Origin of the sequence: Pseudoalteromonas sp. Angola-4, assembly GCF_028599265.1 — a bacterium.
In the GTDB taxonomy this organism is placed as follows: Bacteria; Pseudomonadota; Gammaproteobacteria; order Enterobacterales; family Alteromonadaceae; genus Pseudoalteromonas; species Pseudoalteromonas atlantica.
On the sequence record NZ_JAQREK010000009.1, the window covers coordinates 1 to 57671 of the forward strand.

A 57671-nucleotide genomic window follows, 5' to 3' on the forward strand; every position below is an offset into this window, starting at 1 on the left:
AGCTGATAGCTGATAGCTGATAGCTGATAGCTGATAGCTGATAGCTGATAGCTGATAGCTGATAGCTGATAGCTGATAGCTGATAGCTGATAGCTGATAGCTGATAGCTGATAGCTGATAGCTGATATCTATTCCCTTTTATTTTAGCTACAATACGCGCCGAACAAATTTTAGGTAATAGCCCCCTTGAAAAATCCCCAACATAACTCAGTATTAGTTTTGCGTGCTCAGCAAATTAGCGAATCGCGCCGCGAATTTAATGCCCGTGGCGGCAAAATGGATCGCTGTGAGCAGTGTTTAATTGCTAAGCATTACTGTATATGTGAGGGGGTAGAACAAGCGCAGTGCGATGCTGGCGTGTGTTTATTAATGTATCATAATGAAAGCTTTAAACCGTCAAACACAGGGCGTTTAATTGCTGAAATAGTCTCTGACAACTATGCATTTAGATGGGACAGAACAGAGCCAAGCGCTGAGCTATTAGCTTTATTAAACAACGCTGATTATCAACCTGTGGTGATATTTCCAGCTGAAGATGTAGAGCCGGGCAGGGCAACCACCGAAGTAAACATTGAGCCTGGCAAAAAGCCATTATTTATATTTTTAGATGGCACCTGGCGCGAAGCTAAAAAAATGATCCGCAAAAGCCCGTACCTAGATAATTTACCGGTGTTGTCGATCACCGCTGATAAACTATCAGATTACCGTTTACGCGTTGCACCTCACGCATACCAGTTAGGCACTGCTGAGGTAGGCATTATGGTGTTAGCGCTCGCAGGTGAGCAAGATGCCGCCTTAAAGCTTGAACAGCACTTTATAAAATTTCGTGATGCGTACTTACTTGGTAAGCGAAATAAGGGCAGGCCACAGTAACTTAATTTTAGGCAAAGAAAAGCGCGCTCTATCTCTAGGCGCGCTTGCGGAATCTTCTAATTTTGCATCCTGCAATTGAACTTAATCAACTCCAATTTTTACTTATCCATGTGATTACGATATTACTTTTTAGTTCTATGTAATTTAGGCTATCCGGGCCTATCTCCTTTAAATCCCTGTACATCCTGGAGTGGTAAAAACTATTACCTATTCCCTTTGGCACATCCTAGTGCAGTCCATTAATTTACAATTCCATTGTGTTGCCTCAAGGGCCTGTCCATTTAATTCCTATCACATCCTGTTAAACAACTATCCGCTGTTGTTATCCTTGCTGTATCGTCCTGATACGTTCCTTTGTGCAACAATCCATTGCGATACTCATCCTGAGCCTGTCCTAATTTCCGTGTTGTCCGTAGTAACCTAATCATTGGTTGTTCGAGTAAGCAGTCCATTTCCTTTTACTCGATAAGCATCACTGCTTGGTTGATGTAGTAATTGTAGCGTGCTGGTGCAACTAAAATAGGTTAAAACGGCTATGGATTTACTTATAAAAAATGAGTATTCATAACAAATTAAATAAAAACAACAGCTTACACTAGTTTTGCTTGGTTGTTATAGGTTTTTTTACTCATTAGCTGTCAGCTCTGTAAGAGATGTCTTACGCGGTATTTCCCTTTTGGTCATTAATTACTTATTTACATTTATGTAAAGAGTGTATATTTTCACGTATCACGATAAAATCCCCTGTAAATAATTACTATTTAGGTAAATTGATATGAGAACTGCACTGGCTATACTTACTTGTATTATTAGCGCTTCGCCTGCGTTTGCGAGCGATGTTGTTAATATTTACTCTTTTCGTCAACCGTTTTTAATTCAACCTATTTTAACTGACTTCACTAAGCAAACTGGCATTAAAACGAATGTGGTTTTTGCAAAAAAAGGGTTAATAGAGCGTGTTAAGCGTGAAGGAAAACACAGTAAAGCCGATTTAGTATTAACATCTAATTTTAGTGCGCTTATTCAGCTAGAGGACCTAAATTTAACGCAAAGTATTAAAAGTGATCGCATTAAAAACAATATTCCTGCGTCGTATAGAGATAGCGACGGGCAGTGGGTGGCATTAACTAAGCGGGTTCGTAATGTGTATTCATCAAAAGAGCGCCTAGGTGCTTTACCTGAACTCACCTACGAAGATTTGGCTAACCCACAGTACAAAGGACAAATTTGTACACGTTCTGGCAAGCACCCTTATAACCTTGGCTTGGTTGCTTCGATGATTGCTCATCACGGCGAGGAAAAAACTAAAACATGGTTAGAAGGTGTTAAAGCTAATTTAGCACGTAAGCCACAAGGTAACGATCGCGCGCAAGTAAAAGCAGTAAAAGAAGGTTTGTGCAATCTTGCTTTAGGTAATAGTTACTACCTTGGCAAAATGCTTCAAGACGACGAGCAAAAAGCGTGGGCTGAGTCTGTTTATATTAATTTTCCTAATCAGCAAAATCGCGGCTCACACATAAATGTTTCGGGTGCTGTCATTACTAAATATGCAAAAAATCCTGATAATGCCCTTAAGCTTATTGAGTTTATGAGCGAAACCAAAGCACAAAATATGTATGCATCTGTAAATATGGAGTACCCGGTTAAGCAAGGTGTTGAGCTATCAAGTTTAGTGGCCTCTTGGGGGAGCTTTAAAGAAGATGGCCTAGCACTTGATGAGATCAGTAAATATCGTCCGTTAGCCCTTAAGCTAATAGATGAGGTGAAGTTCGACCTTTAATGAATTTTATATTTAAGCTGTCTAAATGGCAGCTCTTTGCTTGGTCGACAGGGCTTTTATTGTCGGCCCCGCTGTTTTTTCTGATATATGAATCTTTACAAGGCGACTCAGAGGTATTTTCTCATCTGTGGGATACCGTGCTGTGGGATTATATTACTAATACCGTACTGCTTATTTTTGGCGTATGCCTGCTTAGCTGTGCAATTGCGCTTCCGCTTGGTTGGCTCAGTGCGTATTGCTCCTTCCCCGGAAAAAAGCAATTTGAATGGGCGCTTATGCTGCCCCTTGCAATGCCTACCTATTTAATAGCTTATGTGTATACCGATTTGCTAGATTACGCTGGCCCTGTGCAAATAGCCCTAAGAGACTGGTTTGATTGGCACTCGCCAACGGATTATTGGTTTTTTGATATTCGCACTTTGCCCGGCGCTATTGTAATGATCGCACTTGTGCTGTATCCGTATTTATTTTTAATTTTTAAAACCGCACTGCGAGAGCAGTCATTTAAGCTAGTGCAAGCTAGTCAATTAATGGGTTTATCGCCTTGGCAAAGCTTTTTTAAAGTAAGCATAGTGCTTTCTCGTGGCTCAATTGTGGCAGCCCTTGCGCTCATAAGCATGGAAACCATGGCCGACTATGCAACGGTAAGTTACTTTGCAGTGAGCACTTTAACCACCGCAGTGTACGATACATGGTTTGGTTATTACTCACTCACGGCTGCAGCGAAAATATCGGGCGTTATGCTGTTACTGCTGTTTTTAGCTTTAATGGCGGAGCGCTTTAGTCGGCGTAACCAAGCCGTGTTTGAGCGTCAATCAGGTGTTAATAGCGAGTCGTTATACAAACTTAAAGGTAAACAAGCATGGCTGGCTACGTCATTTTGCAGTGTTATTTTGCTCATTGCTTTTATTATACCTATGTTGGTATTGCTAAATTATGCAATAACTTACTTTGATAAAGCCTGGAACACGGCATTTTTTAGTTACGCGTGGCAAAGTTTACAAGTAGCTATTATTGTAAGCGTAGCCAGTATAATACTCGCTACACTAATCGTTTTTTATCAGCGTGTGGCAAAGCAAGGCTATTCTTTAATACCTGGTCGCTTAGCGAGCACCGGCTATGCACTGCCAGGTACGGTACTGGCTATTGCTGTGCTATTACCGCTTAGCGTATTAGAAAACTCAATAAATATAGCCCTTGAGAGCTACAACCTAGATATAGGTTTATTACTAACCGGCAGCATTGTCACTATTATACTGGCTTACTTAGTGCGCTTTTATGCCATTGCGCACGGTGCTATAGAATCGAGCTTTGTACGTATTAGTCCATCACTGGATATGGCTAGCCAATCTATGGGTAAAAGCCCAGGGCAAACACTGCGCTTAGTGCACCTTCCTTTATTACGTCGAGGTCTTTTAACAGCTGCATTGCTTGTATTTATTGAGTGTATGAAAGAGCTGCCTGCCGCATTACTATTAAGGCCTTTTGACTTTGAAAGTTTAGCCACACATGTATTTCAATATGTGAGCGATGAGCAGCTTGAGCTTGCTTCTATTTCCGCTTTATTTATTGTTTTGGTTGGGTTGATCCCCTTGTATTTTATTAATCGTTCTATGGAGCAACGCAGTTAAATGAGCCGTTTAAATTTACAAGGCGTGGGTTATCACTACAGTGGCACGCACGTGCTATACAATTTAGATTTAACGGTGGGTCAAGACGAAATTGTGTGTTTGCTCGGAGCCAGCGGCTGCGGTAAAACAACCACCTTAAAAGCAATTGCTGGCCTTATTGAAATAAATGAAGGTAGCGTATTTATAGATGGCAAATGTGTAAGCGATAAGCATACATTTATATCACCAGAGCATCGTAATATAGGGATGATGTTTCAAGATTATGCCTTGTTTCCGCACCTCAGTGTGGCCGATAATATTGCGTTTGGGCTGGGTAAAGTAAGCAAAGCGCAAAAACAGCAACGGGTAGAGGAAATGCTAGAGCTAGTGCATTTAACGGGGTGTGCAAAACGCTACCCTCATCAGCTCTCGGGTGGCCAGCAGCAACGCGTGGCTATTGCGCGGGCTTTGGCTTATAAGCCTAGTTTATTGCTTCTTGATGAGCCTTTTTCGAACATAGACACACAAGTACGTTTTGAGTTAATTGCTGATATTAGGCGCATTATTAAAGCGCAGCAGGTTTCTGCGGTATTTGTTAGCCACTCAAAAGAAGAAGCCTTTGCGTTTTCAGACACGCTAGCCATTATGCATCAAGGAAAAATAGCCCAACAAGGTACTCCAGAGCAGCTTTTTGCCGTGCCAAAGACAAAGGAGGTTGCAGAGTTTCTGGGTCAGGGCATATACTTAGGCGCAGAAGTGTTAACGGCAACTGAATACACAACGCCTTTTGGTGTCGTGCAATCGCAGCATGAGCATACGCACAGTGCAATAAAAGGGGTGGTGTATATTCGTCCACACCATATTGAGCTTGCGCAAAATACGCAGGCCGATAACCCTCAAGGTGTGAGCATTTTAAGCCGTCGGTTTATAGGCTCGGCTTATGTTTACACTGTTGTAATTGCAGAGCAAGAGATTGAAGTTGCCGCACAATATGGCCAGTCATTTGAAATAAATGAGCAGGTTATAATAAAAATAAAACCTCACACGGTGAATTTTTTCGAATCATAACAAATGTGTTATTCGCTGTGTTTTATAAAGCTAAGGAATAACAATGGCGCAAGCGCAATCTGGGATTTGTGCTGAAGCAAACTTACACGGTTTGCATTTATTTTTTAATGTATTTGATGGTCAAGACGAGTCATTGCGCGCAAAGCTTAAGCGCGTAAGCGCAATTGAAGAAGAGTTTAGTGATCAGTTCTCCGAAGCCATGCTCTCTTGCATGGTGGCTATAGGCGCGCAATATTGGCCGCATATACTACCTGAATATATCCCAAGCGAGCTGCAAAGCTTTCCTAATATAAATCACAGTGATTTTGTTATGCGCGTACAGCCATGTGATTTATTCATACAAATTCGCTCAGACCGAGAAGATGTTAATCACCTTTTTGCATTGCAAATATTAAAGTTGTTTTCGCCCGATGTAGAGCTGGTTGAACAAATTCGCAATTTTAGGTTTTTAGATGGGCGAGACTTTAACGGCTTTATTTATGCAGGCGACACCCCACATGGACGCCAAAAACGAATCACGGCACTGGTTAATAACCCCGACAGCTTTGAACACCAAGGCAGCTATATTCATGTACAGCGTTATAAGCATGACCTGAGCGTATGGCAGCATTTATCACTAAGCGAGCAAGAACACATTATGGGGCGCACACGTTTAGATAACACCTTAATTGAGCCAAAGGTAGATACTAGCCACGCGACTAGAAGTGAGCTAAAAGATGAGAGCGGCCAAGCAATACTGCTTAACCAAAGCATGCCGTATGGCGATGTTTACGAGCAAGGCATGCTAAGTATTACATGCTCTGCATCGGGAAGTGCGTTTGAAAAGGTACTTAACAGCCGCATAGGAAAAGGGGAGTGTTACGACCATTGGCTTGATTTTACTCAAGCCGATATGGGGTCAGCTTTTTTTGCCCCCTCAGTTGGTTTTTTAAAGCAAATTTAAACCGTATCAAATAAAATACGTACTCGTTCAAGTGTGACGTCTATTTCAGAGATTTTTGCTGGGGCAATAAATATAGTATCGTCTCCGGCAATAGTACCTAATACACCATCGGCCTTTCCTAACGAGTCAAGTAAGCGGGCAATAAGCTGCGCAGCGCCTGGACTAGTGCGAATAATGATCATCATTTCATTATGCATAATATCAATGACTAACTGGCGTAATGGGCTTTTAGCTGTCGGCACTCCCATTTCAGCGGGTAGGCAGTAAACCATTTCTTGTTTAGCGTTGCGGGTACGCACAGCACCAAACTTACTTAACATGCGTGACACTTTACTCTGGCTTATATTGTCAAAGCCTTGCTCTTTAAGCGCATCAACTATTTCGCCTTGAGAGCCAAAGTTTTCTTCTTTTAAAAGTGATTTAAACGCTTTTACCAATGCTTCTTGTTTATCTTGAGGTTGCATAGTCTTTATTCATTATTGTTATTTATGCTGTAAATACTACACAAAAATGAATAATTATGCAGCAGTTGTTTAGTCAACTTGACAGTTTGATGCGATAAACCACCAAAGTTTACAACTATGGTCGAAAATATCGCAAAATAGGCCCGATAAATTTGTTTTTAGGCGCTAATTTCATTATCTTAAGGGCCACAAGTATTTCCTACCTCAAATGACGGAGAATTCCAATGAAAGTTGCTGTATTAGGTGCTGCAGGCGGTATCGGTCAAGCATTGTCTTTACTATTAAAAACAGGCTTACCAGCTGGTTCTGAATTATCACTTTACGATGTTGCACCAGTTGTACCAGGTGTTGCTGTTGACCTATCACACATCCCAACTGATGTTAAAGTAGCAGGTTTTGGCGCAGACGATTTAAACAAAGCGCTTGACGGTGCTGATATTGTTTTAATCCCAGCGGGTATGCCACGTAAACCAGGTATGGATCGTGCAGATTTATTTAACGTAAATGCCGGTATCATTAAAACACTAGCTGAAGGCATTGTAGCTAGTTGTCCTAAAGCACTTGTGGGTATTATTACTAACCCAGTAAACGGCACAGTACCGATTGTTGCTGAAGTGTTCAAGAAAGCAGGTACATACGATGCAAGCCGTGTATTTGGTATTACTACGCTTGACGTGATTCGTTCAGAAGCATTTGTTGCTGAACTTAAAGGCGTAGACGTTGCTACAGTTAAAGTACCAGTAATTGGTGGTCACTCTGGCACAACTATTCTTCCTCTACTTTCTCAAGTTGAAGGCGTAACTTTCACTGAAGACGAAGTTGCTGCACTTACTCCACGTATCCAAAATGCAGGTACTGAAGTAGTAAATGCTAAAGCAGGTGGTGGTTCAGCTACATTATCAATGGGTGCTGCTGCAGCACGTTTTTGTATGTCTTTAGTTAAAGGCCTACAAGGTGAAGATGTTGTAGATTACGCATACGTTGCTGTTGAAGATGGTGATGCAGAGTATTTTGCACACCCAGTACGTTTAGGTAAAAACGGCGTTGAAGAAATTCTTTCTTACGGCGAGCTAAGCGCATTTGAAGAAAAAGCGAAGAACGATATGCTTGAGACACTGAAAAAAGACATCAAAGAAGGTGTTGATTTCATGGCGTAATAGCCAAGTTATGCACAAAAAAGCCTGCTTATGCAGGCTTTTTTATTGCTCGAAAATTATGGCCCTTAAATACTAATTAAGGGAGGCTGCAAAGTTAGTGATCTCGCTCTACAGCTATACGCGCTAAGCTGATTAACGCTTGCTTGTACTGCGACTCTGCTAAAAAGTCTAAACAGGCAATGGCCTTGTCTGCTTCTTGCTGCGCCTTTTGCATTGTAAATTCAAGTGCGTTGGTTTGTTTAAGTGCCGTTAAAATAGCCTCAAGGTTATCCATACCATTGCAATGCTCAATGGCATCACGAATAAGGGCTCTTTGCTGATCACTGCCGTGCTTCATAGCGTATATTAGCGGTAAGGTTGGCTTACCTTCTGCTAAATCATCACCAATATTTTTACCTAATTGGTCAGCGTCTGCGTTGTAATCAAGCACGTCATCAACTAACTGAAAAGCAGTACCTAAATGCATACCATATAAATTAAGCGCATCTAACACACTATTATCTTGCTCGGTAATAATAGCTGCAAGCCCTGTAGCGGCTTCAAATAATTTAGCCGTTTTAGAGTAAATAACCTGCATGTAACTTGCTTCGGTGGTATTAGGGTCGTTGCAATTCATAAGTTGCAATACTTCACCCTCAGCAATCACGTTGGTGGCATCAGCAAGCACTTGCATAATTTGCATTTTGCCCAGCCCCACCATAAGTTGAAACGAGCGGGTGTAAATAAAATCCCCAACCAGCACGCTGGCAGCATTACCAAATTCGGCATTTGCAGTCGGTGTACCACGGCGCAGGTTAGATTCATCAACAACATCATCATGTAATAGTGTTGCAGTATGAATAAATTCAACAATCGTTGCCAAAGTAATGTGATCTTTACCTTGGTAACCCAAAGCTCTTGCTGCCAATATTGCCAGCATCGGGCGTACGCGTTTGCCGCCGCTGTTAACGATGTACAAACCAAGTTGATTGACTAACGCCACATCTGAGCGCATTTGCGCGTGTATAAGTTGATTGACGTCATTCATATCGCTTTCGATTAACGCCTGGATAGCTTTTATATCCATTGATCTCCGAGCCAATTTTTATGTGTGAACGGCGCCGATTGTACAACAAAAAAAGCACTAGCTCGATATTTTGTGACGATTCATTAAAAAAACCGAGTTAAAAACCTTAATTAGCGCTTAATTAGGGTATTTAATTGTATATTTCACACTCAAAGCGCGACTATTTATTGCGCAGTCAATGGGTTCTGGAGTAGGCATAGCGACACGTAAATTTATTTTGTCTTTGCACTAAAAAGCGCTTGGCAACAGGGCAATTTAATATAAAATGGGGGAAATATTGAATTGCTCTCAATGCAGCTACTTTTTATTCATTTTAATTACAAAATAGGCTTGCTAGTTTTTATGCATTAGCGTAAACTTCGCGCCCTATCGAAGAATATTTTAGTTGCGTCGATTTGAGGGCGCACAGACGGAGTTAATTATGTACGCGGTTTTCCAAAGTGGTGGTAAACAGCATCGTGTGACTGAAGGTCAAACGATTCGTCTTGAAAAATTAGACGTTGAAACTGGTGCAGCAGTTGAATTTGATTCAGTACTTTTAGTTGCTGATGGTGAGAAAATCGAGATCGGTGTACCGTTCGTAAACGGTGGTAAAGTAACAGCTGAGGTTGTTTCACATGGTCGCGGTGAGAAGATTAAGGTTGTTAAATTTAGACGCCGTAAGCATTCTCGTAAGCAAATGGGCCATCGTCAATGGTTCACTGAAGTTAAAATCACTGGCATTAGCGCTTAATTAGAGGTACTTAGAAATGGCACATAAAAAAGCAGCTGGTAGTACTCGTAACGGTCGCGATTCAGAAAGCAAACGCCTAGGTGTTAAGCGTTTTGGTGGCGAATCAGTTCTAGCGGGTAGCATCATTGTTCGTCAACGTGGTACTCGTTTCCACGCTGGCGCAAACGTAGGTATCGGTAAAGACCACACTATCTTCGCAAAAGCAGATGGTAAAGTTCAATTTGAACAAAAAGGTCCTTTAAACCGTAAATACGTAACTATCGTAGCTGAGTAATCAGTAAGGTAGTAAAAAACCCCGCCTTTGCGGGGTTTTTTGTTTTCAGAAACGTCAAATATATACCCAAGCCTGCATTTACGTTGGCTTGGGTATATAATAGTTAAATTAAAGCCAATCCCTAAAGTGAGTAATCATGAAGTTTGTAGATGAAGTAGAAATTCGCGCAGAAGCTGGTGACGGCGGCAGCGGTGTCGTGTCTTTCCGTCGAGAAAAATATGTACCAGACGGTGGCCCGGACGGCGGTGACGGTGGAGACGGTGGTAGTGTTTATCTACAAGCTGATGAAAACTTAAATACCCTAATTGATTACCAGTTTGAGCGTTTTCACCGTGCCGAGCGTGGTACTAATGGTCAAAGCCGTAACTGTACAGGTAAAAAGGGCGAAGACTTGGTAGTAAAAGTACCTGTGGGTACACGTATTACCGACGTTGACACTCAAGAGGCGTTAGGCGATTTAACGCAGCATGGTCAAAAAATTGTGGTTGCAAAAGGTGGTTTCCATGGCTTGGGGAATGCACGTTTTAAATCAAGTACTAACCGTGCCCCACGTCAAAAAACGTTAGGTACTCCAGGTGAAGTTCGTAACCTTAAATTAGAGCTTATGCTACTTGCCGATGTAGGCCTATTAGGGTTGCCAAATGCAGGTAAATCAACGTTTATTCGCAGTGTATCGGCAGCAAAGCCAAAAGTAGCTGATTACCCGTTTACCACGCTTATTCCTAATTTAGGGGTTGTACGCCCAGAGGCTAACAAATCGTTTGTAATAGCCGATATTCCGGGCTTAATTGAAGGTGCCTCAGACGGTGCTGGCCTAGGTATTCGCTTTTTGAAGCATTTAGAGCGTTGTCGTGTATTGTTACACGTGATTGACGTTATGCCTGTTGATGGTTCAAACCCTGTTGATAATGCATTTGCCATTATTAACGAGTTACACCAATACAGCCCTAAGCTTGCAGAAAAGCCACGCTGGTTAGTGTTTAATAAAATAGACCTCTTGCCAGAAGATGAAGCGCAAGCTTTGTGTGAGCAAATTGCGCAAGAGCTAGGTGAAGAAGAAAACGTTTACCGTATTTCAGCAGTTAATAAGCTTAATACTCAGCCATTAATTCACGATATTATGGCATTACTTGATAGCATGCCTAAAGAGAAGTTCGTTGAGATTGAAGACGAAGAAGTTGAGTTCAAGTGGGATACCTACCATCAAAAAGCAACCAAAGGCGATGATGATGATTGGGACGACTGGGATGAAGACGACTACGATGTAGAAGTGGTCTACGAGCGTTAATAAAAAACATATTTTAAAAAGGAGCATAAGCTCCTTTTTTATTTTTTAAGAATAAAGTACTAGGTATTTGATGTGATAATTTCAATGATCGCCGCAATGGCAAATAACCGTGTAATTGGTCTTGATAATAAAATGCCGTGGCATTTACCCGCCGATCTACAGCATTTCAAAAAGGTAACAACAGGCAAACCTGTCGTTATGGGGCGTAAAACATTTGAATCGATAGGTCGTCCTTTACCTGGGCGTCGCAACATAATTATTACCCGTAATAGCCAGTACAGCGCTCAAGGCATTGAGACGGTCACCACCCCAGAGGCTGCGCTAGAGCTGGTTAAAGCCGAAGAAGAGGTGATGATAATTGGCGGTGGTAATATTTATCAGCAGTTTTTACCAAGTGCCGATCGTTTATATTTAACCTTTATAGATTTAGAGGTTGAAGGGGATACGCAGTTTCCAGATTACCAAGCGGTAGCAACGTGGGAAAACGTCGACGAACAGACAAATAAACCCGATGAAAAGAATCAATATAGTTATAAATTCGTAACTTTATATAAAAAAGATTAACATTATTGCGAAACTTACAGCAGGTTGGTACAATATTAGACAATCAACATAGGTAAAAAGTACCATAAAGGGTGTTTCATGTTTAAATTGTCAAAGCTAATTGTTATTACAGCCGTTGCTGCTGGTTCGTTAATGTATACCGTGCCTGCTAAAGCCAATGATCAATTAGCAGTATCTATTTGTGAATATATCGCAGCTGATGATAAAAACCGTTTACGTAGTAAACTAAAAAGCTCACGTGTAAAAATTCGCAATATTTACGATGCTATTCAATGTAATGGTAATAATTTACTTCGCCATGCTGTAGTTAGTAACGCTGTTGACTCGGGCGAGTACATAGTTAAAAACTTATCAAAAAGCGCACTGTCTGATGGCGCTGATATAGCATGGGCTGAAGGCAATGGCCACGGTGGCTCACCGTTAATTGCTGTAATTAAAGACCGTGCAGGCCTTTAATTAACACAATAAAATAAAAACCGCGCTGGTCGCGGTTTTTTTGTGCCTGGCGTTAGCTAATACGCAGCGCTTTAGTAATGGTGATAGCTGTATTAAGCCTCTTATAATTTGCACACCCAAGTGATGAAACTCTCACCTTGTAATTAACCCGCGTTTCTTATCTTTAATAGCATATAAATTAAGTTGCTTGGTTTAATAAAGGCGCTGTATTCGCTAAGCCTTTACTCGTATATTTGCCGTAAATATACGTGTTTTCCCTGAGTTACATAAAATTGTCATAAATAGTTAATAGTCTACGCGCTTAAACAATAGGGGTTGTTATTTATGCGCGTATCATCTTTTACTCGGCTGTTAGCCATACTGTTAACATTGGCAAGTATTTTATTAGCCATCACACTATTTTGGGCAAGCCAAACTTTACTTAAGCTTGAGCAACAAGACAGCGCATACAGTAAATTAAAAAACACGATTTTAGTGGATTTAGCCGGTGACTTAGGCAGTTATCTAGAACAAGGTGATAGCCAATACTTAAATCAATCATCAGCCCTAATTGAGCAAGTAAAAACACAGCAACTCGCAGTACTCCCCTCGGTACTTGCCGAGCAATTAAATGATCAGCTCAGCACGTTAGATACCGATATTAAAGGTAAGTACAGAGCGCTGGGTAAATTGTCGGGCAACGAAACGGCGTTACTTGATAATGCAATTCGCCAAATGGCCGGCTCAGCCTCGTCACTGATTGGTTATGCAAAAAAATCCCCTAATCAAAATAGCGATGCGCAAGCTTATTACACACTTGGCGCAGATTACTATAACGAGGTGATCAACCTCGCCTTATTTACTTATCAACTAATCGTAAGTTACGACAGCAATACTGAACAAAGTTTGCAGCAAAGTATTGCTAATTTAAATGCGTTAGCAGCCAAAATAGAGCAACTCCCTAATTTAGGTGTTATGAGCGAAGTTGACGAAGATGCTTTATTTTTTGACGAAGAAGCTGAATATTTGGCCGATGAAATAAAATCTGAAATTACCAGCTGGCCTAACCGCTACCCCCGCGATTTAGCCAGTACATTAGCGCAAGCCCAGCAACGTGAAGCGGGCACCAATGAATTGCGTGAGCAAATTAGCTTGCTCTCTAAAACCGTTATTAATGCAGAGCAGCAACTAAAACACGCACAAGGGGCGCTTAAAGAAAACGTATTTTGGGTATTTTGCTTTGCTATTGGCGCTTTGGTGATGCTAGCCGCAGGTGTTTATTTTGTGCAGCGTAACCAAGTGCTCAACCCATTAAGGCAACTCAGAGACGGGTTTGCCTTTTTAATTGAAAGTAACGAGCTGAAAAACATTGAAAGTAAGAACCCAAAAACAGAGGTTGGCGAAATAGCCAGTTACTTTAATTTATTAATTGAGCGACAGCGCAAAGAGGCACAAGAGCGTGCCCAAATGCTAAAAGTGGTAAATGATTTTATGCAGCAAATGAGTGAGCATTTGCAAACTATTAGTCAAAAAGCGTCTACAAGTCATGGGCAAGTGGAGCAAAACCAACATTTGCTTGCTGATATTCAACAAATTGGCGAGCAGGTAAATAATATTAATGCCCAAGTGGCTGATAACGCCCAGCACACTTTTAGTGCAATGGAGCAAAGTTTAGGCTTTGCACAAAGCATGCTAAGTGCCAGTTCAGACACGCAAACACGGGTTGAGCAAAGTATGCAAAACCTACAAGAGCTGCTTGCGGGGGTTGAAGGCGTTGGGCAAATTATTGAAGTGATCCGCAATATTGCCGATCAAACAAACCTACTAGCGTTAAATGCAGCAATTGAATCAGCACGTGCTGGCGAGCATGGCCGAGGCTTTGCTGTTGTAGCTGATGAAGTACGCCAGCTTGCCCGCCAAACTCAAGGCTCATTGAGCGATATTAATGAGCAGCTCACACTACTGAGCGAAAAGTCGGGCACAGTGTCTACACAAATTGCGGCCTTAGCAGATGGCGCGCAGTCGCAAACACAAAACGCGCAAGAGCTAAAAGTAAACTCAGAGGGCGTGGCCGATAACGCTCAACAAGCCAACAAAGTGGCCTTTGAGGCCATGGAGCTGGCTAAACAGCAAAGTAATTTGCTAGATAACTTTAGCCAGTCAATGCAAAGTATGAAAGGCCAAGTAAGCGAATCAAGCTTACTTGTTGACGATATTCATAGCCAGTTACAACAGCAAATGCAAACCATAAAAGTAAACCTTGGCTTGTAAATACCTGCTAACACAAAGGTAATTAGCGTTATACTGTAGGCTCATTAATCAAATGCTTTAAGGATTTATCATGATTGAACAAGGTCAAACGTTACCCGCAGTTACATTAACGCAGCTAACAGACGAAGGCATGCAAACTCATACTAACGCTGAGCTTTTTAATGGTAAAAAGGTTGTGCTTTTTGCTGTACCGGGTGCATTTACGCCTACCTGTTCAAATGCGCATTTACCTGAATTTATAACCCTTAGTGATAAAATTAAAGCAAAAGGTATTGCGGCAATTTACTGTGTATCGGTTAACGATGCTTTTGTAATGAAAGCGTGGGGAGAATCTCAAAATGCCCAACAAATCGATATGTTAGCAGATGGCGATGGCAGTTTTACTAAAGCGTTAGGGCTTGATAAAGACACCGGCAGTTTTGGTGGAACACGCTCTACGCGCTATGCAATGATAGTCGACGATAATGTAGTAACAGGACTGTTTGTTGAAAAAGACAAAGAGTTTTCAGTAAGCCGTGCTGAGTCTGTGTTAGAAAAACTATAACCGCTTTATTAAAGCCCTAAGTGCATGCACTTAGGGCCTTTTTAATTATGGCTGGTATTGGCCACTTAATGTTAAACCCGAAAAAGTTCTGTAAGCGTTAACGCTTAAATGCCACGTACCCGCTTGCGGATTGCTAAACGTACATGTTTCTGCGTTGCCGTTTTTATAAGGACGACAATCGTAGCTAGATGCGGTAGGTTGGCTGCCAAACTTAACAAATAAGTCAGCATCACCTGTACCACCTGAAGTGGTGACTGTAAATGTGCTCATTCCTGCTGGCACATCTAAGGTATAGTGCTTCCAGTTACCTGTTGTAGCCGTTACATCGCTCACCGTGCCGCCACCGGCTTTTGGTGTAGTTGAACCGCCACCTGTAGAACCACCTGTAATATTACCCACTAAACTAACGCCAGAATAAGCCGAGTAGCCACGAAGCATTACATGGTATGTACCAGCGGTTGGGTTATCAATAGAACACTCTTCGCTATTACCGCCTTTGTACGGACGACAATCGTAGCTTGAGGTAGTTGGTTGGCTGCCTGCGCGTACGTATAAATCTGCATCGCCGCTACCGCCACTCATTGTGAACGTAACATTCGTTGCGCCACTTGGTACTGTCATCGTGTAATACGCTTGTGAACTTGCAGCGCCGCTTAAGCCTGTTTTAGCTTCACCATCTGTCAGTTCGCTATCGCCACCGGTAGGAGGTGTTGTACCGCCACTTGCTGCGGCTACAGCGGCTGCTGCATCAACAATACCTGTACCACAACTTGTACACGTTGCTGGGAATGAGCGGGTAGTTGATTTTAAAATGCTTTCTATTTCATCTGGGGTAGCATTTGGTTTAGCTTGCTTTATCAGGGCTGCAACACCGGCAACATGAGGCGCTGCCATTGATGTACCTTGAGAGAACGCATAGCTATCGCTTGAAGGTGTAGACGAGCCTGAATTATAGGTTGATAAAACGCCTTCAGAGTCGTTTGCAAAGCTTTGTGCGCCGCCCGGCGCTGCAACATCAATATTGCTACCATAGTTTGAATAATATGCTCGTCCGCCGTTACGTCCAACAGAGGCAACATTAACAACGCCACTACAGTTACCTGGGTTATAGTTTGCTGAGTTATCGTTATCATTACCGGCAGCAATAACCACGACTGCACCGTTGCTGCGTGCCGTGTTAATTGCGTTTTGTGTGGTAGAGCTACACGAGCCGCTGCCACCTAAGCTCATGTTAATTACATCAGCAGGGTTTGAGTTGGCAGGAATGCCCGATACACTTCCGCCAGATGCCCAAATAATGCCATCAGCAATGTCTGACGTTAAACCACCACACTTACCAAGTACACGTACAGGCACAACTTTAGCGCCATAAGCCACACCGGCAACACCTTCACCGTTATTAGTAACAGCCGCAACCGTACCTGCTACGTGCGTACCGTGCCAGCTTGAGCCTTGTGCGCCGTTATTTCCACATTCGCCAGCAGCTACAGCATCGCCCGGATCGCGTGCGTCACTGTCACGACCGCCGCCATCGTTTGCTACCGATAGGTTAGAGATCATATCGTAACCCGGTAAAATGTTAGCATTTAAATCAACATGAGGGCGGTAGCCAGTATCAAGTACCGCAACCACTACGCCACTGCCTGTTGCAGTATCCCATGCGGTTGGTAAGTTTAGGCCGCCCGCTTGCTCAAAGTAGTGCCATTGATCGCCGTAACGAGGGTCATTAGGCGTTGCAAATGGTTTTAACATTTGATCCACTTCAATGTATTCAACATTGCCAGAATCAACCATTTCTTGCATAAATTCTTGTGCTTCTGCAGCGCTCAGTTTTTTATCTGCGCGCATAACGTGGTGGTTATTAAGCGCCATTGCACGGATGTACTTCGCTTTTACTTTACCTTTTTTAGAAGCGAAATTTTTTACAAAGCGTTGAGCACGCTTTTTCATATTTGCAGGGCTTGCGTCAGCAGACGAGATGCTTAGCATATCGTTCGCGCTATTTTTGTACTTAATAATAAACTGAGTTTCAAAACCCGATTGGCTTTGTAGTTTGGCTGTTGTTTCTGCCATAGAGGTAGACACATCTTGAGCAACACTTGCAGATGCTGCAAATACCGTACTAATAGTGAGCGCGATAGCGCAACGCTTAAATGATTTACTTGTTGTCATAATTATCCCTAGTTGTTATTAGTTAGTTCGTAATATTAAATTACGAAACAGAAACAAAGGTAAATGATCTGTTAATTTCTTTAAAATAATAATTGCTTATGTACCTATTTCTTTTAGTTATAACCTAGGTGTACGGTGCCTTTGTCGTTGTTTAGTATTTATCATATAAAACAAAAATAAGTATAAAGGATTGTTATTTTTACACTGTTTAGAAAAGCCTATAACTAGCCTTGGTTACATTTGTTGCTATAAATTTAATAATAAATTCTATTCAGAGTGTTTAAACAAACTTTGCTATAATCGGGCAAATTTTTGAGTAGGGCGAAGTAATGAATCAAGTAGATGTAATTGTGATTGGCGCAGGTGCAGCCGGATTAATGAGTGCAGCACAAGCCGGTTATCGCGGGCGTAGCGTTACAGTGCTTGATATGGGCAAAAAGCCTGGTCGAAAAATTTTAATAAGTGGTGGTGGGCGTTGTAATTTTACCAATGAAAATGCCAGTCCAGAAAACTACTTATGCAGTAACCCTCACTTTGTTAAATCGTGCTTAAGCCGCTATACCCAACACGATTTTATTGAGCTGGTGGACCGCCACGGCTTGGCATACCATCATAAAACCTTAGGCCAATTGTTTTGCGATAACAGCGCGCAAGATATAGTTGATATACTACTTACCGAATGCGAGTGGGCTGGTGTTAATATTAAATTGCGCAGCGAAGTGTTAAATGTGGCTAAAACTGATATTGGCTACCGTATTACCACTGAGCAAGAAACACTTACTTGTGAATCGCTAGTTATCGCATCGGGCGGTTTAACAATGCCCAAGCTTGGCGCCACTCCTATAGGCTATAAAATTGCAGAGCAGTTTGGCTTAAACGTACTACCTACCATGGCGGCGCTTGTGCCATTTACTTTGCATCAACACGATAAAGAACGCTTTGAAGGGCTTTCAGGAATTAGTATACCGTGCGAAGTGTCTAGCGAAGACGGCACTGTATTTAAAGAGAATATTTTGTTTACTCACCGAGGTTTATCGGGGCCTGCCATATTGCAAATAAGCTCATTTTGGCGAGCAGGGCAGGCAGTAAGCATAAACTTGCTCCCTGATCTCGATTTAAAACAGCAACTGGCTGATTGGCGAGAAACACAAGCCCAAAAATCATTAAAAAACAGCCTTGCGACTATTTTACCCAAACGCTTTATAGACATACTGCACGACAGCAAAGCGATTCCAGATTGTAATATTAATCAGCTTACCCATGCTCAAATAGATGAGTTAGCAAGCTATATTCACGCATGGCAAATAAAACCTAATGGCACAGAGGGTTATCGTACCGCCGAGGTAACTTTGGGCGGCGTTGATACCGATGAGCTGAGCTCTAAAACCTTTGAAGCTAAAAAAGCCAAAGGCTTATATTTTATAGGCGAAGTAACCGATGTAACAGGCTGGCTTGGGGGCTACAACTTCCAGTATGCGTGGAGCTGTGGGTTTGCATGTGGGCAATATGCATAAGTATTTCAGCGTATTGTGATAGATGAGATAAAAATATTACACTCTTAATTAAGGTGATTTTAAAGAGTGTAATATTGGTGCGTATATTTTTGCTGTTAAGTATTGTCGCTACAAGTTTTAATGCATTAGCATCAGAAAACTACAGCGATCATGAAGCGTTTTGCTTGCAACAGCCCAAAACGCACTGTTTAACTTATATTGAAACGCGCCTTAATGAAGTCAAAGATAACCCTGCACAGTGGTACAAAATAAAAACCTACCAATTTGATTACTACTACGACTACCAACAGTTCGAAAACTTACTCAACGCTATTACTCCTTTTTTAGAGCAAGATAAGCTGCCCGATGTATTTAAGCTACAAATGTATTTTTATTACGCGAAAGCACTTAACTATATTGGCAAAAAAGCAGAAGCTAAAACGTATGCCGCTAAAGCGTTTACCCAGTTAGACGGGATATATAATGCTTTTGGTGACCCTTTAAGATTAGTGGAGTTGGCTAACCTACACTATGTGTTTGGTAGTAAAAAAGCAGCGATGCGATTACTAAGAGATGCCGAGCAGCGCTTTGCAAAAAATAACGATCCTATTTTTCATTTAGAGCTGCACATTAACAAAGCGCATATTTACTTAAAATGGCAGCAATACGAGCACGCAGTAAAAAGTAATTTAATGGCCTATAACGCCATAAAAAACACCAACCACGCTGCTAAAATAGTGCTTGCTAGCGGTAACTTAGCGTACAGTTATCAGCAAAATAAAGAGTATTTAGAAGCTATAAATTATTATAAAACCGCATTCAAATTTACTGAGCCCTCAAGCATTTACCATGCTATTTATAGCTTACGTTTAGCGCAGGTATATTTACAAATAGGTAAAAAGGTACAAGCGAAAGAGTGGCTTAGTCGCATTGATAGAAACGCCACCGAGTTTGGTAAAGGCCATGCTGCATTGTATAGCAAGCTGCAGCACGCCCTTAGCAATAATTAATTTGCAATCGCTGCTTTATATGGGGTGTTAACGCCTGCGTAACGCGGGCCAAATATTTCTAAACCTTTAGGGCCTGTAAACTCCTTTGGCGCTGGTAAAATTACAACGGCTACTTTCATGCCTACCTCGTAATTAGGATTAGTAATTGGTGTGCCTGTTTGGCTGTTAATACAGCATATTAAATCAGGAATGGTTACGTGCACTTCGTCATTTAAAAACGCGGCCATGTTTTCGTTTTTAACCGTTATTTTGTAGTTGTTATTTACAAACTCGCCTAACCCTTTAAGTGTTACTTCGCCTAACGTAAATCCCTCTACGGTGTTAAATTCAAATGTGCTTACCTCGCCTTCAAAGGCAACAAAGCCGCCGCCGTGCTTGGCAATTATGTGTGCGGTGTTAGCGTGCTGCTCGTTGGCTTCACGCATTGCTTTACCAAGTTTAAGGGCTTTGCTAATGGTGCCATGAATAACCGCGTTTTTCATTTGCTCAATAGGTAAAATATGATCAATGGCTGCAATGTCGTTACGACTAATTTTAGCCAGTGCTCGCACGACTGTTTCGGCGCGTAAGTCGTCCACTACATTTTCACAAATAAAGCACTCACCAAATTCATTCGCGGTAATAATGGGCGCGGCGGGTAAGTTATTTAAATAATAGGTTGAATGGGTGATCTCCGGTACTGCGCGCCCAGCGGGGTCGGCATCAATAATGTAGCCGTCAAACATTGCAGCTAAGTAAAACGATACTGCGGTGTTTGAGCCGCCAAGCTCACAACAAATAGTGCCATAAATAGCATCGTTACCTGTGTATTCAAGGGTGCGCTGGTAAGCAGCTAAAATCGCATGCTTAGTGCTGCGGGGTAGGTTTGCATAAGCGCGTTCTTCTTGTTCACTTAAAGCAGATATTGCCCCTAACATGTAAGGCGTACAAACAAGCTCACCCGCGGGGACTTCATCGGCACTAATTAGTTTAAAGGTTTTACCCTGTGCGAGTGCTTCGTCAATATAGGCAATGCCTTCACTTAACTCACCGCCGCCGCCAGTGCCTAAAATGGCGCAGCCGTATAAAATATCAATAAGTTGGTCACGATTAAGAATTTGCATGTGTGTATCGCTATTGGTTAACTCATACCCATCCCCAAAACAGATCACTTAATTAAGCGGATAGGTATAAAACAGCAGGCATTAAAAAAATACCTGCTGTAAAGGTGAAAAAATTAAAATTGGTAACTGAGCTCTATACCGTAACTACGAGGCTTATTAGGTTGGCGCACTAAGTCTGTAACCCCATCGGCCAGTAGAAAAATATCTTCAATAGCGCGCTCATCCGTAAGGTTCTCTACGTAAACTTGAACGCTCCACTGCTCTGATTTAAGCCCTACACCGGCATTTAGGTAGGTATAACGCGACGACTCAACATCAGGAATATCAATACTGAATGTTTTAGGGCCTTCAATTAATAGCTCAGCGCGCGAGAACAATGACCACTCACCGTTTAGTGCTAAGTTATGATTTGCCGACAGCCCGTAGTTATACTCAGGCACCCAAAATTGGGGCCTGCCAGCCAGTTCGGGGCGCAGTGCAAAGCGTTTAATTTCTGAATCAACAATACCTGCACTGAGGTTAATACTTAAATTGCTGGTGGCAGCAAAGGCGGCTTCTAGCTCTAAGCCTTTGGTTTGTACTTCGTTAATAGAGAGGTTTTCAAGGGTGAAGGTATCTATATTAAATTGGGTAAATTGCGCATCGTCTTGCTCAATAATAAACGCGGCGCCATTAAGGGTAACTTTGTTATTAAACAAAGCGGTTTTAAAGCCTACTTCGTAGCTGTCAGAAATTTCTTTATCAAAGGTGCGGCTAATACCGTCGGCTGGCTCGTTAAAGCCCCCACTTCTAAAACCACGCGAGTAGCCGGTGTAAAGCAGTAGGTCGTCATTCATTTGGTACGCCAAGGTAACTTTTGGCTGTAATTGGCTAAACGATTTTTTAGCGTAAGTGGCGTCTTTATTGGTTGGGTCGAACGACTCGCGAGTATCGTGATCGTAACGCATCGCACCGGTGAGCTCTAACTGCTCGTTTATATCGTAGTTAAACTGCCCAGCAAGTGCCCATGCATCGCTGCTGTTGTTATCGATAATTGAAAGGTAGGGCTCGTCATTAGCAAAATCTGCACGCGTTAAAATTTCGGCATCGGTAAAATCATCGTAAAATAATACCGCAGTATCGCGGTCGCGCTGTTGATAAAACGCCGACACCGACCATCTAAAAGCCTGATCCGACTGGGATATAAACCGCGACTCTAGCGTTAACGATTCAATATCGTATAACCCTTCTGTGCCAAATGGGGCTCTAAAAAAGCCATCTTCGTCAATAAAGGTGGCATCGGCAGAGTAGTCGCCATCGTAAAAGTGCTCGTTTTCTGAATTGCTGTACGCGGTGACAAACTCAAATTTACCTAAATCGTAATATTGGGTTAGCTTGGCGCTTAGCTCATACACATCACGCTCATCTTGGTTAATAATATTTTGTGAGGTATTAATTGAAAAGTCTTCAATGGTGTCATCGCTCACCCCTTGGTAGTAAGCAAACCCAGCTTCGCTTGAGGTGTATTTACCTTTAAGATTTATTGAGGTGTCTTCGCTTAGCTCAAACTCTAACTGTGAAAAAACCGATTGCTCTTTTAACGGGTCGGCGTAATCGCCTGTGTAGGTATTTTTAATCAGCCCATCGGTATCTTTAATGTAACCACCGGCTCTAAAATAAGCGGTGTTTTCATCGTTAAGCGAACCCGATACAACCGCATTCAAATTATACGTGTTGCCATTACCTATTGAGCCTTTAATTTTACCTTCAAAGTCTTCAATGGGTTTTTTAGTTGTCACAATAACCGCACCACCAATGGCGCCGCGGCCATACAGTGCGCCTTGTGCACCACGCATAACTTCAATACGTTCAATATCAACTAGGTCTTGGTTTATAAACTCTAAATCGGGGGCGGTAACACCATCAACTACAAACGCTAATGGCGGATCGCCCACCTGCGGTGTAATTAAGCCACGAATAGTAATACGGGCAAGGCCGGGCCTAAAATTATCGAGCTGTGATAAGTTGGGAGTTAAATTAGCAACATCACGAAAGTTAGTAATACGTGATTTTTCGATTGTCTCGGCGCTAAATGCGGTAACAGAGTCGGGCACGTTTTGTATCGACTCAACACGCCCGCGCGATATCACCGAAATTTTTTCTATAGTGTCAGTTACTGTTTGTTGTTGTTCTTGCGCATGCACATAGTTTATGCACGACAGGGTGACTGCCGATGCTAATAGTGTTTTACGAAAGCGTATTTTGTTGTATCTGCTCATGTTCTATGTCCTAATGTGACTATCATGGTGATGTTACTTAGTGATAAACATTGTCGCTTTTTCAGACAAAATAATATTTTGTAAACCCTTAATACAGCACACACAAATTGCTGAAAATAACGCTTAAGCGCGTAATTTTATGTATTTGTTGACCTTAAATTTACAAAATTAATTATTATTAAATGTGAAACCGGTTATGAAAAAAACGATAAAAATAGACAGGTACAATCAAAAAATACTAGCAATTCTGCACCTAACTGCCGATTTAACAAACGTTGAATTGGCCGAGCAAGTTAACTTGTCGCCCAGTGCATGTTTTCAGCGAGTAAAAGCATTAAAAGAGGCGGGATATTTTAGAACCTTTCATGCTGATATAAATTTAGAGCAAATTTGTGAGCACGTGTTTGCCTATATGGAATTTACCCTAGAGGACAATAACCTAGCAGCGCGGCGTAAGTTTTTAGCTGACATACACAACATTCCCGAAATAATGGATTGCATGCAATTAAGTGGTGATATTGATTATATTTCTTTTTGTTGTTTTGCCGATATTCAAGCGCTTAATGCAATGTGCGACAGGCTAACCGGTAGCTCACAGTATGCAATTAAAAAGCTGACTACACGCATAGTGCTTGAGCGCGCTAAGTTCTTTTTAGGCTACCCGCTGGAAAAACTTAAATGGCGAGACGAAATGAAAGTAGACGATGAAGAGTAGCCCCCTAATTTAGATTAATAAAAAGGCGCTTTATGCGCCTTTTTATTGTTTAAAGTTATTGCTGAATAACCGGTTTGGGGGCAATGGCTTTTGCAAACAGGGTATAAATAACGGCCGTTAATATAATGGCGTCAATCACGCTAATACCGCTCATTGATACGTTAAATAAAGTGCCATTACACACCGCATATGCCGCGCCTACAAACCATGCGCTAAATGCGGGAAGTGAAAAGTTAGCGTTATTTGCCAAAGCCGCTGCGTTATAAGCATGGGGTTTAATAAACAGTGCATCAACAATAATTACGCCCGCTACCGGTACAAAAATATCAGACAAAAACGCTAAAAAGCTTATAAACATATCTAAAATATTTATAAAGGCGGCGCCAATTCCCACCAAACCTAATAACACAATAACCCACTTTTTATGCCAATGCGGGAAGGTAGCCTCCACGCTAAGTGCTGTACTGTACAGGTTTAACGAATTTAAAATCCAGCTGCCTGCTATCACAATAAAAAACGCTGAAAACCCCAAATTAAGCGCAAGCATTAAGCTTAATATTTCGGTTTCTTGCATGGCGGCTGCGGCAAACACAGCCACAAAAATAACCAAAAGCTCAATAACCATATACGCAATAAATGAGGTATACACGCCGCCACGTTTTTGCTTAGAAAAACGGGTTATATCGGGCAATATTATTGCGCCAATAATAACGCCGCCAACAATGGCTGCTACACCATCTTCAAGAGAAAGCGCTGCTGATTTTTCTAAATTAATAAAATCAACCAGTGGCATACTATCGAGCGCGCCAAAAAGCATCATAGCGGTGACCGCAGCCAAAATAGGGATCATGATAGCGGCCAGCACATTAATGGCTTTAAACCCATACAGTGTGGTTATGAGCATGGCGCAACCTGCGATTATATCGATGGGCCATTCGGGCATAATAATATTAAATTCTGCACTGAGTAAGCGCACCACGGCATTAGAAAACAAATCAATATTTACGCCAAACCAGCCAATTAACGATAAAGCAAAGGCAATATTAACAATGCCCGCGCCAGCATTACCAAACGCTATTTTTACCAATAAATAAGAGCTTAAGCGGCTTTTTACACCTATGGTGCCCATAGCCCCACCAATAAGGGTTAATATAAGTGAGCCAATAACTAACGCCCACAGTGTATTACTCACACTTGAACTTTGATGTATTTCTAGGCCGGTGATAAAAGTGGGCAGCGAAAAGCTGAGCATAGCGGCTATGGCTGCAATGCGCGGCCAGGCAACAAGTTCGTTGCTATTAATAGTGTGGGGTTCGTTCCCGTTTGGCATTGCCTGTTTCTCTTTTTTATTATCTTTTATATTACTATACGCCGCTGGCGTGCAAAATTTTTTATTATTAGGTGTTTATTCAAAATATGAGGTTTAAAAAGTAGGGCGCGCACAAAATTATATTTTGTGGTGATTATTTTTAGGGTATTAAAGGCGTAATCATTTAGGCAAAAAAAACCGCCAAAAAGGCGGTTTAAAGGTCTACACAACACAATTAAATGTTTTACCTTATTGGGTTATTTTAATAACGCCAACACGTCAAAACAGGCACCCATAGTATGGTAATCCGTTTTACCAATTGGGCTTTTCATGGTATCTATTTTTTTGTTATCTACGGTTAAAATTCTAAACCACGCCCCGTATTGATGATCAACTAAGTGCTGCCACGAGTACTGCCAAATTTTGTCATACCACTGCTGGTATTTTTCATCCCCGGTGGTTTCATAAAGGTAGGCTGCACAGCACAGTGTTTCGGCTTGCACCCAAAAGTACTTGTCGTCATCACATATGCTTTTATCTGGCGCAAATCCGTAACAAATACCGCCGTGTTGTTTATCCCATGCAACGTCTATTGAATTATCAAATAACGCTTGAGCGCGCTCTACAAGCCAAGTTTGTGGCTTATGCTTATTTAAAAACATTAATAGTTTTGACCACTCAGTTTGATGACCTGGCTGAAAACCCCACGGGCGAAACAAATTTTTAGGATCGTCTTTGTTATACTCTAAATCAACCTGCCAATTTATATCGTAGTGCTCCCAAATAAGCCCACCCATTAAATTAGCTTGGCGATTAACCATGTTATCAGCCAGTGTGAGCGCGCGATTTAAAAATAGCTCATCTTGAGTGGCTTCATAAGCGGCAATAAGTGCTTCGCACGTATGCATATTGGCGTTTTGCCCGCGATACGGATCGCACTTAGTAAAGTCATTGTTGTGCTGATCTTTATATAAACCCGCTTTTGCATCCCAAAAATGCGTTTCCATTGTTTGAAATGTATCGTTTAGGTATTCGCGTGCCTCTGTAACACCTACACGGTATGCCCAACTGTAGGCTAAAATCACGAACGCAAAGCCATAGCAGTGGTTGGTATCATCAAGTACAGTGGCGTTACCTTGCTCAACACTTAATAACCAATTGTAACCGCCTGTTTGCTCAACAAAGTGGTGCTTACGAATAAACTCAATACCCGATTTAACACGGTTTAGGTACTTTTCGTCATTAAAGGTTTGGTACGCACGTGCATAGTTAAATACAAACCGAGTAGAGCTTACTAGGTGGCGAGTTTGCTTATCAAATACCTCACCATTATCCGAAAAGTTTTGGTAAAAACCGCCGTGTTCGTCGTCTATGTTTGGCTCGTAAAACGCCAGCGTATCGGCAATATGTTGTGTTAAAAATTCGCGGCTTTTAAAGTTATCAGGTGTGAGGCTCATAGTGCGCTCCTAAAATCGTTAAGCGATTTTTCGTTAGGAAGAGACGTAAATGCCCCTTTGTAAGATGCTGCATGAGCACCACATAACGAAGCAAATTCAAAAATAGTTGTTAGTGTTTCGGGGTTGTCGCAAAGCTTACTAAAAGAGCTAGGAGTCAGGTTTTGTAAGCCTAGTTGATACAGCAATCCACCTACAAACGCATCTCCTGCGGCGGTAGCATCAACCATAGTAACCTTTTTAGGGTGAAGCGTTTGCTTGGCATTTTTGGTATACCAATGCATCGGGTTGCCTGCATCGGTAACCACAAATAACTCACAGCCATTATTGAGAGTGTCGGCTATAAATTCTTCACCCGTTTGCTCACCCGCTAAGTATTCAAGCTCTTCTTTAGAGGCTTTAATAATAGAGCAGTGTTTTATCAGGGGTAAAATGTGTTCACGCGGGTTAGCATTACTAGGCCATAAGTTGAGGCGTAAGTTAATATCAAAACTGACAATTGAGTTATTTTGCTTGGCAAATTCAACCCCATACGCGGTGGTTTTACGTATGCGCTCGTCGGTTAAGGTGTTTGAGCAAATATGAAAAATATCGCATTGCTCAAACCATTCACTGCTAAAGTCACTATTAGTAAAGTGCAGATCGGCGGTGTTATCACGGTAAAACTCAAACGTACGGTCGCCGTCCTTATCAAGTGATACAAACGCAAGGGCGGTTTTTGCTTGGTCGGTAAAGCGCATAAAGTCGGTTTTTACGCCTTGCTCTTTTAAGGCGTTATGTAAAAAATCACCAAAGCTGTCGGTGCTTAGCATGCCAGCAAAGTAGGCGTTACCACCTAGCTTTGCAATAGCTACGCTTACGTTTGCAGGCGCACCGCCTGCAAACTTAGTAAACGCTTCGTGCTCGCTGTTGTTTTGGCTTAATTTATCAGAGAGTAAATCAACCAATACTTCACCAAAACATATTGTGTGTTTCATAATGCTGCCTTAGTTATTAATCAAGTAGCCAATGCAGCGCAATAGCGGCTGTCCATGAGAAATCTTTACCACCACAGCCAGCGCCTGTTTCTGGGTTAAAATATTCGTAGTAACCCGATTTAAGCACTAAATCGCGCGTGTCGTCCTGAATTTTATCTGCCGTGGTCACAAACCCTGCTTCTTTAAGGCCGATGGCTATCATCCAGTTAATGTGTAACCAAATAGGGCCGCGCCAGTAACGCTGTGGCTCGTATTTTTCTTCTTTAGGGTGGGTAGATGCCACACTAAATTGACTCGACTCAATAAAATCTTCTGTCGCGGTATTAATAATACGCGTTTGCTCGTCAGTTGTTAAACCAGCATAAACGGTTAGTAGTGCCGCCGATGTTTTAACTTTAGCTAGGCTGTTGGTTAACACGTTTTTACAGTAAAAGTATTCGCTTTGCTCACACCATAACGTATTAATTGCTGCTTGAGTTAGTTCTAGACGCTGTGCTAAATAATCGGTACGAGCATCGTTTAAACCGAGTTGTTCACCCATTTTGAGTAAATCTTTTGTCGCACGGTGCAAAATAGCAATAATACCTAGGTCGTTCATTTTGTACGGGCAGGTTTCGTAAATTACTTTGCTATCAAAATTGTTACGTTTAAAAAAGTCTACTAGGTATAAGAAACGGTCATACTCGCTTTTATGCGGGCGCTGCGACGAATCAACATGGCTGGTGTCGCGGCGGGTGTATTCCCAATCAACACCAGGTACAGCTTCAAGGGCATCATCCCACGATGGGCTGTTATCCATACCCGATTCCCACGGATGATAAGTGACCACTAAGCCTGTGTTTTCAGGATCGCGGTCGTTGTACCACCATAAATGGTAATCAACAACTTGAGAAAATAATGCTTTAACTTTTTGCTCTGCAAGGGTTTTATCTTGTGCGCTGGCAAGCATTTCTTTCATTACTGTTGCCACAACGGGTGGCTGCGAAATAGACGTACTTTTAATTTTTTTATCAGAGCCCCACACATCTGGACCAGGGAAGTAGGTAGTTGAATCTTTATGAAATAAGATATGTGGTACCATGCCGTCATCCCACTGGCCTGAAAATAACACATCAATTTCTTGCCACGCACGGCTCTCGTCAGACTTCATCCACCCTAGGGCTGTAATCGCTGAATCCCAGTTCCACTGAAACGGGTAAAGGCCATGCGTAGGGACGGTATAGCCACCTAAATCGTTTGCTATAAGTGTTTTAGTAGCAAGTTCTGTAAGCGATGCCGCTGTGGCTGCATCAAGTTTACCGTTGATTGTAGTAGTCATATTGGGTGCTCTTTGTGTGTTATTTTCGATTTTGATAATATTAAAGCACTCATTATGGGTTGTAAATGTTTTTTTTCTGTGCTTAAATCCTGTTCGAAGTAACAAAAAACTAACATGTATACTTGATTATTTCGCACTTACTTAGCCACACTCTAAGTAATTACACACAGACAACTAGCACAATTGGAGAATACCCGTGAATAAAACTACGATCGCCTCTATTGTATCTTTATGCCTCACACAAGGCGCGTTTGCCGCAGAAGAGACTGCGCCAGATACAGCAAAAAAAGAAAATAACGTTGAACGTATTATCGTCTCTGGTACCAGCAAAGGACGCGTTATTTCAGATACCCCACAGTCAGTAACCTCTATTAGCGAAGATGAGTTAATAAAGCTTTCATCAAGCAGCCAAGCAGATGTATTACGTTATATCCCAGGTATTAAAGTAGAAGGGGGCGGTGGTGAGGTTGGAACAAACCTACAAGTAAGAGGCTTACCTTCATCGGGTCAGTTTCAGTTTACGCCACTGTCGTACGACGGTTCACCTAGTTTGAGTGTTTTTGGCTTAAACTCATCGGCGTTTGATGTGTACTACCGAAACGACTTAGGTATTGAGCGTGTAGAATTTGTGCGTGGCGGTGTGTCTAACTTATTTGGCCAAGGCTCTGTAGCGGGTATTATTAACTATATTTCTAAAACAGGCAGCGATGATCCGCAAAGTACTGTGCAAATGGAGCTTTCTGATCAGGGCCGTACCCGTTTAGATTTTGCTACAAGCGGGCCGCTTAACGAAGATGGCCTTTATTATGCGCTGTCGGGCTTTTACCGTTACGATGAGGGTCCGTTAGATACAGGGCTTGAGACTAAAGGCACTCAGCTGCGCGGTAATATTCGTAAAGAATTTGATGACGGCTCTGGCTCATTTACTGTGTATGGCCAATACATTGACGACCAAGCGCAGTTTTACCTGCCTATTCCGCTTGATGGCGACAGCCGCGAACGCTTAACTGGTAACGATGGACGCGAGGTGGAGTCATTACAAACTGCTAATGTGTCTAACCTCTCTTACGATACTGCCAATGGTCGTTATGAATCGCCAATTAGTGATGGTGTGGTAACTAAAGGTGGCTCAATCTCGGTCGTATTTGAAAAAGAGCTCGCTAACGATTTTGCTATTAACATGCGCAGTAAATACGCAAAGTACCAACACGAATTTAATCTATTTTTAGATGGCGACGGTATTATTAATGTACCTGAGAGCCAAGAAGAGTTTTTAGCTAACCGTGGCTTAGGTGATGTAAGCAATGCAGCGTTTACTTACACTGCATCGGGGCAGGCACTGGCAAGCGATGACTTATTATTTGCTAATCGTATTTTAGATAGAGACCGCCCAGCAGAGGATTTTTCTGCCGAATTTAATATTGTTAAAAGTATTTTTGTTGGCGATTTTAGCCACGATATTACCGTAGGTACGTTTTTCTCTCACAGTGAAGCCGATGACGATAACGTTATTACGACCTACTTGGGGGAATTTAACAATAACCCTGAGCTGGTTGATTTAACGTACACCAATGCCGATGGTGATGTTGTTCAGTACACACAAAATGGTATTAGTGGCCCAGGTATTTCTTACACCAACCAAACAATTAGCGCTACCCGTCGTGCGCTTTATGTAGCGGACCAAATGGAAAGTGATGATTGGATTATCGACTTTGGTGTACGTTATGAAGAAATTGACGGCAAAATTAGCCGTGAAGGCAGCCAAGTTGTACAAATTTCTGATGATCCATCACTTGCGCCTAATTTGCAGGTAAACACCACAGGCAGTGGTGTAATGACCTACGGCGAAGTAGACACCTCTGAATTTGCAGTATCGGGTGCAGCCTTATACCGCTTAACCGATAACTTAAACGTATACGCGAATGCATCTCGCGGGTTTTTCTTCCCTGAAATTAGAGGGATTCAGTTTAATGATTTAGGTGAGCCTGCCAGCTACGAAGCCGAAATTGTTGAACAAGGCGAGCTTGGTATTAAGTTTTTTGATAACGACTTTAGCGGTAGCATTGCGTTATTTAGAACCGACCTAAAAGACAGACGCAGCGTAGACTTTGTTAACGATGGCAACGGTGGGGTATTAGAGCTGCCTGTTATGCAATCAACCAAAGCAACGGGTGTGGAGCTTACGGGTCGCTACGATATTACCGACGAGTGGGCGGTTGATGCCAACATGACCTACACTGACCACGAATTTACTGAGTTTGACTCAGACCCTTCTATTATTGGTAACGAGTTACGTCGTAAACCAAAAGTATTATTTAACTCTTCTATAAGCTACACCGCAGATAATTGGGATGCTGCTTTGTATCATAACTTTACAGGTAAAAACTTTGCTAACGATGCAAACTCTGTAGAGCTTGATTCATTCCACTTGTTTAGATTTGATGCGGGTTATAACTGGCAAATCGCCCCAGAGCAAACCGTACGTTTAAGCGTAGGGGTATTTAATTTGTTTGACTCGGATGGTGTTACCGAAGGCTCGCCGCGTTTAGGCAACAGCCAAACGTCAGACAATCCTTACTTTGTAGGCCGTCCAATTCTCCCACGACGCGTTACATTTAGAGTCAAATACGACTTTTAAATAAATGCTTTACGCCTATTAACCTGTTTTGGGGTTAATAGGCTTTTTGCATTGTGATGCATTTTTCAGCTAAGTTAGCGATAGGCTTGTTTTTAGGGACTGTTTTAGAAGTAAGCATATAGCTGTTTAGTTTTTTATTTTTGAGAAGGCGCTGTGTTTTCTTAATGTGAATACGCGAAATAATTATGAATATATTAGATTTTTCAATAGTTGCTCTTTACCTTGGTGCCTTATTGGTAATGGGGTTTATGCTACGCGAACAAACCAATAAAAGTGATTACTTTTTAGGAGGCAAAAGCTTAGGGTGGAAACCTTTAGCTTTGTCGGTAATGGCCACTCAGCTTTCGGCCATTAGCTTTATTTCGGCTCCTGCATTTGTTGGTTTGCGTGAAGGCGGTGGTATGCAATGGCTCTCGTATGAGTTAGGTGTGCCGCTGGCGATGATTTTAATTTTAGCGACTATTTTACCTAAGCTTTATAAAAGCGGTATTGTAAGTATTTATGATTACTTAGAAATGCGTTTTGGTCGTTCTACCCGTGTGCTTATTAGTGTGGTGTTTCAGTTTAGCCGCGCATTTGCCACCGGCATTATGATTTATGCGGTATCGCTTATTCTCCAAGGCACCATGGGCATAGAAGCATGGCAAGCCATTGTGCTTACCGGCGTGATCACGGTGTTATATTCACTGCAAGGGGGTATGAAAGCCGTGGTGTATGGTGATGCAATTCAAATGATCATCATTGTACTGGGAACTATTGCTTGTATTGGCTTTGGACTTTATCACTTAGGTGGGGTTGATACCTTTATTGCTAATGTTGATTCGAGCCGATTAGAAGCCATAAAATTTGATTCGTTTGGATTTAGTGGCGATGGTTTTGGCTTTTTACCTATGATTTTTGGTGGTGTGGTGCTTTACGCCTCTTACTATGGGTGTGACCAAACACAAGCGCAACGTGCACTTAGTGCAAAAGATCCTAAAAACTTACGCTACATGATTTTAGCCAACGGCGTAGTGCGTTTTCCTATTACTATTTTATATTGTGTGTCGGGCTTAATTGTAGGCACACTGGCTATGAGCAATCCTGAATTTTTAGCCAAAATTCCAGCCGATAACCCAGATTGGATGATGCCAATCTTTATTTTAGATTACTTACCACATGGCTTAATTGGTTTATTAGTGGTGGCTATTTTATCGGCGGCTATGTCATCACTTAGCTCTGCTATTAACTCGCTTTCGGCGGTAAGTATTGAAGACTACAGCCGTATTTCGAATAAAGAGCTAGACCAACCAACCTACTTAAAACTGGCTAAATACTTAGGGCTTATTTGGGGGGCAATTACGTTAATTTTATCGCTTTATGCTGGTGATATCGCACCTACTATTATTGAAGCCATTAACAAAGTAGGCTCGTTATTTTATGGCCCAATACTGGCGGTATTTTTAATTGCCGTAGTTAGTAAGCGCAGTGCTGCGCTGCATGCAAACATAGGCTTAATTAGTGGTGTGTTAATTAACTTGTTGGTGTCGGTATTTGCACCAGACGTATTTTGGTTTTGGTGGAACTTTATTGGCTTTGTGGCTACAGCGGTGATTACCTTTACGACAAGCATTGCGATTCCACGCGAAGTAAACGAGGTTGCTAAAGCGCAAAACGCTGAGACTATCTCAAACTCAATTTTAACCGGTAAAGATATCGTTATGCTGCTTAGCATGTTTGTTGTGATGGTATTAATTTGCCTTGCTATTCCATCAATTTTTTCGTGAGCGTTAACCCATGGATTCTAAAAAGTCATTTTTAATCGATTTATTTACCACGGCGGTAAATGCCTGTAAACCCAGTGCTTGCATGAGTAAGTACTTGGAAAATATAGATGCCAGTAATGGTTTATGTGTGGTGGGCGCCGGTAAGGCCGCCGCCGAAATGGCCGCAGAGGTTAACCGTTTTTATGGTGATAAATGCTTTGGTGCGGTAGTGACACGTTATGGCTACGAAAGTGCCGGCGATACTGGGCGCATTAAAGTGCTTAGTGCTAATCACCCAACGCCTGATGATAACAGCTTAGCAGCAGGTAAAGAGTTATTGGCGCTTGTAAAAAATAATCCGGCCGATATTCCTATTTTGTTTATTATATCAGGCGGCGGCTCGTCGCTTATGTGTTTGCCGGTAGATGATGTACCGTTTGAGCAAAAGCAGGCGCTTAATCAGTTTTTACTTAAAAGCGGTGCAAGCGTTGATGAAATTAACGTTGTGCGCAAACAGCTCTCGCTTGTTAAAGGCGGTAAGTTAGCGCAAGCGGCTAAATCGGATTATGTCACGCTGATTATTTCGGATGTAGTAGGGGATAAGCCAAGTGATATTGCATCAGGCCCCACAATTAGCGATAACAGCACTAAAGCCGATGCGCTGGCTATTTTACAAAAGTACAACTGGCCGGTTATTAACGAAATTGAAGCGCATTTATTAAAGCCTGAGCAACCACGCGCGGCTGATACTCAAGGCAAACACTTTATTGTGGCTAATGCCCAGCACGCGATTGACAGTGCTATTGATGTAGCGCAGCACCAAGGCTGGAATACGCAAGTACTGGGGTACGACATTCAAGGTGAGGCAAAAGAGGTTGCCCGCGCACATGCTAAAATTGCCCTTGAGCAAAAAGCGCAAGGTAAGCGCGTTATGTTGTTCTCTGGCGGTGAGCTTACAGTAACGGTAGCCGATGTTTATGGCGATGGTGGCCCTAATCAAGAGTACTTAATGGCATTGGCAGAGGCGCTTAACGCCGAGGCGGGCATTTATGCCATAGCCTGTGATACCGATGGTGTAGATGGCAGTAAAGACGTTGCCGGTGCGTATATAAATAGCAGCACGATTGCGCGCGCACTTGATGCTGGCGAAAACTTACACGCTCAGTTAGAAGGCCATAATAGCCATCAGTTTTTTAAAGCCATTGATGATTTAATTATTACTGGGCCAACCAATACTAACGTTAACGATTTTAGAGTGATAGTGATTGAGTAGGCGCGCTCGCCTACTTGTTCTTTAAAGTGGTTTAACGTAACCTTGTGCTCCAATTTTATTAGGGTTAATAGCTATGTTTTCGCTAAATAACAGTAACTTATTACGCTCAGGATTTGAGCTTGGAAAAGGCGACAAACTTTTTCAAGACATTGAACGTGATATTATTAAAGTGGTGTTTTGGGAGCAGTGCGTAACACAAAGCCATATTGTGAGCGCCACCCGAATTCCGCAGCAAACTGTCTCGCGTTTACTTAAATCGTTAACTCAGCATGGCGTAATAATGCAAACCGATACGCTAATACCTAATAAAAAGGGTAAGCCTGGGTTTGGTATTGCGCTTAACCCCGAATACGGCTTTACCTTTGGTTTAGCTATTTTGCTTGATGCTATTTCTGTAGCGGTTATGGATTTTACCGGTAAAGTTATTTACACCCATATGCAGCTTATGTCAGACATGAGTATTAATAACGTACTTAAAAGTGCGCAAAAGCTGGTGGACGATATAAGCGCAGAGCATAACATTGCAAGCGAAAAAGTGCTGGGGATGGGCGTGGGTATATCGGGCTTTTTTAGCTCTATGGACGGTAAAATGAATACCCACCATATGCTAGAGGAGTGGTCGCAGGTTGATATTATCGATATTGTCTCTAAGCATTTTCAACTCCCTACGTGGGTGGTGAATGACGCTACAGGCGCCGCCGCTGGCGAAGGGGTTGCAGGTATAGGCCGCGAGTATAAAAACTTTGTTTATATGTTTGTCTCGGCGGCATTTGGAGGCGGAATCGTAAATAACGGCGATGTACTGCGTGGTACTTACGGTAATGCTGGCGAGCTTGGCGATATGTTACCGCCAAAGTTATACGCTCATCCCAATTTAGAGTTACTAAAGCGTATTTTGAAAAAAAATGGTGTAGCGGTTGATTCAATTTACGACCTGCACGATGACTTTGACCCAGAATGGCCAGGCGTAGAAGAGTGGCTATTTAAAGTTCAAGACTCGTTTGATTTAGTAGCAACTTGTTGTTCGGCGCTATTAGATGCAGAAGCGATTATTATTGGCGGCCATATACCTAAAGAGCTGGCCGAAAAAGTAATAGCGCGTACTGAGGTTTACGCACAATTTAGACGCGGTGCTAAACGCCCAATGCCTAAGCTGGTGGTCTCAAACATTAATAACTTTCCGGTCTCGATTGGTGCAGCCACTTTGCCATTTAGAGAGCTGTGTTTGTAGCTTAATAATAGAAACGTTAAAACAAAAAGCCGATATTGATTTATACAATATCGGCTTTTTTAGTATTTAAACCGACTCCTTAACTAAGTGTTATTGCGAATGGGTTTTACTCTTCAACGAACGGTTCACCTTCTGTCATCCACTTAGCGGCTGGCTTGCCTTTTAAGTAATGGTCAAAGTACTGCATCATACGCACTGAAAAATCGACCTGATTAGGAAACTTTTTCAAATGATGTGGTTCACCTTCGTATTGTAAAAAGGTGGCGTCTTTACCCGCACGGCGCAGGGCTAAGTAATATTGCACGCCTTCGTGCCAAGGCACTGCGTCGTCTTTATCCCCAAACATAATTAAAATAGGGGTATTTACTTTATCGGCAAAAAACACTGGTGAGTTTTCGATGTATAGCTCGGGTGCTTCAAATAAATTTTTACCTATGCGACTTTGCCCTGTTTCGTACTGAAATTGACGCGCAAGGCCCGACTTTAAACGTATGCCGCTGTATGCACTGGTCATGTTTGATACCGGCGCGCCCGATACAACCGCTTTAAACATATCTGTTTGGGTGATCATAAACGCACTTTGATAACCTGCCCATGAATGCCCTTGTAGGCCTATTTTAGCTGGGTCGGCTATGCCTAAGTCTATAAGCCTTTGCGTGGCGTTGATCATGGTTTGCGTTGTCGATTTACCTGGGTGGCCTATTTCAAAGCGAATGTCAGGTAAAAAGATTGCATAACCATTTGAGGTAAACATAGGGAAGTTAGGACGATGATTTAGCTCCATTTTAGGAAAATCATACATGCGCTGGCTCATGTAGCGGTAAAAATACACAACAACGGGCACTTTATCGCCTTTTTTGTAACCTGCAGGTTTAATTAATACCCCTTGTAGGTCTTCGCCATCAAAGCCTTTGTAGCGAATTAGCTCAGGCTTTTCGCCCCAGGAAAAACCCGCCATTTGTGGATTTAAGTGGGTAACTTTTTTAGGCGCTGTAAAGCTAAAGTCGCTTTGGTAGTAATCAGGAAACTGATGATATGTTTGCTCGGTAAAGAGGTATTTATCGGCATGTTTTGCCTTTTTAACTACATCAATACGTTTTTTGCCACTCAGTACATTAGTAACCGTTTGTGAGGCTAAATCAAGCTTGGCTACTTCACGTTGCTTTGATTGTAAGTTAACGGCTGATACAAGTAATGTATCGTTTTGAGCAAAGCCTACTTGGTTTTTATCAAGCTTAATAACGCGATATTGTGTATTGCTTGGTTTACCATTAGTTAAACGCTCAGCGCGTTGAGTGTTGACATCAAACGCCCAAATATCGTATTTGCTATAAACCAATACTTGGCTGCTGTTATTTAACCAACCGGCAAACCCATAGCCAGGTTGCGGTGATGGATAGTCGTGTTTGTCATCGGCAAACGTGGCATTAATAGCTTTGCTAAGGGCGGTAACTTTATTGGTTTTTAAATCTTTAAGTTGTACTTGGCTTTGTGCAAAGTAGACCGCATAGCGCCCATTAGGTGCAAGGCTTGGTGTAAACGGTGAATTTTTAATAATGGGAGTTTGCTCACCGGTATTAATGTTTATGCTGTAGTAGTCGGCAAAAAAGCCACCGTACATAATTTTTTCTAGGTGGGCTTGGTTAGAGTAGCCTAATACACTTTGGCTACGGTTAATGTTAAGCGCTAAATCGCTGACTTTTTCATTGCTTAGTTGTACTGCTTTTTGGCTTTTTAAATGAAAAACGGCGCTGTAATGGCGGTTTTTATTAACCTTGTTCCACTGTTGCTCTTCTCGTGGTTTTATTTGGGCATCGTTGTTGTGCCACACGTTTAGCGCTTTATGTTCACGAATCGTGTCAAAGTCATACAGTGATGCTTCGTCGGTGTACTCTTTTGCTTTTATTTTAGCGGCCAGCTTTGGGTGGTTTTCAAAATATAAGCGCTCGCCATTTTCAGACCAGCTAATCGATGCTGTTTTACCTATAACCCATTCTTTATTAGGGGAGTCGATAGTGCTAAGGGTGTTATTTTGCCAAAGCTTTAGAGAGTATTGTCTGCGACGCTCATCATCGTTTACGTAGTTACCGAGGTTAAATGCGGCTATTTCTTTATCAGGGTGCCAACTAATTGATTGTGCAACCACGCCTGGCTCATCAATTAATACGCTTTGCGCAAAGTTATTATTAAGTTCAAGCAGTACAAGCTGATTGTTGTTGCCATCACTAAAGCTTTGGCTGGCAAGTAGCTGAGTGTCACTTGGGCTTAGCGCATAACTAAATACATTATTTAAGCTGTGGGTGGTGCTGTTTTTTAAGTTTATTATTACTAGCTCAAAGCTTTTATCTTTTTTATCTGGTGTGATAGCGCTTTTTTCTTCGCTGTTATCTTCAGTGGGTGTGTCTTTTTCTGCTTTTTTATCAACTCGATAAGCAAGCCACTGGCCATTGTTACCTAAAACATAGTCTTTTACGTCGGCAAATTGCTGTTTTTCGCCGGTTTGGGTATTGACTAAAATGAGGTTGTTTTTAAGTGATGACTTTTTCTCGCTGGTCTCTTGCTCAAGCAGGGTGGGTACTTGTGTAAATGCCACCCAATTAGCCGCTTTGTTAATAACGGGCTTGGTGCCGCGCTCCACGGTGCTAATGAGGGTGTTTGTTGTTAAGTCATAAACTTGCCCATTTGCATTGCCACGGTAAGGCTTAGCGCTAAAGCTGAGGATTTTACCATCATCTGAAAGTTGGGTGTTTTTTGCGTACTTAAAATCGAATACGTCTTTAAATTCTAACGGCTTTTGAGCCCAAGCAGCCGGGCTCGCTAAGCTTGCAAGCAGTGCAGAGCTTAAAAAGGTGAGCGTTGTTTTCATTATTGATTCTCGTTTTTCACAGTACTTTTAATGTAATAAGTATTGTAGCGAGTTTGGTTTATATTTCGAGCGGATCAGATAAGCGGTATAAGAAAAGGGACGAAAGGGTAAACGTTAGCGCGATTAACTAGCGCTAACGGTAAAATAATAAAGTAAGGTTATAACCAAATTTTTTGTAGTTCAGGCCATTGTTTTTCAAATTGCGAACTTGGTTTTACTTTAAAGTCGCTGCGCACAAACTGGTTCATTTTACCTTCAACATAGGCCAGTAAAAAGTTAGCAAGGGTGAGTTCGTCACTTTGAAAGGTTTTACCTTCACGAAGTTTGCGCTCGCGCAGTACTTGTTTAAATTGCGTTTCTAGCTTTTCAAATAGCCCTTGTACACGTTCGCGTAAACGCTCTTGCTCGCCTTGTAGGGCGTCGCCGGTAAGTATGCGTGTAATACCTGGGTTTTTTTCTGCAAACGTTAGTAGCAACAACAAAATATTATAAACGCGTGTTTGGCTTTCTTTTTCGTTTTCTAAAATAAGGTTAATGCGCGATAAAAGCGTGTCTTCGATAAACTCTATTAGGCCTTCAAACATACGTGCTTTACTTGGAAAGTGACGGTAAAGCGCAGCTTCAGACACACCCACTTCAGCAGCAAGCTTTGCAGTTGTAATTCGTTGTCCTGGGCTGGTTTCTAACATTTGCGCGAGGGCTTGCAGTATTTGCTCTTTGCGATTACTTCTTTTTGTCGCAGGCATGAACCTTCCTTTTTTATTTGTTATTTTTAGCTGCTAATCATTTTTTGTTCAAATGAGTGGCTTATGTTAATGTTTTATTCAGTTTGTTTCCAGCACTTTATAGTTGCTTGGCAAGTTGTTTAATTACCTCAAGAGCAATGCGTGTTTTACTATTTACCGCAAGTGCTAACTGCTCATTTTGCCAGTAAAGTGTTAAAGCATTGTGATCGGAATTAAACCCTAAACCACTTTGCGATACATCGTTAGCGCAGATCATATCGAGATTTTTATTTTTAAGTTTACCCTTTGCATAGCTCTCCACATTTTGCGTTTCAGCAGCAAAACCCACAGTGTAAGGGCGGTTTTGCGTTAAGTTTGCCACGGCGGCTATTACATCGGGGTTTTTAACAAGGGTGAGGGTAAGCTCATCGCCTTGTTTTTTCATTTTTTGAGTCGCTACATTAGCCGCTCTATAATCGGCTACGGCTGCACAACCAATAAAAGCATCAGAGAGTGGGGCATAGGTTAATGACTCATTTAATAGCTGCTCAGCGCTTTCAATGTTTATTAAATTAACGCCAACAGGGGCCTTGATAGTAACAGGCCCTGAAATTAAATTGACATGAGCACCAAGCTTTAAAGCGGCCTCAGCCAGGGCAAAGCCCATTTTTCCAGAGCTGTGATTAGAGATAAAACGTACAGGGTCAAGCGGCTCGCGGGTTGGCCCTGCCGTAATTGTAATGGTTTTACCTGCTAATAATTGCGGCTGCTCTGTAGCAGTGCACAAAGCCACAAGCTCATGCGGCTCTAGCATGCGCCCAGCTCCTACATCGCCACAGGCTTGCTCACCTTTGCCTGGGCCCCAAATAAGTACGTCACGTGCTTTTAAAGTGGTTAAATTTGCTTGTGTTGCAGGGTGTGCATACATTTGCTGGTTCATTGCTGGGGCTATTGCCACTTTAGCAGGGGTTGCCAGTAATAGTGTGGTAAGTAAATCATCGGCTATGCCGGCGGCCATTTTGGCAATGGTATTACTCGTTGCAGGCGCGACCAAAATTAAATCAGCCCATTTGGCAAATTCTATGTGGCCCATTGCAGCCTCTGCTGAGGGGTCAAGCAATGAATCAGACACCATTTCACCACTCACCGCTTGCATGGTTAATGGGGTTATAAAATGCTTAGCTGACTCGCTCATAACTACTTTTACTTCGCAACCTGCCTCTTTTAAGCGCCTAACGAGCTCTGCACATTTATAGGCCGCAATGCCGCCGGTGATGCCAAGTACGATTTTTTTGTTTGTTAAGTTAGTCATGAGTGTTTTTTGCTTGAATGTATATGCAGGCTAAAATAACAAATCTTTGTGCTTTGAGCTAAGTTTTTAGGATTAAATAATCAGGCTAATTTTAAAAATTGCATTACAGTTATAAGACTGTTTTTTAATCATCAAGGATGAATAATGCAATTAACATCGTTACCTAACTCACTTCGCCCACGCGAAAAACTCATTGCAAAAGGCCCTAAAGCATTGACCGATGCTGAGTTATTAGCGATATTTTTGCGTACGGGCTTACCCGGTATGAATGTGATTGAGCTTGCACAGCACCTGCTTAACGAAAACAAAACATTGCATAATTTATTTAACGCCAGCCAAGATGAGTTTTGCGCACAAAAAGGGTTAGGGATGGCAAAATATGTGCAATTGCAAGCGGTGCTTGAGCTGAGTCAGCGTTACATGCAGGAGCGTTGCCAGCGCGATGCGGTGTTTAATTCACCAAATGCGGTGTATGAATATTTAACGCTGCAAATGCGCGGGCTACAGCAAGAAGTGTTTATGGTGCTTTATCTTGATAGCCAAAACCGTTTAGTAAAAGACGAAATTTTGTTTTATGGCACGATAAACTCAGCCAGCGTTTACCCCAGAGAAGTTCTAAAAGCGGCCTTAAAAAATAATGCTGCGGCCATTATTTTGGCACACAATCACCCAAGCGGGATTGCCGAACCAAGCCAAGCAGACAAACTTATCACTAATAAATTACAACAAGCACTGCAATTAGTAGACATAAATGTGCTTGATCACATCATTGTAGGAGGAGAAACGTGTGTTTCTTTTGCACAGCGAGGCTTGATTTAAGGTTGCTTGATGAATAAGTGTGTTAAAAATGAGCGGTTTGGACGGTTTTAGCAAATTAGTTTAATTTAAATGCAGTTTTTACTTTCCCTAAGGGCATTCGATCTTTATAATTAGCCGCTATCAAATTTACATATGAGCTGGTTGGATAGATCAGTATTTGATCTTTGCCTGTAAAAGCTGTATAAAGAGCGCCCTTCGATTTATCTAGGGCACAAATACATGGCCTTAGGTTAAATTAAGCTCGAGCGAAGTTATTGGAGATATATAGACATGTCTAAAGTATGTCAAGTTACAGGTAAGCGTCCAACGGTTGGTAATCACCGTTCACACGCGAGAAACGCGACTAGACGTCGTTTCCTACCTAACCTACAAACACACCGTTTTTGGGTTGAAAGTGAAAAACGTTTTGTAACACTACGCACTACTACTAAAGGTATGCGTATTATCGATAAAAAAGGCATCGACGCGGTACTTACAGATATCCGTGCTCGCGGCGAAAAAGTTTAAGGAACTGAATCATGCGCGATAAAATCCGTTTAGTTTCAACTGCTGGTACTGGTTTTTTCTACACTACCGACAAAAACAAGCGTAACATGCCTGAAAAGATGGAAATCAAAAAGTTCGATCCTAAGGCTCGTAAACATGTGATTTTCAAAGAAGCTAAAATCAAGTAATTTAGTTTTCTTTCAGAATTGTAAAAACCCAGCTTATGCTGGGTTTTTTGTTTTTAGCACTTATCAATATTAAACAGCCCCTAAAATATTTTATTAAATCTACAGATATAATTTAGGCATAAAAAAACCTTGCAGGTAAAACCCACAAGGTCATTATTTTTACAGCTTACAGCTTACAGCTTACAGCTTACAGCTTACAGCTTACAGCTTACAGCTTGGCAAACACGTCTTGTAGTGGTGGTACTACTTGCTTTTTACGGCTTAGTACGCCATCTAGCCATACTTTATCTTCGCTCGGCTTTTCACCGTAAGCTTGTTCTACAAGGTTTGCATCATCTGAAGCGATCAGCATTTGTGAGCCTTCTTTCATGATGTCGGTAAGCAGTAAAAATACTGAGTGGCGGTTGCCTTCAATTTTTAGCTTAGCAATATCGGCTTCTAAGTCTGCTTTAATTTCGTCAAACACTGCAAGGTCAATAACCTCTAGCTGGCCAATGCCCACTAGGTGACCGTTCATGTTGAAGTCTTTAAAGTCACGCATTACTAAGTCACGCACAGGGGTGTCTTCAACAGCTGACTTAACACGGAACATGTCCATGCCTAGTTCTTTAAAGTCTTCAATGCCGGCAATTTCTGCTAGTGCTTCTACACATTTAATATCAGCCGTTGTACAGGTCGGCGATTTAAAAATAACGGTATCGCTTAAAATTGCACATAGCATGATGCCAGCAATATCTTTAGGGATTTCTACGTTGTAGAAGTCATACATCATTTTAATAATGGTGTTTGAACAGCCTACCGGACGGATCCAACACTCAAGCGGTGTAGATGACGTTAAATCGCCTAGTTTATGGTGATCGACTACGCCAACAACACGTGCTTGGTCGATATCATCTGGTGCTTGTGTTTTTTCTGTGTGGTCAACAATATATACATCTTCGCCAGCGTAGCTTAATTTAAGCTCAGGTGCTTCGAAGCCAAATTTATCTAGGATAAATTGAGTTTCTGGTGACACTTCACCAAGGCGTGTTGGAATTGCTGGCTCATCGATTTGGTTTTTTAAATAAGCAAGTGCAATTGCACCACAAATAGAATCTGAATCTGGGATTTTATGGCCCACTACATACATAGACATTGACGGAACTCCTTTAAATTTGCCGATATTCTACCAAAGTCTGTGGCCTTTAACATATAGACAGTGCAATTAAGTTTTAGTTACACTTTAAAATCTTGAATTTACTGGGTGTATAAATATGCGACTGGGCCGCAAAGGTTGGAACAACGTTATTATTTTTTCGATGTTGATTATGATCTTCTTTTTAAATGGCTGGCATAAGCAGTTTTTAGGGGGCGAAGACGAGCCTACATTACAACCGGTACTGCCATTGCAAAGTTTTGTGTTAACACTGAGCTTTGTTGATCAGAAAATTGAACGTATTGGTACAAGTTGGCGTACAACCGCATTAAAAGAAAATACGCCCGTGAGGTGGGATGCATCACAGCAGCAATTAGCTGAGCTAATTAACCATTGGCAAACGGCTGCGTTGATGCAGGTAAATGAGTCTGTTGTATTTAATCCAAACTCACCATTGTACGTGGCCACCTTTGAGTTGGCTGGCGAGCGCTTACCTTGGGTTTATTTACTGTACAAAGGTAACGGTAAGTATTATTTGTTGGAAAAAAATAGCCAGCGCGTGATGGGGCTTGATTTAGCGACTGCAAAGCAGTTATTTCCAAGTGTTGATTTTTCAAAAAGTGAGTTGCATTAATGCCTGAATTACCAGAGGTAGAAGTAAGTAGACTGGGGATCACCCCGCATGTAGAAAACCACGTGGTGACGAAGGTAAATATTTATAATGCCAGCATGCGATGGCCTGTGCCTGATGATGTTTATCAGTTAGAAGGGTTGAGGGTAGAGCGAATTGAGCGCCGTGCAAAGTATTTATTGCTGCACTGCGACTTAGGGAGTGCTATTTTACATTTGGGAATGTCGGGTAATTTGCGCGTTGTGGATAAACGCGAGCCGCTTAAAAAGCATGATCATGTTGAGTTTGTTCTTAGTAATGACAAGGCGCTGCGATTAAACGACCCACGCCGGTTTGGTTGCTGTTTATGGCAAGCACCGGGGGATGTTCATAAGTTACTCTCAAAACTTGGCCCTGAGCCGCTTACGGATGATTTTTTTGCAAAGCGTGTATACGAGCAATCGCGAAATAAAAAAGTCCCCGTGAAGCAATTTATTATGGATAACGCGGTGGTAGTGGGCGTAGGTAATATTTATGCCAATGAGTCGTTATTTAAGGCGGGAATACACCCAAAACGCGAAGCAGGCAAAGTATCGCTAAAGCGATATCAAACCCTGATCCCTATTATTAAAGACACTCTAGCAGCGGCAATAACACAAGGCGGTACAACCCTTAAAGACTTTGCCCAAAGTGATGGCAAACCAGGTTATTTTGCACAGCAGTTGTTAGTGTACGGACGAAAAGGAGAGGCGTGCGTAACGTGTAAAACGCCACTTGAAGAAATTAGACTAGGGCAGCGCAGTACGGTGTTTTGTAAGCACTGCCAAAAATAGCCGTGTTATAGCTCAAACGGTGCCACACCGACGGCTTTCATTTTATAGCCCACTTGGGCTATTTCACCAGACCAGGTTTCGGTACTGATAACGCCGGTAACAACAATCGCATCATACAGGCTCTCTATGGGTACGCCGCCTTTTACTGTTACATGAACGATTTGATTTGGCGGCGGGGGCGGTACGTGAATACACGCGCCAAAGTATGGCACAAGCAAAAACTCAGTAATAACTTCACTGTCGCCCTCAAGTGGGACAACAAACCCCGGTAAACTTACTGATTGGCCATTTAATGCTTCAACCACAGGAGCATCTAACTCTGGCTGCACCCAGTTTTGTTCACTACCTTCGTGGTTAGCCTGTGCTTGGGTATCTATTTGTACATGCCCTTGTGGGATTAAGTCTTCCCAAAAAATTTCTTTCGGCGGGTTTGCACTACTGACAAAGCTAATAAGTAGGCAGCTTACTAGCATGCAGTAATAAAGCGCGGATTTAAAAAGTATCATGAAATTCCTAAAGTTAAGTTTTTATACTCATACCATCGCTAAGCGAATAAAAGTAAGCGCGGGTAGCTGGTATTAAGCCAATTATAAACCCAGCGGCCATAATAACGCCTATTAAAGTGAGTTCATAGTAAGAGAGCATGGCAATATTAACGCTTATTCCTGCATGGCTTTGCAAATAGCTGCTACTGATAAGCATAACGCCATAATACAAACCACAGCCAACTAGGCAGCCTAATAACGTTGTAAATAACGACTCCATGCTTATTAGTGTAAATAGCTGCCATGGCCGTGCGCCGACTGAGCGCAATATAGCAAGTTCTCTTCGGCGTTGATTTAAATTGGCCAGTAGTGCGGTCAACATGCCCAATAAACTGACTAATATAACAACGCCTGAAAACAGTAAGAGTACTTTTTCGACAATGGCGAGCATTTGCCACAGCTCTTTTAAGGTCACTGTGGGCATAATGGCCAGAAGTGGCTCTTTTTTGTATTGGTTGATATTACGCCTAATTTGCAATGTGTATAAAGGCGAGTCGAATCCCATTAAAAACGCAGTAATTTGGCTTGGCTCACCGATTAGGTTGTTATGCTCATCGTGCTCATCGTGCTCATCGTGCTCATCGTGCTCATCGTGCTCATCGTGCTCATCGTGCTCATCGTGCTCATCGTGCTCATCGTGCTCATCGTGCTCATTATTCGCAGAATGTGAACCACCATGTATTAAATCAATAGCTGCTAGAGGTATGTGTAAGGTTTTATCTACTGGCGTGCCAGTGGCGTTTAAAATACCGATAACAGTAAACGGGTTGTCTTTATGATGATGAAAGCTCGTATTACCCATGCCGTGTGAGATTACTACGTTATCACCTAGTGTATACCCTAAACGGCTCGCTACATCGCTGCCAAGTACCACCTGGTTTAAATGCTCAAACGCGTGGCCTTGTTGAAAACTTAACGTTTGCTTTTTACCAAAGCGATAGTGGGTAAAGTAATCGCGGCTTGTACCTAGTACAGCTTGGCCTTTGTGGCTGTCGCCTAAACTAATAGGAATGCTCCATTTAACACCACGCTGAGCTGCGATGTACTGATAACTTTGCCAGCTCACCCCATTATTTGCGTAACCTATTCTAAATACAGAGGAAAGCAGTAATTGAATATCGCCGGTGCGGGCGCCTACAATTAGGTCTGTCCCAGAGATGGTATTACTAAAGCTGGTTTTTGCATCCACGCGAATTCGCTCAATACTTAGTAAAAGCATCACGCTAATGGCAATGGTAAACAATGTGAGCAGTACACTTGCTCGGCGATTTAGCAAACTTTTATAAGCTAACTTAGTCAGGATCATAACTGCTCCTGTAAGCTAACTAGGCTAATAGCACGATTAAATAGCGGTTTTAATGTTTCGTCATGGCTTACAAAAACTAACGTACTGTTGGCGCGCTTAGCCTGTTCGAATAACAGCTTTATAAAGCTTTCTCTATTTGCGGTATCGAGTGCCGAGGTGGGCTCATCAGCAATTATAAGCTCTGGGCTGCCAATAAATGCGCGAGCGGCGGCAACCCGCTGTTGCTGACCAATGCTGAGCGAGGCAACATCTTTACTATGATAAGACTCACTTAAGCCTAATGCTGTTAATAAGCGTATCGCTTCTTTTTGTAAGCTTGGCTTGGGCGCTGTTGTTTGCTGTAAGACTTTTTGTTTTCTGCTTTTTGAAAATTCACAGCCAAGCGTGACATTCTCAATGGGTGTTAAATACGGTAATAAATTAAAGTTTTGAAAAATATAGCCAATATTCTCCGCTCTAAATACATCTCTTTGCGTATTGCTAAGTGTATTTAAATCGCGATTTAAAATACGTATGTTGCCACTACTTGGTGTGTTTATACCTGCCAATAGCGCAAGCAGGGTTGATTTACCGACGCCGCTGGGACCATGTAAAAAAATATGCTCGCCTTTATCAATTCTAAGGGTTGGGATATTTAGCGTAGGCTTGGCATCATTTTTATGCCATTTAAAGGTTACATTATCAAGCTCAATCATACAGTGTGGTGTTACCAACCCCAATACTTGAGGTCTTTACGCATTTTAAAGCTTCTAATTATATTTATTGGCTTTGGTTTAAGTTTGTCGCTTTTGTGTAAAAACTCATTAGCTTCGTTAAGCACGCGTAAACTAGATTTACCGTCGCTATAAGGGTGAATATCTAGACAATAATTTTCAATATGCTGCATTAAATTTTTAGGTCTCGTTAATGCGTGCTCTATTGCTGCTTCTATTTTATCAGCCTCTGTCACATTGATTAAATGAGGCTGAGGCTTTTGATTTCGAAATGTAACAACGGGCTTTCTTAGTAATAAAAACATTAATAGCACCGATGATGTATCACACAGCATTATATCAGCCGCTTTGAGAAGAGGGATCACATTATCGGTTTCTATAAAGGTTAAGTTTTTATTATTTAATGCTTTATATTTATCTACCCATTCTTGGGGCATTTTAGGATGAAATTGCATTAAAATACGCCACTTCCCTTGCAGGCTAAATTGCTTTATTTGTTCATATAGTTTGGGAGCTAGTGACAGGTTTCGTGAAAAAGTAGAGCAAATTAGTAGTGTAGGACGTGGATCATTATTTACATAAGGGTTGTTTAGCGTATTACTAAAAAGAGGGTCTAATGTTGGCCAGCCTGTTTCTACTACTTTAAAAAAACCATATTGTCGCGCCAACTCTTTAAACTTGGTGGTGGTATTGGGACCCTGCGTACAGTATAAGTCGAAACACCCACGAATATTAAAGTGATCTTCTTTCCCTCTTCTATTTAGTTTTCCTGAATTAAAACCATGAAAAACAGCTACTTTTTTACCAGGAATAAAACTTGGAACAATATTACCAGGAATAAAAACTAAATCTGGATTCCATTTCTGGGTAGCGGGAATCGAGTTTAAACGCTTTTCATCATCATCTAAAAAGTCGGGGTTTACTTCATTACCCGCTAAAAACCACCGAACTTCTCCACCATGAGCTAAAATTTGCGCCTGAAGCGGCCTTAAAATAGCGTATGAATAATTTTGCGAAATATACATTAAGTATTTTTTATTTGCGGTCGCAGTTAGGTAGTCCAAGCGTTACTCCTCTAGTTAGCACGCTAAGTTTACCGCATTATTACAGCCATATAAATATTGCGTGGTTATTTAAACTGAGCTCTGGGTAATAAACCTATTTCTAGCAGCTATTTCAGCGCTAACTGCGTTGAGTTTACTTGCAATAGGCCAGCTATTGACGCGTAAATTCGCCTTACTTTCATTGAAAATCTCTGGCTAGAGAAAATAAATTTAAATATCGCCATAATACAACACGCCCTAGTCAGTCTCTTAACCAGACTTCAGGTTATTTAGTTTTCAGTGCTGATTGAGCTTTAGGGTAGGCTGATTTATTATATAGTGCTTATAACCCCATACCATACTTTGCTCTATGAGCATCCCTAACCCCGGAGATAGCATGACTAGCTATAAAGTTTTAGACGTAAACGATGACTTACCTATTCGCACTAAAGGTGCCGTACACAGCGGTAAAGTTCGTTCGGTTTATTGGCTAACAGATGAAGACAGCGCACGCCTCATTAAAGAAAAAAACTATAAAGTTCCGCAAGGAACTGAGCTGGCAATTATGGTTATTTCAGACCGTATTTCTGCTTTTGATTGTATTTGGCAAGGCGAAAATGGCTTAAACGGCGTGCCGGGAAAAGGTATTGCGCTTAACTCTGTTGCATCTCATTGGTTTAAGTTATTTGATAAAGCTGGCCTTGCGGGTAACCACATTGTTGATATTCCACATCCTTATGTATGGATTGTGCGCAAAGCAAGTACCGTAAAAGTAGAAGCGATTGCGCGTCAATATATAACCGGCAGCATGTGGCGTGATTACAGTAAAGGGGTTCGCAGCTTTTGTGGCATAGATTTACCTGAGGGCTTAACGGCAAACCAAAAGCTTGAAAACGTACTAATAACCCCTTCTACAAAAGGTATTATCGAAGGCGTGGCTGATATTCCACCTGTTGATGATGTGAATATTACGCGCGCTAATATCACTGATAATTTAGACGTATTTAATTTTAAATCGGCAGAGGATGTGACTAAATACGAAAAGCTATTGGTTGAGGGCTTTAAGCTAATTAGTGAAGAGCTGGCAAAGCTTGATCAAATATTTGTAGATACAAAATTTGAGTTTGGTTATGTAGAGGATTTAGACGGTAACCAACAGCTTATTTATATTGATGAAGTAGGCACCCCAGACTCTTCGCGCATATGGGATGGCGCGGCTTACCGAGATGGTAAAATAATCGAAAACTCTAAAGAAGGGTTCCGCCAGTTATTAATTTCTACTGTGCCAGAAAGTGACGTGCTGTTAAATAAAGACCGCATGGATGAGCGAGAGCAGCTTGCTAAAGACTTTATTTTACCAGAATCGGTCATGCTTGAGGTGTCTAACACTTATGTAGGCATTGCCAGTAAAATCATTGGTAAAGAGATTGTAATTCCAGAAGATCCTCGCCAAGAAGTAATTAATATTTTAGATACTGATTACGACCTTATTGTAAAATAGTACAACTAAAGTATTAAAATAAACAAAGCCCAGTCTTTATTTTTAGTTACTGGGCTATATTCCTTGCAATTAGTGCTGGTCTCTAATTAACTTAACCTAAGATTAACTTTTAGGTATTGATATGTTTAGGCAAGTGCAGCAAGTTTTTAATAAAAGAGGTTATTTACTCGCCGCTACTTTATTTTTTAGCCAAGGCGTACTGGGTGAAAATATTGATTTAGTAATTCAAGACCAGCATGGTCAGCCACTAAAAGACGCAATCGTTGAGCTTTATAAGGCGACAAAGTCAGAGCGCACTACGTTACCCGTTGCGGTAATGGACCAAGTACATAAAGCGTTTTTGCCTGATTTACTGGTGGTGCAAAAAGGCCAGCAGGTTAACTTTCCTAACAGCGATAATATCCGCCATCATGTTTACTCTTTTTCTCAGGCTAAGCCCTTTCAGCTAAAACTCTATTCAGGCCAACCTAAAGAGCCTGTAATTTTTGATCAACAAGGTGTTGTTGTACTAGGCTGTAATATTCATGACTCTATGGTTGGCTATATTTATGTAGCCAATAGTGAACACGTTTATAAAACTAATAATACGGGTAAGTTAACTTTAGACATAACGCCGTTACCGACTACGCTGAGTGTGTGGCATGCGCTACAAACTGCACCGTTGGAAAATAAAAAAATGATAACAATAAACAATAACAATGAGTTACTAATTAAGGTTAATACCTCCACCCCAGCACCGCGAAATACTTTTGGTAGTAAGTTTAAGGGCGGTAATGACTAACAGTTTAAAAAACCGCATTATTGTTTTATGTGTAGGCTTAGTGTTACTGACCACTATGGTGAGCATTGTTAGCTTTTGGTGGTCTACAAGTAAATTTCAAGAAGAAAAAGTAAATCAAGATATTAGCGTAGCGCAAAATGTATATAAGCAATATCTGAGCGCAAAAGAAAGCCTACTGCTTACTGCTGCTAAAGTACTCACTGCCGACTTTGGCTTTAAGCAAGCGGTTGCCACTCGCGATGCAGGCACCATAAGTAGTGTGTTGTTTAATCACAGCCAGCGTATTGATGCAGAGCTTATGCTACTGATTGATTTATCAGGTAAATTAATTTCAGCCAATACTAATGCAGATTTGTACCCTCAAAATTTAAAGCCGTTACTGGATGAGTTATTAACTTCGCCAGAGCAATCGAGCTTTGTTGTTCTTAATAATCAGTTATATCAAGTTATTTTACTACCTGTAAGGGCGCCTAGAACCGTTGCATACAGCTTAGTGGGTTTTAAAATTGATGACGAAGTCGCCCTAGAACTTAAAAACCTAACAGGAATGGATGTCAGCTTTATTGCTGAGCAGGACAACCTCGTAAGAAGCTCGTTGCTTAATCGCCCAGAGTTTTTTTCACCTAAAAACTACTTTAACACCACCACAACAACGCGTTTGTTTGGTGATTATCCTGTATATAAAAACCAAGATATTATGTTGCCCTCCCTACAAGGGGATGCGGTAACAATTTTGCTCAGTGCTGATTTAACGCAAAGCTATAACGATTTTGAAAACTTATTGTTTACGCTAATTATTATGGCCATTTTAACGATGCTGGTGGGGGTTATTACCAGTAGTTTACTGGCAAATAACTTAACAACCCCACTCTCACAGCTTGCAGTTATTGCCAGGCAATTTGCACAAGGTAATTACGCATTTGAATTTAATGCATCTAAACAAAGTACCGAAATAGCAACCCTTGCTAACGCCTTTGATAACATGGGTAACGATATTAACGAGCGTGAACAAAAAATTAGTTTTCAGGCACGCCATGATTCGCTTACAGGCTTTTATAACCGCTCGGCTATGCTTGAAGTGCTCGATGATGAGCTGACTCCCTCTACACAATACACCCTAGTTGCTATTGATATAAAAGGTTTACGGCATATAAACGATAAGCTAGGCCCACGCGTAGGCGATGAATGTTTAAAAGCGGTTGCTAATCGAATTAGTGGCTTTTCGGACGAACTTGGCGGCTTTCATGCGCGTATTGGTGGCGATGAGTTTTTAACTGTGTTTCCAAGTGCCGCTGCCAGAGAGAAAAAAAGCGGTATAGTTGGTTTAATGGCACAGCTATTAGCGTGTTATACCATTAAAACGTTAAAAATTAACTTACGCTTTAGCGCTGGGGTTGTCGAGTATCCCATGCAAGGTCTTGCCAGCGACGATTTAATGCGCCGCGTACTTATTGCCGTAGACAATGCAACAGATAGCCAAGACAGTATTCATTATTACCAAAATGGTGAAGACGAAGCGCATTTAGATCGTCTTAAAATGTTAGATGAGCTTAAACAAGCCATTAGCGATGATGATGGGCAATTATTTATGACCTATCAGCCTAAACTGCATTTACACACACAAAAAATAAATAAAGTCGAATCACTGATCCGCTGGCAACGTAAAGATGGCAGCTGGGTAAACCCAGAGCTGTTTATTGATTTAGCTGAGCAATCGGGGCTTATTGTTGAGCTTACATCATGGGTTGTTAACACTGTGGTTTCTCAGGTGGCTGATTGGCAGGCTAAAGGGATTGAAATGCAGGCAGCAATTAATGTATCAGCACAAGATATTGCCTCACCGAGCTTTCATTCAGCGTTAGTGCGTACTCTAAAAAAATACAATGTTGATCCATCCCTCATTACTGTTGAATTAACTGAGCGCGACATGATTGAAAATGAAGAAAAAGGCATAAAAGCATTACAAAACTTAAAAGCGATCGGTGTAAAAATTTCATTGGATGATTATGGCGTAGGGCAAACATCACTGGGGAGATTAAAAATGCTGCCTATTGATGAGCTAAAGTTAGATAAGTGCTTTATTTTAAAGTTAGATGAGTCGCGCAAGGATCAACACATAGTGCAGTCGTCTATTACCTTAGGGCATCAACTAGGCTTTAGCGTTGTTGCTGAGGGCGTTGAAAACAGAGATTCGTTAGACTTACTTAAACTTATGCATTGTGACCATGCTCAGGGTTATTATCTAAGTAGGCCTTTAAAAGCAGAATTATTAGAACAGTGGCTAAAGGAATATTATGAAAAAAGTTAAGTGTTTATTACTTGGGTTATTACTTAGCTCGAGCTTTTCTGGTTTAGCAAGCGATGGTAAATTATTAGCGACCCCCGGGGTTTCGCAAATAGAAGGCGGCGGGGGCGGCGGTATTGTGCCTTGGGCACAGCTTGCAGGTTACGCCAGCGAAGACGAGTTCTCTGTGAATGGCTTTTGTAGCCGTGCAGATGTAACAGACTACACTTTAGATGTATGTGGAGTACAAGTTAACCTATTTAATCGTGTAGAACTTAGCTACGCTCAACAACGTTTTGACGTGCCTGCACTTGATACCGAAATAGAGCAATCTATCACGGGCGCTAAAATTCGTTTATACGGCGACATAGTTTACAGTGACTGGCCGCAATTGAGTGTGGGTATACAGCATAAATCCCTTGATGATGGCGCTGTTGCGACCCTCGTAGGTGCACAAGATACTAGTGGCACTGATTACTACCTAGCAGCTAGTAAACTCCACTTAGGCGCTGTAGGGGGGCTTAACTGGTTTTGGAACGTCACAACTCGCTACAGTGAGGCTAATCAACTCGGTTTGCTTGGTTATGGTGGGGCAAATGATGATGCAAAAATTTTATTTGAAGGCAGCACGGCTGTGTTTTTGAGCCGAAGTGTTGCCGTAGGTATAGAGTATAGGCAAAAGTCTAATAACCTTAATTTGGGTGAACAAGACTGGAAAGATTTATTTGTTGCTTGGATGCCAAACAAACACGTGAGTGTCACCGCTGCATACTTAGATTTAGGTAGCATTGCAGGTGCGAGCGATCAAACAGGGTGGTACTTATCGGTAACAGGGTATTGGTAATGAAAAACGTTGTCATTTTATGGTTGTGTTTAAGTGCCCTGGCAGGGTGCGCAAGCTCAACAAATTTATCACTTTATCAAGAGCTTGATGGCCGAGCGGGGCTTGCGCGTATTGTAGACAGTTTTATTTACCAAATAGGTAATGATGAACAAGTACTGCATTATTTTGAACACAGCGACATAAGCCACTTTAGAGAAGGCTTTATTATGCATATGTGTATGCTAGTTGATGGCCCATGCAAGTACACAGGAGATTCTATGGTAGATATTCATACTGGGATGCACATAACTGAGAAAGATTTTAACCATGTGGTGGACTTACTTGTAAATGCGATGGAAGAGCAAAATATTAGCCATAGCATACAAAATGAGATTCTATCTAGGATGGCACCGCTGCGTAGTAAAATAATAAGAATTTAGGTAACATCTGTAAATTATTTACTCGTAGCAGTGAACCTTACTTTTGTAATAGTGTCCACTTAGTATTATTTCCTATAAACAATAATTGGCGCGCACAGCTTGTATGTCTTACCTATTTATATCCCGCAAAAATGTACACGCAAAGTACTATAAAAAAATAATCAAAAAGCTGAGTATGGATTGCCAACTGCATGTTATGGGGGCGCCAAAGCTTTCAGCTATACACTATTTAAGTAAAGCGTTTAAAGTTGATTTTAACGATGTTATTAATGCACAACTAAAACGTAAGCGCGCCCGTAATAACCTTTGGAACAATGCTTTAGTATCGGCGGTTTACAAAGTGGGGCTGCGCTTTTTTGAGCGTTTGCGTTACGCAAAATATTTAGCTTTATTAACTGAAGTTAACCCTGATGTAATGGTGATATGGAATGGTAATAAACTGCCTAATACTACCGTTGCTATGGCTGCCAAGGCACTGGGTATTAAGCAATTTTATTATGAAAATGGTTTGCTTCCGGGTACCACCAGTTTAGACCCTCAAGGGATTAACTTTAATGCGTCGCTAAGTCGAGAACCTGATTTTTATTTAAATTTTAATGCAAATAATGCCTTAAACTTTGATGCACCGGCGCTTGTCCCACGAGAAAACCATAAAAAACGCTGTGATTTTGCAGCTGAAAATATACCTGAACGCTACATATTTGTGCCTTTTCAAGTGCCTCACGATACGCAATTAGCGAGCTTTTCGCCATGGATTGACTCAATGGAAATGCTATACGATGAAGTTGTTAGCGCAGTGAAAGCATTGAACGACCCTAGTTTAAAGGTCGTTTTTAAAGAACACCCGTCGTGGCACAAGCATTACACCCATTTATACGATAAAGACCCAATTGCACTATTTGCAAACGGCAATAAAACCTGTGAACTTATTGAATGCGCAGAAGCGGTGATCACTATCAACTCTACGGTCGGTTTAGAAGCACTGTTACTAAATAAGCGCGTAATTACTGTAGGGCAGGCTTGTTATAATATAGAAGGCTTAGTTAAGCATGCTGATACTCGTGAGGGCTTAGCTGCCCAAGTAGCAGATGTAGCTCAAGGATGGCAGTTTAATCCGCAGCTACGCGATAAGTTTTTTTGCTATTTAAAGCATGTGTATAGTGTGCCGGGCGTTTGGAAACACGCCGAAGAAGAGCATATCAAAGCAATTGAGTTACGTTTTAAAGGGGCGGATAAATTTGCACAATACAGCAACAATGTGCCCAACGAACTTATTTAACCGCGTATTGTATATCAACATGTTGTGATTTAGCTGTAAGGACAATTTTTACAGCCATTTTTACAGCATGTTCCTCGCTTTAAAAAAAACCATTTACTAAACACCATGTAGCCATTTTGCATGGTGTAGTCTAGCCCTTCAATTAAATTTTCATTACCTCTAAATCTTTTAGCAAACTCAATTTGTGCTTTGATTGGCTGAGTATAAATATGCGCTAAATAAGCGTTTATTTTATTAAGCGTACATTGCGGGCATAAACAGCTTGTTGCTGACTCTTCAAGCGGTAAAATAGCAGGTAATTGGTTACACCAGCATGCGTTTATATCGTTTACATTACAAATAAGCGCAGTGTGGCATTGTGAGCAGTTTAATCTCGTCATTTTAAGTCTTATCAGCAGTAGAGCAGCAAGAATAACAAATATTATGAATATACAAAAAGCATTGGCCGAATTTATTACCTTTGGTGAGCAAAGAGATGATGCTATTAGCGTGATTATTTCTACCCCAGCAGAGGAAAGTGCTCCCGGTTATACACTCACAAAGCCGGTATTGATTGACGTGTTAACACGTTGTGTAAACCACGAAATAGAAATAGATGCTTTAGAGCTATGGGCAAATGTGGTTGAATCGCGAGATGATATAAATTGCGCCGAACACGAAGGGGTTATTTTTGCGCTCAGTAATAGTGAGCAAATGGGAGAGCTTGATAGCCAAAAGCTTGAACAATTACTGGCATTATTGAAGGACTAGATATTTAGGCTGACTCTTATTTTAGATGCCAACTTACTGCGGTTATATGTAACGAATAAATAAAAAAGCCGTATTTAAATTAAATGCGGCTTAGTATTTTTTACAACAGACAACTTATTTACTTATGATATCCCAAGCACGTTTCTACTTCGTTTTTAGAGCCTAATATTACCGCCACACGCTGGTGGATTGCATCGGGTTGAATATCCATAATACGCTCAGTACCCGTAGAGGCGATACCACCTGCTTGCTCAACTAGCATAGCCATGGGGTTGGCTTCGTACAGTAAACGTAGCTTATTAGGTTTATTTGCATCTTTGGTGTCGGTTGGGTAGGTAAATAAACCACCACGGCTAAGTACACGGTGCACATCGCCAACCATAGCGGCAATCCAGCGCATGTTAAAGTTTTTAGCACGTGGGCCGGTATCGCCAGCGAGTAAGTCATTAATATAGTTTTGCATTGCTGGCTGCCAATGACGCTGGTTTGACGCATTAATAGCAAATTCGTTTGTATCAGCAGGGATAGTGGCAAAGTCTTGTGTCAGTAAAAAGCTACCTTGGGTTTTATCTAGCGTAAACATGCGTGTGCCTTTACCTGTAGTAAGTGCAAGCATAGTTGATGGGCCGTAAAGCACGTAACCTGCAGCAACTTGTTTGTGGCCTGGCTGCATAAATATACTTTGATCGGCGGCATCTGAGCCTTCAGGGGCTTCCATAATTGAAAATATAGTACCCACTAGCGAGTTAATATCGGTATTTGATGAGCCATCAAGCGGGTCAAACGCCACAATGTATTTAGCGTCTTGGTTGCCAGCTACTGTGTAATCTTCTTCTTCTGAGGCGATGGCTTTAACTGACCCAGACTCCAGTAAAATATCTTTTAAAAGCTGATTAGAGAGTACATCGAGCTTTTTTTGGGTTTCGCCTTGAATGTTTTCATCAAGCGTTGAGCCTAATACGCCTGAAAGCGCACCTTGGCCAACACGAAACGAAATTTCTTTACATGCTGCTAAAATGGTTCTAATTAACGATAAAAGTTCTCTAGGACAACCGTCTTCTAGTAATACAGGTGGGAGTCTACGCATTCTATTTTCCTGATAACGTGTACTAGCTAATCTAAATGTGAGAGAGATTAACTTAGTGCGCTGAATTTCGTCTTAAATACCTGTATTGTTTAAATAGCACTGTAATAATGGTGCCACCTAATCGTACTTAAAACGCCAATAACAAAGATAAGATTATGAAAAAAATACCACTAATAAGTTACATATTCTTTACTGTGCTGTGCTCTATGATAACCCAAGCGCACGCAGCAATTAAGCCTATAGATGAATTTACTGCGCAAATGAATCACTTTCCTGGGTACTTTTCGTTTTATTACGATACTCAAAACGGCAAAGTGTTTTTAAAAGTAGATAAATTAGAGCAGCAATTTTTGCTTCAGCAAAGCTTACCCTATGGTGT

Annotated in this window: 52 protein-coding genes (1 of these 52 running past the window's edge); 33 read left to right on the forward strand and 19 right to left on the reverse strand. The window is 41.6% G+C overall.

Translation table 11 applies throughout. The features are described 5' to 3' along the window. Positions 1 to 186 precede the first annotated feature (186 nt). The 5 genes from PSH48_RS11565 to PSH48_RS11585 all read left to right on the forward strand — a co-directional run bounded on the left by PSH48_RS11565 (position 187) and on the right by PSH48_RS11585 (position 6274). Complete coding sequence (locus PSH48_RS11565) at positions 187 to 873, forward strand: tRNA-uridine aminocarboxypropyltransferase (RefSeq protein ID WP_273611614.1); 687 nt, start codon at positions 187 to 189, stop codon at positions 871 to 873. 775 nt (positions 874 to 1648) lie between these two features. Then, positions 1649 to 2653 carry a Fe(3+) ABC transporter substrate-binding protein gene (locus PSH48_RS11570; protein ID WP_029773350.1) on the forward strand — a complete coding sequence of 335 codons (1005 nt, stop codon included), beginning with the start codon at positions 1649 to 1651 and terminating at the stop codon, positions 2651 to 2653. Further along, positions 2653 to 4284, forward strand: a complete 1632-nt coding sequence (locus PSH48_RS11575) for an ABC transporter permease (protein ID WP_273611615.1) — start codon at positions 2653 to 2655, stop codon at positions 4282 to 4284. The genes PSH48_RS11570 and PSH48_RS11575 overlap by 1 nt, the downstream gene beginning before the upstream one ends. Continuing rightward, complete coding sequence (locus PSH48_RS11580) at positions 4285 to 5331, forward strand: ABC transporter ATP-binding protein (protein ID WP_273611616.1); 1047 nt, start codon at positions 4285 to 4287, stop codon at positions 5329 to 5331. It begins immediately after the preceding gene. Positions 5332 to 5374: 43 nt separating this feature from the next. Further along, positions 5375 to 6274 carry a Dyp-type peroxidase gene (locus PSH48_RS11585; RefSeq protein WP_273611617.1) on the forward strand — a complete coding sequence of 300 codons (900 nt, stop codon included), beginning with the start codon at positions 5375 to 5377 and terminating at the stop codon, positions 6272 to 6274. Here the strand turns inward: PSH48_RS11585 and argR are convergent. Next, positions 6271 to 6738, reverse strand: a complete 468-nt coding sequence (gene argR, locus PSH48_RS11590) for a transcriptional regulator ArgR (RefSeq protein ID WP_006794541.1) — start codon at positions 6736 to 6738, stop codon at positions 6271 to 6273. The genes PSH48_RS11585 and argR overlap by 4 nt on opposite strands. A gap of 224 nt (positions 6739 to 6962) precedes the next feature. Between argR and mdh the strand changes: the two genes are divergently transcribed. Continuing rightward, entirely contained in the window at positions 6963 to 7895 is a 933-nt protein-coding gene (gene mdh, locus PSH48_RS11595; RefSeq protein WP_006794540.1) for a malate dehydrogenase, read from the forward strand. Positions 7896 to 7989: 94 nt separating this feature from the next. On the opposite strand, the gene ispB is transcribed toward mdh, so the two are convergent. Further along, positions 7990 to 8961: an octaprenyl diphosphate synthase gene (gene ispB / locus PSH48_RS11600; protein ID WP_054982281.1), complete on the reverse strand. Its 972-nt coding sequence runs from the start codon at positions 8959 to 8961 to the stop codon at positions 7990 to 7992. A 421-nt stretch (positions 8962 to 9382) separates the two neighbouring features. On the opposite strand from ispB, the gene rplU reads away from it, so the two are divergent. The 7 genes from rplU to PSH48_RS11635 all read left to right on the forward strand — a co-directional run bounded on the left by rplU (position 9383) and on the right by PSH48_RS11635 (position 15070). Continuing rightward, entirely contained in the window at positions 9383 to 9694 is a 312-nt protein-coding gene (gene rplU, locus PSH48_RS11605) for a 50S ribosomal protein L21 (RefSeq protein ID WP_004587921.1), read from the forward strand. Between the two features lie 16 nt (positions 9695 to 9710). Continuing rightward, positions 9711 to 9968, forward strand: a complete 258-nt coding sequence (gene rpmA / locus PSH48_RS11610) for a 50S ribosomal protein L27 (RefSeq protein ID WP_004587922.1) — start codon at positions 9711 to 9713, stop codon at positions 9966 to 9968. Between the two features lie 136 nt (positions 9969 to 10104). Then, positions 10105 to 11256: an Obg family GTPase CgtA gene (cgtA, locus tag PSH48_RS11615; RefSeq protein WP_004587923.1), complete on the forward strand. Its 1152-nt coding sequence runs from the start codon at positions 10105 to 10107 to the stop codon at positions 11254 to 11256. A gap of 72 nt (positions 11257 to 11328) precedes the next feature. Next, positions 11329 to 11820: a type 3 dihydrofolate reductase gene (gene folA / locus PSH48_RS11620; RefSeq protein WP_273611618.1), complete on the forward strand. Its 492-nt coding sequence runs from the start codon at positions 11329 to 11331 to the stop codon at positions 11818 to 11820. A 78-nt stretch (positions 11821 to 11898) separates the two neighbouring features. Further along, a complete protein-coding gene (locus tag PSH48_RS11625) occupies positions 11899 to 12276 on the forward strand; it encodes a DUF3718 domain-containing protein (protein WP_004587925.1) in 378 nt (125 codons plus the stop codon). Positions 12277 to 12600: 324 nt separating this feature from the next. Further along, positions 12601 to 14526 (forward strand): methyl-accepting chemotaxis protein, encoded by a 1926-nt coding sequence (locus tag PSH48_RS11630; RefSeq protein ID WP_273611619.1) that lies wholly within the window; start codon positions 12601 to 12603, stop codon positions 14524 to 14526. Positions 14527 to 14596: 70 nt separating this feature from the next. Then, positions 14597 to 15070, forward strand: a complete 474-nt coding sequence (locus tag PSH48_RS11635) for a peroxiredoxin (RefSeq protein ID WP_055252698.1) — start codon at positions 14597 to 14599, stop codon at positions 15068 to 15070. Positions 15071 to 15115: 45 nt separating this feature from the next. Here the strand turns inward: PSH48_RS11635 and PSH48_RS11640 are convergent, their stop codons facing one another. Further along, positions 15116 to 17242, reverse strand: coding sequence for a S8 family peptidase (locus PSH48_RS11640; protein ID WP_273611620.1), 2127 nt, complete (start codon positions 17240 to 17242; stop codon positions 15116 to 15118). Between the two features lie 329 nt (positions 17243 to 17571). Here PSH48_RS11640 and PSH48_RS11645 point away from each other — a divergent pair, with 329 nt between their 5' ends. Both PSH48_RS11645 and PSH48_RS11650 read left to right on the forward strand, forming a co-directional pair. Further along, on the forward strand, positions 17572 to 18756 hold the full coding sequence (locus PSH48_RS11645) for an NAD(P)/FAD-dependent oxidoreductase (protein WP_273611621.1): 1185 nt from the start codon (positions 17572 to 17574) through the stop codon (positions 18754 to 18756). A 77-nt stretch (positions 18757 to 18833) separates the two neighbouring features. Beyond that, positions 18834 to 19745, forward strand: coding sequence for a tetratricopeptide repeat protein (locus PSH48_RS11650; protein WP_223230617.1), 912 nt, complete (start codon positions 18834 to 18836; stop codon positions 19743 to 19745). Here the strand turns inward: PSH48_RS11650 and PSH48_RS11655 are convergent. Both PSH48_RS11655 and PSH48_RS11660 read right to left on the reverse strand, forming a co-directional pair. Continuing rightward, entirely contained in the window at positions 19742 to 20848 is a 1107-nt protein-coding gene (locus tag PSH48_RS11655) for a DUF917 domain-containing protein (protein ID WP_273611622.1), read from the reverse strand. The two genes, PSH48_RS11650 and PSH48_RS11655, sit on opposite strands and share 4 nt — an antisense overlap. Before the next feature lie 113 nt (positions 20849 to 20961). Next, the gene (locus PSH48_RS11660) at positions 20962 to 23106 is read right to left on the reverse strand and encodes a TonB-dependent receptor (protein ID WP_273611623.1); all 2145 of its coding nucleotides are present in this window, start codon (positions 23104 to 23106) and stop codon (positions 20962 to 20964) included. A gap of 196 nt (positions 23107 to 23302) precedes the next feature. Here PSH48_RS11660 and PSH48_RS11665 point away from each other — a divergent pair, with 196 nt between their 5' ends. Continuing rightward, complete coding sequence (locus PSH48_RS11665; RefSeq protein WP_024031376.1) at positions 23303 to 23821, forward strand: Lrp/AsnC family transcriptional regulator; 519 nt, start codon at positions 23303 to 23305, stop codon at positions 23819 to 23821. A gap of 55 nt (positions 23822 to 23876) precedes the next feature. Here PSH48_RS11665 and PSH48_RS11670 read toward each other — a convergent pair whose 3' ends face one another. The 4 genes from PSH48_RS11670 to PSH48_RS11685 form a co-directional block, all read right to left on the reverse strand. Continuing rightward, a complete protein-coding gene (locus tag PSH48_RS11670) occupies positions 23877 to 25151 on the reverse strand; it encodes a purine-cytosine permease family protein (protein ID WP_273611624.1) in 1275 nt (424 codons plus the stop codon). Positions 25152 to 25387: 236 nt separating this feature from the next. Next, complete coding sequence (locus PSH48_RS11675; RefSeq protein WP_273611625.1) at positions 25388 to 26587, reverse strand: AGE family epimerase/isomerase; 1200 nt, start codon at positions 26585 to 26587, stop codon at positions 25388 to 25390. Beyond that, positions 26584 to 27561, reverse strand: a complete 978-nt coding sequence (locus PSH48_RS11680) for a carbohydrate kinase family protein (protein WP_273611626.1) — start codon at positions 27559 to 27561, stop codon at positions 26584 to 26586. The genes PSH48_RS11675 and PSH48_RS11680 overlap by 4 nt, the downstream gene beginning before the upstream one ends. A 16-nt stretch (positions 27562 to 27577) precedes the next feature. Then, positions 27578 to 28879 carry an MGH1-like glycoside hydrolase domain-containing protein gene (locus PSH48_RS11685; RefSeq protein ID WP_273611627.1) on the reverse strand — a complete coding sequence of 434 codons (1302 nt, stop codon included), beginning with the start codon at positions 28877 to 28879 and terminating at the stop codon, positions 27578 to 27580. A 196-nt stretch (positions 28880 to 29075) separates the two neighbouring features. Here PSH48_RS11685 and PSH48_RS11690 point away from each other — a divergent pair, with 196 nt between their 5' ends. The 4 genes from PSH48_RS11690 (at position 29076) to PSH48_RS11705 (ending at position 35766) form a co-directional block, all read left to right on the forward strand. Then, positions 29076 to 31517, forward strand: coding sequence for a TonB-dependent receptor (locus PSH48_RS11690; protein WP_273611628.1), 2442 nt, complete (start codon positions 29076 to 29078; stop codon positions 31515 to 31517). Positions 31518 to 31702: 185 nt separating this feature from the next. Next, positions 31703 to 33283: a sodium:solute symporter gene (locus PSH48_RS11695; RefSeq protein WP_273611629.1), complete on the forward strand. Its 1581-nt coding sequence runs from the start codon at positions 31703 to 31705 to the stop codon at positions 33281 to 33283. Between the two features lie 10 nt (positions 33284 to 33293). Beyond that, complete coding sequence (locus PSH48_RS11700; protein WP_273611630.1) at positions 33294 to 34535, forward strand: glycerate kinase type-2 family protein; 1242 nt, start codon at positions 33294 to 33296, stop codon at positions 34533 to 34535. Between the two features lie 73 nt (positions 34536 to 34608). Continuing rightward, positions 34609 to 35766 carry an ROK family transcriptional regulator gene (locus tag PSH48_RS11705; RefSeq protein WP_273611631.1) on the forward strand — a complete coding sequence of 386 codons (1158 nt, stop codon included), beginning with the start codon at positions 34609 to 34611 and terminating at the stop codon, positions 35764 to 35766. 106 nt (positions 35767 to 35872) lie between these two features. Here the strand turns inward: PSH48_RS11705 and PSH48_RS11710 are convergent, their stop codons facing one another. From PSH48_RS11710 to coaBC, 3 genes are all read right to left on the reverse strand, one after another. Then, a complete protein-coding gene (locus PSH48_RS11710) occupies positions 35873 to 38632 on the reverse strand; it encodes a S9 family peptidase (protein ID WP_273611632.1) in 2760 nt (919 codons plus the stop codon). Positions 38633 to 38790: 158 nt separating this feature from the next. Then, positions 38791 to 39378 (reverse strand): nucleoid occlusion factor SlmA, encoded by a 588-nt coding sequence (slmA, locus tag PSH48_RS11715; RefSeq protein ID WP_004587943.1) that lies wholly within the window; start codon positions 39376 to 39378, stop codon positions 38791 to 38793. A 97-nt stretch (positions 39379 to 39475) separates the two neighbouring features. After that, the gene (gene coaBC / locus PSH48_RS11720; RefSeq protein WP_064384813.1) at positions 39476 to 40669 is read right to left on the reverse strand and encodes a bifunctional phosphopantothenoylcysteine decarboxylase/phosphopantothenate--cysteine ligase CoaBC; all 1194 of its coding nucleotides are present in this window, start codon (positions 40667 to 40669) and stop codon (positions 39476 to 39478) included. 144 nt (positions 40670 to 40813) lie between these two features. On the opposite strand from coaBC, the gene radC reads away from it, so the two are divergent. From radC to rpmG, 3 genes are all read left to right on the forward strand, one after another. After that, positions 40814 to 41488 carry a RadC family protein gene (gene radC / locus PSH48_RS11725; protein WP_024033348.1) on the forward strand — a complete coding sequence of 225 codons (675 nt, stop codon included), beginning with the start codon at positions 40814 to 40816 and terminating at the stop codon, positions 41486 to 41488. Positions 41489 to 41758: 270 nt separating this feature from the next. Then, a complete protein-coding gene (gene rpmB, locus PSH48_RS11730) occupies positions 41759 to 41995 on the forward strand; it encodes a 50S ribosomal protein L28 (protein WP_004587946.1) in 237 nt (78 codons plus the stop codon). A gap of 11 nt (positions 41996 to 42006) precedes the next feature. Next, on the forward strand, positions 42007 to 42162 hold the full coding sequence (rpmG, locus tag PSH48_RS11735; protein ID WP_004587947.1) for a 50S ribosomal protein L33: 156 nt from the start codon (positions 42007 to 42009) through the stop codon (positions 42160 to 42162). Between the two features lie 208 nt (positions 42163 to 42370). Here rpmG and PSH48_RS11740 read toward each other — a convergent pair whose 3' ends face one another. Further along, complete coding sequence (locus PSH48_RS11740; RefSeq protein WP_004589063.1) at positions 42371 to 43297, reverse strand: manganese-dependent inorganic pyrophosphatase; 927 nt, start codon at positions 43295 to 43297, stop codon at positions 42371 to 42373. Positions 43298 to 43415: 118 nt separating this feature from the next. Between PSH48_RS11740 and PSH48_RS11745 the strand changes: the two genes are divergently transcribed. Next, positions 43416 to 43931 carry a hypothetical protein gene (locus tag PSH48_RS11745; protein WP_004589064.1) on the forward strand — a complete coding sequence of 172 codons (516 nt, stop codon included), beginning with the start codon at positions 43416 to 43418 and terminating at the stop codon, positions 43929 to 43931. Further along, a complete protein-coding gene (mutM, locus tag PSH48_RS11750; RefSeq protein ID WP_273611633.1) occupies positions 43931 to 44740 on the forward strand; it encodes a bifunctional DNA-formamidopyrimidine glycosylase/DNA-(apurinic or apyrimidinic site) lyase in 810 nt (269 codons plus the stop codon). The genes PSH48_RS11745 and mutM overlap by 1 nt, the downstream gene beginning before the upstream one ends. A gap of 5 nt (positions 44741 to 44745) precedes the next feature. Here the strand turns inward: mutM and PSH48_RS11755 are convergent, their stop codons facing one another. The 4 genes from PSH48_RS11755 to PSH48_RS11770 are packed head-to-tail and all read right to left on the reverse strand — an operon-like array spanning position 44746 to position 48368. Then, complete coding sequence (locus PSH48_RS11755; protein ID WP_024033344.1) at positions 44746 to 45246, reverse strand: DUF3299 domain-containing protein; 501 nt, start codon at positions 45244 to 45246, stop codon at positions 44746 to 44748. Positions 45247 to 45259: 13 nt separating this feature from the next. Next, positions 45260 to 46591, reverse strand: coding sequence for an ABC transporter permease (locus PSH48_RS11760; RefSeq protein ID WP_273611634.1), 1332 nt, complete (start codon positions 46589 to 46591; stop codon positions 45260 to 45262). Then, on the reverse strand, positions 46588 to 47286 hold the full coding sequence (locus PSH48_RS11765) for an ABC transporter ATP-binding protein (protein ID WP_029773268.1): 699 nt from the start codon (positions 47284 to 47286) through the stop codon (positions 46588 to 46590). Before PSH48_RS11765 ends, PSH48_RS11760 begins: the two co-directional genes overlap by 4 nt. A gap of 11 nt (positions 47287 to 47297) precedes the next feature. Continuing rightward, positions 47298 to 48368, reverse strand: a complete 1071-nt coding sequence (locus PSH48_RS11770) for a CDP-glycerol glycerophosphotransferase family protein (protein ID WP_029773269.1) — start codon at positions 48366 to 48368, stop codon at positions 47298 to 47300. A 376-nt stretch (positions 48369 to 48744) separates the two neighbouring features. Between PSH48_RS11770 and PSH48_RS11775 the strand changes: the two genes are divergently transcribed. From PSH48_RS11775 to PSH48_RS11800, 6 genes are all read left to right on the forward strand, one after another. Next, positions 48745 to 49848: a phosphoribosylaminoimidazolesuccinocarboxamide synthase gene (locus PSH48_RS11775; protein WP_138579235.1), complete on the forward strand. Its 1104-nt coding sequence runs from the start codon at positions 48745 to 48747 to the stop codon at positions 49846 to 49848. A gap of 121 nt (positions 49849 to 49969) precedes the next feature. Continuing rightward, positions 49970 to 50629, forward strand: coding sequence for a methylamine utilization protein (locus tag PSH48_RS11780; protein ID WP_096041160.1), 660 nt, complete (start codon positions 49970 to 49972; stop codon positions 50627 to 50629). Continuing rightward, positions 50622 to 52937, forward strand: a complete 2316-nt coding sequence (locus PSH48_RS11785) for a bifunctional diguanylate cyclase/phosphodiesterase (protein WP_273611635.1) — start codon at positions 50622 to 50624, stop codon at positions 52935 to 52937. Before PSH48_RS11780 ends, PSH48_RS11785 begins: the two co-directional genes overlap by 8 nt. Beyond that, positions 52924 to 53757: a DUF3034 family protein gene (locus PSH48_RS11790; RefSeq protein WP_273605970.1), complete on the forward strand. Its 834-nt coding sequence runs from the start codon at positions 52924 to 52926 to the stop codon at positions 53755 to 53757. Before PSH48_RS11785 ends, PSH48_RS11790 begins: the two co-directional genes overlap by 14 nt. Beyond that, positions 53757 to 54176, forward strand: coding sequence for a group I truncated hemoglobin (locus tag PSH48_RS11795; protein ID WP_273611636.1), 420 nt, complete (start codon positions 53757 to 53759; stop codon positions 54174 to 54176). Before PSH48_RS11790 ends, PSH48_RS11795 begins: the two co-directional genes overlap by 1 nt. A 175-nt stretch (positions 54177 to 54351) precedes the next feature. Continuing rightward, positions 54352 to 55455: a capsular polysaccharide export protein, LipB/KpsS family gene (locus PSH48_RS11800; protein ID WP_273611637.1), complete on the forward strand. Its 1104-nt coding sequence runs from the start codon at positions 54352 to 54354 to the stop codon at positions 55453 to 55455. A 29-nt stretch (positions 55456 to 55484) separates the two neighbouring features. On the opposite strand, the gene PSH48_RS11805 is transcribed toward PSH48_RS11800, so the two are convergent. Next, positions 55485 to 55835, reverse strand: coding sequence for a DUF5522 domain-containing protein (locus tag PSH48_RS11805; RefSeq protein ID WP_273611638.1), 351 nt, complete (start codon positions 55833 to 55835; stop codon positions 55485 to 55487). Positions 55836 to 55878: 43 nt separating this feature from the next. Between PSH48_RS11805 and PSH48_RS11810 the strand changes: the two genes are divergently transcribed. Continuing rightward, positions 55879 to 56205 carry a hypothetical protein gene (locus PSH48_RS11810; protein ID WP_273611639.1) on the forward strand — a complete coding sequence of 109 codons (327 nt, stop codon included), beginning with the start codon at positions 55879 to 55881 and terminating at the stop codon, positions 56203 to 56205. Between the two features lie 118 nt (positions 56206 to 56323). On the opposite strand, the gene PSH48_RS11815 is transcribed toward PSH48_RS11810, so the two are convergent. After that, entirely contained in the window at positions 56324 to 57292 is a 969-nt protein-coding gene (locus PSH48_RS11815; RefSeq protein WP_004589078.1) for a class 1 fructose-bisphosphatase, read from the reverse strand. 155 nt (positions 57293 to 57447) lie between these two features. Between PSH48_RS11815 and PSH48_RS11820 the strand changes: the two genes are divergently transcribed. Continuing rightward, positions 57448 to 57671, forward strand: partial view of a zinc-dependent metalloprotease gene (locus tag PSH48_RS11820; protein ID WP_273611640.1) — the start only. Its footprint extends 2206 nt past the window's final position; the window shows 224 of its 2430 coding nt (coding positions 1–224); it begins with the start codon at positions 57448 to 57450; the stop codon falls past the right edge of the window.

Excerpts from the sequence above, each read along its gene's own strand:
- PSH48_RS11670 (WP_273611624.1), bottom strand. The coding sequence starts at position 25,151 with ATGCCAAACGGGAACGAACCCCACACTATTAATAGCAACGAACTTGTT.
- mdh (WP_006794540.1), top strand. The coding sequence starts at position 6,963 with ATGAAAGTTGCTGTATTAGGTGCTGCAGGCGGTATCGGTCAAGCATTG.
- PSH48_RS11755 (WP_024033344.1), bottom strand. The coding sequence starts at position 45,246 with ATGATACTTTTTAAATCCGCGCTTTATTACTGCATGCTAGTAAGCTGC.
- PSH48_RS11625 (WP_004587925.1), top strand. The coding sequence starts at position 11,899 with ATGTTTAAATTGTCAAAGCTAATTGTTATTACAGCCGTTGCTGCTGGT.
- PSH48_RS11585 (WP_273611617.1), top strand. The coding sequence starts at position 5,375 with ATGGCGCAAGCGCAATCTGGGATTTGTGCTGAAGCAAACTTACACGGT.
- PSH48_RS11695 (WP_273611629.1), top strand. The coding sequence starts at position 31,703 with ATGAATATATTAGATTTTTCAATAGTTGCTCTTTACCTTGGTGCCTTA.
- PSH48_RS11570 (WP_029773350.1), top strand. The coding sequence starts at position 1,649 with ATGAGAACTGCACTGGCTATACTTACTTGTATTATTAGCGCTTCGCCT.
- PSH48_RS11760 (WP_273611634.1), bottom strand. The coding sequence starts at position 46,591 with ATGATCCTGACTAAGTTAGCTTATAAAAGTTTGCTAAATCGCCGAGCA.
- PSH48_RS11705 (WP_273611631.1), top strand. The coding sequence starts at position 34,609 with ATGTTTTCGCTAAATAACAGTAACTTATTACGCTCAGGATTTGAGCTT.
- rpmA (WP_004587922.1), top strand. The coding sequence starts at position 9,711 with ATGGCACATAAAAAAGCAGCTGGTAGTACTCGTAACGGTCGCGATTCA.
- PSH48_RS11710 (WP_273611632.1), bottom strand. The coding sequence starts at position 38,632 with ATGAAAACAACGCTCACCTTTTTAAGCTCTGCACTGCTTGCAAGCTTA.
- PSH48_RS11800 (WP_273611637.1), top strand. The coding sequence starts at position 54,352 with ATGGATTGCCAACTGCATGTTATGGGGGCGCCAAAGCTTTCAGCTATA.
- PSH48_RS11790 (WP_273605970.1), top strand. The coding sequence starts at position 52,924 with ATGAAAAAAGTTAAGTGTTTATTACTTGGGTTATTACTTAGCTCGAGC.
- argR (WP_006794541.1), bottom strand. The coding sequence starts at position 6,738 with ATGCAACCTCAAGATAAACAAGAAGCATTGGTAAAAGCGTTTAAATCA.
- PSH48_RS11575 (WP_273611615.1), top strand. The coding sequence starts at position 2,653 with ATGAATTTTATATTTAAGCTGTCTAAATGGCAGCTCTTTGCTTGGTCG.
- ispB (WP_054982281.1), bottom strand. The coding sequence starts at position 8,961 with ATGGATATAAAAGCTATCCAGGCGTTAATCGAAAGCGATATGAATGAC.
- PSH48_RS11775 (WP_138579235.1), top strand. The coding sequence starts at position 48,745 with ATGACTAGCTATAAAGTTTTAGACGTAAACGATGACTTACCTATTCGC.
- PSH48_RS11745 (WP_004589064.1), top strand. The coding sequence starts at position 43,416 with ATGCGACTGGGCCGCAAAGGTTGGAACAACGTTATTATTTTTTCGATG.
- PSH48_RS11675 (WP_273611625.1), bottom strand. The coding sequence starts at position 26,587 with ATGAGCCTCACACCTGATAACTTTAAAAGCCGCGAATTTTTAACACAA.
- PSH48_RS11580 (WP_273611616.1), top strand. The coding sequence starts at position 4,285 with ATGAGCCGTTTAAATTTACAAGGCGTGGGTTATCACTACAGTGGCACG.
- radC (WP_024033348.1), top strand. The coding sequence starts at position 40,814 with ATGCAATTAACATCGTTACCTAACTCACTTCGCCCACGCGAAAAACTC.
- PSH48_RS11685 (WP_273611627.1), bottom strand. The coding sequence starts at position 28,879 with ATGACTACTACAATCAACGGTAAACTTGATGCAGCCACAGCGGCATCG.
- PSH48_RS11795 (WP_273611636.1), top strand. The coding sequence starts at position 53,757 with ATGAAAAACGTTGTCATTTTATGGTTGTGTTTAAGTGCCCTGGCAGGG.
- PSH48_RS11665 (WP_024031376.1), top strand. The coding sequence starts at position 23,303 with ATGAAAAAAACGATAAAAATAGACAGGTACAATCAAAAAATACTAGCA.
- PSH48_RS11645 (WP_273611621.1), top strand. The coding sequence starts at position 17,572 with ATGAATCAAGTAGATGTAATTGTGATTGGCGCAGGTGCAGCCGGATTA.
- PSH48_RS11655 (WP_273611622.1), bottom strand. The coding sequence starts at position 20,848 with ATGCAAATTCTTAATCGTGACCAACTTATTGATATTTTATACGGCTGC.
- PSH48_RS11700 (WP_273611630.1), top strand. The coding sequence starts at position 33,294 with ATGGATTCTAAAAAGTCATTTTTAATCGATTTATTTACCACGGCGGTA.
- PSH48_RS11630 (WP_273611619.1), top strand. The coding sequence starts at position 12,601 with ATGCGCGTATCATCTTTTACTCGGCTGTTAGCCATACTGTTAACATTG.
- cgtA (WP_004587923.1), top strand. The coding sequence starts at position 10,105 with ATGAAGTTTGTAGATGAAGTAGAAATTCGCGCAGAAGCTGGTGACGGC.
- rpmB (WP_004587946.1), top strand. The coding sequence starts at position 41,759 with ATGTCTAAAGTATGTCAAGTTACAGGTAAGCGTCCAACGGTTGGTAAT.
- PSH48_RS11740 (WP_004589063.1), bottom strand. The coding sequence starts at position 43,297 with ATGTCTATGTATGTAGTGGGCCATAAAATCCCAGATTCAGATTCTATT.
- rpmG (WP_004587947.1), top strand. The coding sequence starts at position 42,007 with ATGCGCGATAAAATCCGTTTAGTTTCAACTGCTGGTACTGGTTTTTTC.
- slmA (WP_004587943.1), bottom strand. The coding sequence starts at position 39,378 with ATGCCTGCGACAAAAAGAAGTAATCGCAAAGAGCAAATACTGCAAGCC.
- PSH48_RS11815 (WP_004589078.1), bottom strand. The coding sequence starts at position 57,292 with ATGCGTAGACTCCCACCTGTATTACTAGAAGACGGTTGTCCTAGAGAA.
- PSH48_RS11785 (WP_273611635.1), top strand. The coding sequence starts at position 50,622 with ATGACTAACAGTTTAAAAAACCGCATTATTGTTTTATGTGTAGGCTTA.
- PSH48_RS11765 (WP_029773268.1), bottom strand. The coding sequence starts at position 47,286 with ATGATTGAGCTTGATAATGTAACCTTTAAATGGCATAAAAATGATGCC.
- coaBC (WP_064384813.1), bottom strand. The coding sequence starts at position 40,669 with ATGACTAACTTAACAAACAAAAAAATCGTACTTGGCATCACCGGCGGC.
- PSH48_RS11805 (WP_273611638.1), bottom strand. The coding sequence starts at position 55,835 with ATGACGAGATTAAACTGCTCACAATGCCACACTGCGCTTATTTGTAAT.
- mutM (WP_273611633.1), top strand. The coding sequence starts at position 43,931 with ATGCCTGAATTACCAGAGGTAGAAGTAAGTAGACTGGGGATCACCCCG.
- PSH48_RS11635 (WP_055252698.1), top strand. The coding sequence starts at position 14,597 with ATGATTGAACAAGGTCAAACGTTACCCGCAGTTACATTAACGCAGCTA.
- PSH48_RS11680 (WP_273611626.1), bottom strand. The coding sequence starts at position 27,561 with ATGAAACACACAATATGTTTTGGTGAAGTATTGGTTGATTTACTCTCT.
- PSH48_RS11660 (WP_273611623.1), bottom strand. The coding sequence starts at position 23,106 with ATGAGCAGATACAACAAAATACGCTTTCGTAAAACACTATTAGCATCG.
- PSH48_RS11640 (WP_273611620.1), bottom strand. The coding sequence starts at position 17,242 with ATGACAACAAGTAAATCATTTAAGCGTTGCGCTATCGCGCTCACTATT.
- PSH48_RS11810 (WP_273611639.1), top strand. The coding sequence starts at position 55,879 with ATGAATATACAAAAAGCATTGGCCGAATTTATTACCTTTGGTGAGCAA.
- PSH48_RS11780 (WP_096041160.1), top strand. The coding sequence starts at position 49,970 with ATGTTTAGGCAAGTGCAGCAAGTTTTTAATAAAAGAGGTTATTTACTC.
- rplU (WP_004587921.1), top strand. The coding sequence starts at position 9,383 with ATGTACGCGGTTTTCCAAAGTGGTGGTAAACAGCATCGTGTGACTGAA.